General features: G+C 63.3%; 43 protein-coding genes (1 of these 43 running past the window's edge). 26 read left to right on the forward strand and 17 right to left on the reverse strand.

Features of this window, described 5'->3' with window-relative positions; all coding sequences use genetic code 11:
- From ABWP22_RS10915 to panB, 6 genes are all read right to left on the reverse strand, one after another.
- The coding region (locus ABWP22_RS10915; protein WP_353200006.1) for a beta strand repeat-containing protein at positions 1-10,168 on the reverse strand (10,168 nt) is incomplete at its 3' end.
- 617 nt (positions 10,169-10,785) lie between these two features.
- On the reverse strand, positions 10,786-11,634 hold the full coding sequence (locus ABWP22_RS10920; protein ID WP_353200007.1) for a tetratricopeptide repeat protein: 849 nt from the start codon (positions 11,632-11,634) through the stop codon (positions 10,786-10,788).
- A 477-nt stretch (positions 11,635-12,111) separates the two neighbouring features.
- Positions 12,112-13,566, reverse strand: a complete 1,455-nt coding sequence (gene der, locus ABWP22_RS10925; RefSeq protein ID WP_353200008.1) for a ribosome biogenesis GTPase Der — start codon at positions 13,564-13,566, stop codon at positions 12,112-12,114.
- A 28-nt stretch (positions 13,567-13,594) separates the two neighbouring features.
- A complete protein-coding gene (locus ABWP22_RS10930) occupies positions 13,595-14,968 on the reverse strand; it encodes a PQQ-like beta-propeller repeat protein (protein ID WP_353200009.1) in 1,374 nt (457 codons plus the stop codon).
- Between the two features lie 11 nt (positions 14,969-14,979).
- Positions 14,980-15,744, reverse strand: a complete 765-nt coding sequence (locus tag ABWP22_RS10935; RefSeq protein ID WP_353200010.1) for a tetratricopeptide repeat protein — start codon at positions 15,742-15,744, stop codon at positions 14,980-14,982.
- Between the two features lie 101 nt (positions 15,745-15,845).
- Positions 15,846-16,697 carry a 3-methyl-2-oxobutanoate hydroxymethyltransferase gene (panB, locus tag ABWP22_RS10940; protein ID WP_353200011.1) on the reverse strand — a complete coding sequence of 284 codons (852 nt, stop codon included), beginning with the start codon at positions 16,695-16,697 and terminating at the stop codon, positions 15,846-15,848.
- 249 nt (positions 16,698-16,946) lie between these two features.
- Between panB and ABWP22_RS10945 the strand changes: the two genes are divergently transcribed.
- Positions 16,947-18,386 (forward strand): MFS transporter, encoded by a 1,440-nt coding sequence (locus tag ABWP22_RS10945; protein ID WP_353200012.1) that lies wholly within the window; start codon positions 16,947-16,949, stop codon positions 18,384-18,386.
- Between the two features lie 195 nt (positions 18,387-18,581).
- On the opposite strand, the gene ABWP22_RS10950 is transcribed toward ABWP22_RS10945, so the two are convergent.
- The 3 genes from ABWP22_RS10950 to ABWP22_RS10960 are packed head-to-tail and all read right to left on the reverse strand — an operon-like array spanning position 18,582 to position 20,365.
- Positions 18,582-19,604 (reverse strand): acetamidase/formamidase family protein, encoded by a 1,023-nt coding sequence (locus ABWP22_RS10950; protein ID WP_353200013.1) that lies wholly within the window; start codon positions 19,602-19,604, stop codon positions 18,582-18,584.
- A gap of 40 nt (positions 19,605-19,644) precedes the next feature.
- Positions 19,645-20,052, reverse strand: coding sequence for an EVE domain-containing protein (locus tag ABWP22_RS10955; protein ID WP_353200014.1), 408 nt, complete (start codon positions 20,050-20,052; stop codon positions 19,645-19,647).
- Position 20,053: 1 nt separating this feature from the next.
- On the reverse strand, positions 20,054-20,365 hold the full coding sequence (locus ABWP22_RS10960; protein WP_353200015.1) for an ArsC/Spx/MgsR family protein: 312 nt from the start codon (positions 20,363-20,365) through the stop codon (positions 20,054-20,056).
- On the opposite strand from ABWP22_RS10960, the gene ABWP22_RS10965 reads away from it, so the two are divergent.
- Positions 20,328-22,067: a recombinase family protein gene (locus ABWP22_RS10965; protein ID WP_353200016.1), complete on the forward strand. Its 1,740-nt coding sequence runs from the start codon at positions 20,328-20,330 to the stop codon at positions 22,065-22,067. The two genes, ABWP22_RS10960 and ABWP22_RS10965, sit on opposite strands and share 38 nt — an antisense overlap.
- 27 nt (positions 22,068-22,094) lie before the next feature.
- On the opposite strand, the gene ABWP22_RS10970 is transcribed toward ABWP22_RS10965, so the two are convergent.
- The gene (locus ABWP22_RS10970) at positions 22,095-22,670 is read right to left on the reverse strand and encodes a tyrosine-type recombinase/integrase (protein ID WP_353200017.1); all 576 of its coding nucleotides are present in this window, start codon (positions 22,668-22,670) and stop codon (positions 22,095-22,097) included.
- Between the two features lie 235 nt (positions 22,671-22,905).
- On the opposite strand from ABWP22_RS10970, the gene ABWP22_RS10975 reads away from it, so the two are divergent.
- Together ABWP22_RS10975 and ABWP22_RS10980 are read left to right on the forward strand one after the other, a co-directional pair.
- On the forward strand, positions 22,906-27,747 hold the full coding sequence (locus ABWP22_RS10975) for a DEAD/DEAH box helicase (protein ID WP_353200018.1): 4,842 nt from the start codon (positions 22,906-22,908) through the stop codon (positions 27,745-27,747).
- A gap of 87 nt (positions 27,748-27,834) precedes the next feature.
- Positions 27,835-28,407 carry a hypothetical protein gene (locus ABWP22_RS10980; RefSeq protein ID WP_353200019.1) on the forward strand — a complete coding sequence of 191 codons (573 nt, stop codon included), beginning with the start codon at positions 27,835-27,837 and terminating at the stop codon, positions 28,405-28,407.
- Positions 28,408-28,410: 3 nt separating this feature from the next.
- Here the strand turns inward: ABWP22_RS10980 and ABWP22_RS15675 are convergent, their stop codons facing one another.
- Positions 28,411-28,704: a DUF6626 family protein gene (locus ABWP22_RS15675; protein WP_502951115.1), complete on the reverse strand. Its 294-nt coding sequence runs from the start codon at positions 28,702-28,704 to the stop codon at positions 28,411-28,413.
- 221 nt (positions 28,705-28,925) lie between these two features.
- Entirely contained in the window at positions 28,926-29,618 is a 693-nt protein-coding gene (locus ABWP22_RS10985) for a hypothetical protein (RefSeq protein ID WP_353200020.1), read from the reverse strand.
- A gap of 237 nt (positions 29,619-29,855) precedes the next feature.
- Between ABWP22_RS10985 and ABWP22_RS10990 the strand changes: the two genes are divergently transcribed.
- The 3 genes from ABWP22_RS10990 to ABWP22_RS11000 all read left to right on the forward strand — a co-directional run bounded on the left by ABWP22_RS10990 (position 29,856) and on the right by ABWP22_RS11000 (position 31,269).
- Entirely contained in the window at positions 29,856-30,065 is a 210-nt protein-coding gene (locus ABWP22_RS10990) for a hypothetical protein (protein WP_353200021.1), read from the forward strand.
- A 557-nt stretch (positions 30,066-30,622) separates the two neighbouring features.
- Positions 30,623-31,051, forward strand: a complete 429-nt coding sequence (locus ABWP22_RS10995; RefSeq protein WP_353200022.1) for a hypothetical protein — start codon at positions 30,623-30,625, stop codon at positions 31,049-31,051.
- 11 nt (positions 31,052-31,062) lie between these two features.
- Entirely contained in the window at positions 31,063-31,269 is a 207-nt protein-coding gene (locus tag ABWP22_RS11000; protein WP_353200023.1) for an H-NS family nucleoid-associated regulatory protein, read from the forward strand.
- 135 nt (positions 31,270-31,404) lie between these two features.
- Here the strand turns inward: ABWP22_RS11000 and ABWP22_RS11005 are convergent, their stop codons facing one another.
- Positions 31,405-31,758 (reverse strand): arsenate reductase, encoded by a 354-nt coding sequence (locus ABWP22_RS11005; RefSeq protein WP_353200024.1) that lies wholly within the window; start codon positions 31,756-31,758, stop codon positions 31,405-31,407.
- A gap of 335 nt (positions 31,759-32,093) precedes the next feature.
- On the opposite strand from ABWP22_RS11005, the gene ABWP22_RS11010 reads away from it, so the two are divergent.
- Both ABWP22_RS11010 and ABWP22_RS11015 read left to right on the forward strand, forming a co-directional pair.
- Positions 32,094-32,618, forward strand: a complete 525-nt coding sequence (locus tag ABWP22_RS11010) for a sigma-70 family RNA polymerase sigma factor (RefSeq protein WP_353200025.1) — start codon at positions 32,094-32,096, stop codon at positions 32,616-32,618.
- A 5-nt stretch (positions 32,619-32,623) separates the two neighbouring features.
- Complete coding sequence (locus tag ABWP22_RS11015) at positions 32,624-33,268, forward strand: NrsF family protein (RefSeq protein ID WP_353200026.1); 645 nt, start codon at positions 32,624-32,626, stop codon at positions 33,266-33,268.
- Here ABWP22_RS11015 and ABWP22_RS11020 read toward each other — a convergent pair whose 3' ends face one another.
- Entirely contained in the window at positions 33,269-34,417 is a 1,149-nt protein-coding gene (locus ABWP22_RS11020; RefSeq protein WP_353200027.1) for a M42 family metallopeptidase, read from the reverse strand.
- A gap of 87 nt (positions 34,418-34,504) precedes the next feature.
- On the opposite strand from ABWP22_RS11020, the gene ABWP22_RS11025 reads away from it, so the two are divergent.
- The gene (locus ABWP22_RS11025) at positions 34,505-34,990 is read left to right on the forward strand and encodes a GreA/GreB family elongation factor (protein WP_353200028.1); all 486 of its coding nucleotides are present in this window, start codon (positions 34,505-34,507) and stop codon (positions 34,988-34,990) included.
- A 3-nt stretch (positions 34,991-34,993) separates the two neighbouring features.
- Here the strand turns inward: ABWP22_RS11025 and ABWP22_RS11030 are convergent, their stop codons facing one another.
- On the reverse strand, positions 34,994-36,343 hold the full coding sequence (locus ABWP22_RS11030; protein WP_353200029.1) for an amino acid permease: 1,350 nt from the start codon (positions 36,341-36,343) through the stop codon (positions 34,994-34,996).
- A 64-nt stretch (positions 36,344-36,407) separates the two neighbouring features.
- Between ABWP22_RS11030 and ABWP22_RS11035 the strand changes: the two genes are divergently transcribed.
- The 11 genes from ABWP22_RS11035 to ABWP22_RS11090 all read left to right on the forward strand — a co-directional run bounded on the left by ABWP22_RS11035 (position 36,408) and on the right by ABWP22_RS11090 (position 49,340).
- Positions 36,408-37,820 (forward strand): glutamine synthetase family protein, encoded by a 1,413-nt coding sequence (locus tag ABWP22_RS11035; RefSeq protein ID WP_353200030.1) that lies wholly within the window; start codon positions 36,408-36,410, stop codon positions 37,818-37,820.
- A gap of 16 nt (positions 37,821-37,836) precedes the next feature.
- On the forward strand, positions 37,837-39,069 hold the full coding sequence (locus ABWP22_RS11040) for an NAD(P)/FAD-dependent oxidoreductase (protein WP_353200031.1): 1,233 nt from the start codon (positions 37,837-37,839) through the stop codon (positions 39,067-39,069).
- Entirely contained in the window at positions 39,066-39,827 is a 762-nt protein-coding gene (locus ABWP22_RS11045; protein WP_353200032.1) for a gamma-glutamyl-gamma-aminobutyrate hydrolase family protein, read from the forward strand. The genes ABWP22_RS11040 and ABWP22_RS11045 overlap by 4 nt, the downstream gene beginning before the upstream one ends.
- Positions 39,824-41,209, forward strand: coding sequence for an aminotransferase (locus tag ABWP22_RS11050; protein WP_353200033.1), 1,386 nt, complete (start codon positions 39,824-39,826; stop codon positions 41,207-41,209). The genes ABWP22_RS11045 and ABWP22_RS11050 overlap by 4 nt, the downstream gene beginning before the upstream one ends.
- On the forward strand, positions 41,206-42,570 hold the full coding sequence (locus ABWP22_RS11055) for a glutamine synthetase family protein (protein WP_353200034.1): 1,365 nt from the start codon (positions 41,206-41,208) through the stop codon (positions 42,568-42,570). The genes ABWP22_RS11050 and ABWP22_RS11055 overlap by 4 nt, the downstream gene beginning before the upstream one ends.
- Before the next feature lie 165 nt (positions 42,571-42,735).
- Entirely contained in the window at positions 42,736-43,986 is a 1,251-nt protein-coding gene (locus ABWP22_RS11060) for a peroxiredoxin family protein (protein ID WP_353200035.1), read from the forward strand.
- Entirely contained in the window at positions 43,979-44,548 is a 570-nt protein-coding gene (locus tag ABWP22_RS11065; protein WP_353200036.1) for a cysteine dioxygenase family protein, read from the forward strand. The genes ABWP22_RS11060 and ABWP22_RS11065 overlap by 8 nt, the downstream gene beginning before the upstream one ends.
- Positions 44,545-46,098 carry a rhodanese-like domain-containing protein gene (locus ABWP22_RS11070; RefSeq protein WP_502951116.1) on the forward strand — a complete coding sequence of 518 codons (1,554 nt, stop codon included), beginning with the start codon at positions 44,545-44,547 and terminating at the stop codon, positions 46,096-46,098. Before ABWP22_RS11065 ends, ABWP22_RS11070 begins: the two co-directional genes overlap by 4 nt.
- Positions 46,099-46,186: 88 nt before the next feature.
- A complete protein-coding gene (locus ABWP22_RS11080) occupies positions 46,187-47,089 on the forward strand; it encodes an ATP-grasp domain-containing protein (RefSeq protein WP_353200037.1) in 903 nt (300 codons plus the stop codon).
- Positions 47,089-48,123, forward strand: coding sequence for an LLM class flavin-dependent oxidoreductase (locus ABWP22_RS11085; protein WP_353200038.1), 1,035 nt, complete (start codon positions 47,089-47,091; stop codon positions 48,121-48,123). Before ABWP22_RS11080 ends, ABWP22_RS11085 begins: the two co-directional genes overlap by 1 nt.
- A complete protein-coding gene (locus ABWP22_RS11090) occupies positions 48,120-49,340 on the forward strand; it encodes a dicarboxylate/amino acid:cation symporter (RefSeq protein WP_353200039.1) in 1,221 nt (406 codons plus the stop codon). The genes ABWP22_RS11085 and ABWP22_RS11090 overlap by 4 nt, the downstream gene beginning before the upstream one ends.
- Here the strand turns inward: ABWP22_RS11090 and ABWP22_RS11095 are convergent.
- Positions 49,324-50,124, reverse strand: coding sequence for an IclR family transcriptional regulator domain-containing protein (locus tag ABWP22_RS11095; RefSeq protein WP_353200040.1), 801 nt, complete (start codon positions 50,122-50,124; stop codon positions 49,324-49,326). The genes ABWP22_RS11090 and ABWP22_RS11095 overlap by 17 nt on opposite strands.
- An 8-nt stretch (positions 50,125-50,132) precedes the next feature.
- Entirely contained in the window at positions 50,133-51,596 is a 1,464-nt protein-coding gene (locus ABWP22_RS11100) for an NAD-dependent succinate-semialdehyde dehydrogenase (protein WP_353200041.1), read from the reverse strand.
- 329 nt (positions 51,597-51,925) lie between these two features.
- Between ABWP22_RS11100 and ABWP22_RS11105 the strand changes: the two genes are divergently transcribed.
- From ABWP22_RS11105 to ABWP22_RS11125, 5 genes are all read left to right on the forward strand, one after another.
- Positions 51,926-53,644: an FAD-dependent oxidoreductase gene (locus ABWP22_RS11105; protein WP_353200042.1), complete on the forward strand. Its 1,719-nt coding sequence runs from the start codon at positions 51,926-51,928 to the stop codon at positions 53,642-53,644.
- Between the two features lie 7 nt (positions 53,645-53,651).
- Positions 53,652-54,803, forward strand: coding sequence for an NAD(P)/FAD-dependent oxidoreductase (locus tag ABWP22_RS11110; protein WP_353200043.1), 1,152 nt, complete (start codon positions 53,652-53,654; stop codon positions 54,801-54,803).
- A 226-nt stretch (positions 54,804-55,029) separates the two neighbouring features.
- Positions 55,030-56,382 carry an ABC transporter substrate-binding protein gene (locus ABWP22_RS11115; RefSeq protein ID WP_353200044.1) on the forward strand — a complete coding sequence of 451 codons (1,353 nt, stop codon included), beginning with the start codon at positions 55,030-55,032 and terminating at the stop codon, positions 56,380-56,382.
- Complete coding sequence (locus ABWP22_RS11120; protein WP_353200045.1) at positions 56,375-57,304, forward strand: carbohydrate ABC transporter permease; 930 nt, start codon at positions 56,375-56,377, stop codon at positions 57,302-57,304. The genes ABWP22_RS11115 and ABWP22_RS11120 overlap by 8 nt, the downstream gene beginning before the upstream one ends.
- Positions 57,301-57,671, forward strand: partial view of a carbohydrate ABC transporter permease gene (locus ABWP22_RS11125; RefSeq protein WP_353200046.1) — the 5' portion only. 460 nt of this gene lie beyond the right edge of the window; only the first 371 of its 831 coding nucleotides appear in the window; its start codon is at positions 57,301-57,303; its stop codon lies beyond the right edge, outside the window. The genes ABWP22_RS11120 and ABWP22_RS11125 overlap by 4 nt, the downstream gene beginning before the upstream one ends.

Consider the following 57,671-nt stretch of genomic DNA (forward strand, 5'->3'; position numbering starts at 1 on the left):
TGTCGCGAACCGTGATGGTGCCATCGGTCAGGCCAGTGCCACCCTGGTAATCATTCGCGCCCGACAGGATCAGGTTGCCGCTGTTCACCTTGGTGATGCCGCCAACGCCGTCAATCACGCCCGAAAGCTGCAACGTCGACGCGCTTGCGCCCGGATCAACCGTCAGATTGCCGGTCAGCAGCGTCGCCACATTGGCCAGGTTGAGACCCGACGTGCCGGCCACCAGGCTGGTGCCGCCGGTCGCCGTCAAGCGGCTGGAGGCCCGGCCAAGCGCCGTGTTGCTGTCGCGAACCGTGATGGTGCCATCGGTCAGGCCAGTGCCACCCTGGTAATCATTCGCGCCCGACAGGATCAGGTTGCCGCTGTTCACCTTGGTGATGCCGCCAGCGCCGTCAATCACGCCCGAAAGCTCGAACGTGCCCGTGCCGCTGTCCACCGTCAGATTGCCGGTCAGCAACGTCGCCACATTGGCTAGGTTGAGACCCGACGTGCCCGCCACCAGGCTGGTGCCGCCCGTCGCCGTCAAGCGGCTGCTGGCCTGACCAAGCGCCGTGTTGCTGTCGCGAACCGTGATGGTGCCAGCCGTCAGGGCCGTACCGCCCTGATAGTCATTCGCACCCGACAGGATCAGGTTGCCGCTGTTCACCTTGGTGATGCCGCCAGCGCCATTGATTGCGCCAGCCAGGCCAAATGTGAGCGCCTGGGTATCGACAATCAAGTTGCTGGCCGTCTGCAGGAAGACACCATTGCCCAGGCTGAGGTCTGCTGCACCGGCGCGCAGGGTCGTGGTCTGGCCGATGCTTTCCACAAACAAGGTGCTGATGTTTGCGCCGAGCGCCGTGCTCGAGCGGACCTCGATTGTACCGCCGGCCAGTTGCGTGCCGCCCTCGTAGCTGTTGTTTCCGGAGAGCGTCAGCGTGGACGTCGTGCGCTTGGTGAGTTCGCCAGCGCCCGAGATGATGCCGCTCAGCATGAGGTCATTCGGCCCCAGGATGGTGCCACCAGCCGCCAGTACGATGTTGTTGGACAAGCTGCGCAGAGCACCGCTGTCGTTGGCGATCGCGCCGTTGTTCAACGTGATCGCACCCGTGCCAAAGGCAGAGTCCGTGCCGGCATAGACCGCGGCGAAGTTCAGCGTCGTGCCACCGGTGAAATTGCTGTTGTTGCCATTGAGGTTGAGACGGCCAAAGCCGGTCACCAGCAAGGAGCCGCTGCCACTCACGCTGTTGGTCAGCGTCAACGTCGTGCCATCTAGGCTCAGCACGCCCTGCGGTGTGATATCGGCATCAATACCCTGCAGGTTCAGGGTCGTGGCGCCGTTCAGCACCACCGCGTTGTTCAGCGTGATGACCGAAGCGCCACCCGGCGTCAGGCCGGCAAACAGCGTCGTGTTCGCCGAGGTCGTCAACGCCCCGGTGCCGATCGAGTTGTTGTTGGTCACTGTCAGCGAACCAGCCGTCAGGCTGGTGCCGCCGATGTACAGGTTGCTGCCCGACAGGGTCAGGTTGCCCGTGCCCGTCTTGGCGATCGACCCGTTGCCCGACACGACGCCGGTCAGGGTGAAGCTGCCCGCGCCGCTGTCAACCGTACCTGCCGCTTGCGTGATCACCGCATTGGCCACCGACAGCGTCCCGCCGCCGTTGGCCAGCGTGGTGTTGCCGTTCAACGTGATCGCGCCGGTGCCTGCGCCCCGCGCCACATTGAGCTGCAACGTGCCGTTCTCCACGATGGTGCCGCCGGAGAAGTTGATGTTGTTGCCGCCCAGCGCCAGCGTGCCCTGACCCTGTTTGCGCAGCAGGCCGTCGCCCTGGACCTGGCTGTTGATCGTTGCCGTCACCGATGCGTCGGTCGACACGAACATGCCGGTGCCAACGCCCGTGCTCTGGTTGTCCAGCAGGCCGCCGGTCAGCGTGTAGCCGTTGGTGGTGAACTGCAGGCCCTGCGCATTGAACGTCTGCGCCAGCGTGACGGTGCCCGCCGTGCCGGTGAACACCGCAACGCTGCCGTTGATCCAATTGGTGTTCAACTGCGCTTCCGGCGTCAACGGATCATTGTCGAGCTGGCCCGTCCAGTTGGTGCCCAAGGCCGACCAGGTGCCGTTGTTGCCGCTGATCACGCCGTTACCGACGCCATCGCCGCCATCCCAATATTGGACAAACGTGCCCGGATTGGTGACGATAAGATTGACCTGGCCGGGAACCAGCGTCTGCACGGTGCCGGTGAAGGCACCCGGCAGGCTTTGGACGAACACATTGTTCGAACCCGTCATCAGGGTGCCCTGATAGGTGATCAGGTTGTAAACACCCAGGCCAAAGCTGGCGCCCACAGCTTGCGATTCGCGCACCGTGAGGCGGCCACCAAGCCGCAGGTTCGTCGTCACGATCTGGTCGTTGAGCGGGCCGCCACTGACGTAGCCATCACCCAGATCGAAGACCAGCGACGACTGCTCGTTGAGTAACAGCGTGCCGATGGTCAAGCGGCCAACCTGGCCGTCGCCACCGATACCGGCCGAGAGCACGCCGGAGTTCACCACTTCGACGATGCCATTGATGGTGCCCGTGCCCGACAGGGTCGCACCGGCCCGCACGTTGGTCAGCTGGTTGGCGTTCGTCAGCGTCCCGGTCACGGCCAGTTCGCCCTGCGCGACTTCGATCTGCGCCGCGATGCTGTTGGCCGCATTGGCCAGTGTCACCGTGCCCAGGCCGACCTTGTTGAACACATTGGTGTCCGCACCCGACACGACACCGTTCAGCACGAGGTTGCCGTTGCCGCCGATGGTGGCATTGGGATCGTTGACCGCGATAATGCTGCCGATCGTGCGCGTTGTGCCGCCCGTGTTGTTGCGGATGCCGGCGGCCTGATTGATGTTGACCGTGTTGTTGATGCCAAGCGCGTTGTCATTGCCAACCACGACGACGGCGCTGTTCAGGTTCACATTGCCGGTGAAGTCATTGTTGCCGTTGATGACGATCCGGCCCGCGGTCGCGCTGCTGGTGGTGAAGCCACCCGCGCCGGTGATCGTGCCGTCGAGCACCAGATTGGTGCCGTTGGTGCTGACCGCACCGGTCACCGGATTGATGATCAGCAGATTGCCGACCAGATCGATCGTGGTCTGGCCGCCAGCCAGCGTGATGTTGTTGCTCAGCGCGATCGTGTTGGCACCCGGCGCCAGGCCGGCGACGAAGGTCGTGCCGCCTTGCGTGGTCAAGCGGCCGGCGTTGCCAATGGCGTTGCCATTGCTGATCTGCAGCGAGCCGACATTGAGGTTGGTGTCCCCCGTGAAGCCCGTGTTGCTGCCGGTCAGGATCAGGCGGCCGCTGCCGGTCTTGGTCAGGCTGCTGGCGCCCGAAACCGCGCCGTCAAATTGGTTGGTAAAGCCATTGGTGTTGATGGTGCCCGCGGCATCCAGCGTGACCGTCTTGGCGGTCGTGAAGCTGCTCAACGTTTCCAGCGTGCCGCCCATGCCGGAGAAGCGGATATTGCCGCCACCCAGCGACCCTTCGGCGGCCACGGCAAGCGTGCCAGCCGTGATGTTGGTGCCGCCGCCAAAGCCGTTGGCCACGTTGGCCAGCACCAGGCGGCCCGCGCCAATCTTCTCAAGCGTTGCACCGCCATCAACCGTGTTGGTCAAGGTCGTCGAGCCGGCTTCCACGCCAAGCTGAACCACGCCCAATGTCAACACAAACGCGTTGCCAACCGTCTGGCCGCCGCTCCAAGTGCCGGTGGTGCCACCCGCCATCGTGACAATGCCATTGCCAAGTGAAGCGTTCTGCGTCGCACGGAAACTGCCGGTCTGGACGTCGGTGTTGTCATAGGTGTTGTTGAAGGTCAGCTGCAATTGGCCGGCGCCGGTCTTCACCAGATTGCCGCCTGAAATCAGCGCATCCTGGCTGAACACGGCGCTGTTCACGTCGAACGTGGCGGAGCCGGTGATGTTCACGGCGTTGGTGTGGGCGATATCCGTGCCATTGTTCATGGCGTTCAGGCTGCGCAGCGTGGTGGTGTTGGCCAGATTGACCGTGCCGGTGCCGGTGGCGCCATTGACGGCCAGGGCCAGCGCGCCGGCATTGACGTTGGTGTTGCCGACATAGGTATTGGCCGAACCGAGCACCAGTTCACCGTTGCCGCCCTTGGTCAGGCTGCTGGTGCCGCTGATGGCGTTGTTGATGCGGGCCGTGCCCGCCGTGACGTTGAGGTTCGCATTGCCGTCGATTGCCAGATCGCCCGCGCCGCCCAGCACATAGCCGGTGTCGGTGAAGTTGATCGTGCCGAACTGGCGCGTGCCTTCCACGTTTACCGCGCCGCCCGGGGTCGTGCCGCCGGCGCCGGCGCCGAATTGCACCACCTGGGTGAAACTGTTGGCATAGGCCAGGTTGAACAGGCCATCGCTGTTGGTGAAGTTGGGGAGCGCACCGTTCCACGTGCCCGGGCCGCCCTGGATGATGCCATCGATCGGCGTGCCGTTGCCATCAAAGAAATAGGTGCCGTTATAGGCGACGTTGAACAGCACGTTGCCCGGGCCCACGCCCACGCCAGTGCTGGTGGTCACGCCATAGGTCACACCCGCTGGCGGGGTGAGCAGATTATACCCGGCCGGCAGCGGCAGGGCACCATTGGTCAAGGTGACGCCGTTATCCGCCAGCAGATTGCCATACTGGAACAGGCGGTAGCTGCCGACGCCGATGTTGAAGTTTGCGCCAGCCTGAACCTGCAACCGTCCGTCAAGCGTCAGATCCGTGGTCACGATCGCCAGATCGTTGGTCATGCCAACGGTGTTGATCACATCCAGATCCCAGACGAGATCCGTGGCGTTGTTCAGCAGCAGGCTGCCGAACGTCACCGTGCCGGGGCTGTTGCCGGGGCTGAGCGTGCCGCCGTCGGCGATCACCGTTGCGCCTGCGGAGGTGCCCGCACCGGTCACACGCGTGCCGGTGGCAGCGTTGATACCGCCAACGATGCTGCCTTCGAGATCGATCTCACCGCCCACCAACTGGATGGTGCCGCTATAGCTGTTGGTGACGTTCAGGCGCAGGGTTCCCGCGCCGGTCTTGGTGAAATTGTCCACCCCGCTGACGGCGCCATTCCATTCCAACGTGTTGGCGGCATCCGCGATCGTGATGAAGTTGCCGGCAGCCGCGATCTCCAGCGAATTGGCTTGCCGGATGACACCGGCACCCACCGACGCCAGCGTGCCCGATTGCAGAACGACCTGGTTGTTGCCCAGCACATTGCTGTCGGCGACTGCCAGCGTGCCGCCGCCGGTGATCAACGTGCCGCCGCTGTAGTTGTTGTTGAAATTGCCGATCACCAGCGTGCCGGTGTCGCCCTTGACCAACCGGCTGCCGGTGATCTGGCCATTGAGGGTCAGCGTTTCGGCACCGGTCACATTGATCTGACCGGAGGGGCCAGCCAACGTGATGGCACGACCGCTGGTGAAGGTGCCGGTCGCTTCCAGAAGGCCGCCGTTGATGGTCACGCCGCCCGCTGCTGCGCCCAGCGCGCCATCGGTGGCGACCGAGACAAACGCATTGGTGCTGATGGTCAGGCCGCCTTCAAAGCTGTTGCTGGCATTGCGCAACGTCAGCGGCGCCCCGAACGGCGCGCCGGCCGTGGTCGTCACCGAAAGACCGCCGGTGCCCGACACAAGGCCATCGAACTGAACAATGTTGTTGTTGGTGTCGATCGTGCCGCCGCCGGACAGGACGATCGCATTGGTCAACGTGAGGTTGGCCCCCGCCGACAGCGTGGCGCCGTTCAACGTGATCGCGCCGGTGCCCGCAGACGTGCTGCCATTCAAGTCCAGGGTGCCAGCGACGTTGGTACCGCCCTCATAGCTGTTGTTGCCAGACAGGATCAGCCTGCCGGTGCCGGTCTTGTTGATCGACCCGGTCACGCCACCAATGTTGCCGCTCAGCGTCGCAACATCGACAGCGCCGACATCAACGCGCGTCGTGCCGCCCAACGAGAAGGCGTTGCCGACATCCACGCCATTGGCGAGATTGAAACCTTCCGCGGCGGCGTCAATCGTCACCAGATTGGCCACGGCGCCAAAGGCCGTGTTGCTGCCCACCACGATGAAGCCGGCGTTCTGGAAGAACCCGCCGGTGAAGTCGTTGTTGCCGCTCAGCGCCAATTGCCCGTTGCCGGTCTTGGTGACACCGCCCGAACCGCTGATCGTGTTGGTCAGCGAAAGCCCATTGGCGCCGACCGAATCGATCGTCACCCCGCCGGCCACCGAAATCAGATTGCCCAGCGCGACGGCCGCGCCCGAGCGCAGCGTCGTGTTCGCGGCGAAATTGGCGGCCCCGGTGCCCAGCGCCGAACCGTTGCCCACCACCACCGTGCCGTCATTGATCGCCGTCGGGCCGGTGTAGGTGTTGACACCATTCAGCACCAGGGTGCCGCTGCCGGTCTTGGTGAAGCCCAGACCTGCCGCAGCCTCGCCGATCGCAGCGTCCAACTGGAAGACATTGCCACGCGACGAAATCGTCGCCGTCGAGCCGGCCTCAAGGGTGATGTTGTTGTTGATGTTCGAGTCAGCAGCCGCTTCCAGCGAGGTGGCGCCAAACATCTGCACCACGCCAGCGCCCAGCACATTGGGCCCACCCAGAACCAGCGAGCCGCCAAGAACCTGCGTGCCGCCATTATAGTTGCTGGCGGCATTGGCCAGCGTCAGCGAACCAGCGCCGCCCTTGCGCAGCTGGCTGCCGCCGATCGCGCCGTCGGTCGTCACGCTCTGCCCGCCGGCCACGTCGATCTGGCCGAACGTGCCGCCCAGCGTGATGCCGCGTGCCGTGGTGAAGGTTCCTGTGGCCGACAGCAGGCCCTCGTTGATGGTCACCGAATTGGCCAGCGCGCCCAGCGCGCCGTTGGTGGCGACGGAAACGGTCGCGTTTTGCCCAATGGTCAACCCGCCGGCGAAATCATTGCCGGCATTGGCCAGGATGGCAACGCCGTTGAACGGCGCTCCGCCCACGTTGGTCACGGTCAGGCCGCCGGTGCCGCCGATTGCGCCATCGAACTGCGTACTGAACTGGTTGGCGGCGAACGTGACGCCGCCATTGAGGGTGATGACGTTGGCCAGCGTCAGGTTCGCACCAGCAGCCAGAGTGGTGCCGTTCGCCATCGTCACCGTGTTGCTGCCCAGCGCCGTATTGGTGCCCAGCGTGACCGTGCCTGCCGTGATGTTGCTGCCGCCGTTGAAGCTGTTGGCGCCGTTCAGCGTGGTGTTGCCCGCGCCGGAGAAGGTGATGAGCGCGCTGCCGGAAATGATGCCACCGAGCGTGCGCGCATTGCCATCATTGGCGATGCCGTTTGCCGTGTTGGTGGTGATGTTGTTGGCGATATCGGCGCCGACAACCAGATTGATGCCATTGGCCAGGTTCAGCACGTTGGCCGCATTGCCCAGCGCAGCACTGTTCAGCAGGCTGATCGCACCGGCATTGACGTTGACGTCGCCGGTGAACGTGTTGGCGCCGGCCAGGACCAGTTCGCCGGCACCCGTCTTGGCGAAGCCACCCGACCCGTCGACGATGCCGTTCAGACGCAGGAAATTATCCGAATCGAAGGTCACCCCGCCGGCGATGGTGATGTTGTTGGCCAGCGTGACCTGGCCGACATACGATCCCAATGTGGTGCCGGCCGCCATGACCAGGCCATCAGCGCCCAGACCATCATTGTTGTTGATGTTGATGCGGCCGGCATTGAGGGAGGTGCCGCCCACATAGCTGTTGGCGTTGCCGAAATTCAGCGTGCCGCCACCAATCTTGGTCAGGCCATCGGCGCCATCAATGGCCACGTTGACCGTCGCCGTCAGACCATCCGCCACGTTGATGGTGGTCGACAGACCAGACAGGTTCTCGCCCGAATCTTCCGGGTTGATGACATATCCATCGGTCAGGAAGTGGAGTTCTTCGAAGATCCGGGATTCCGTGAGCGTGACCGTGCCGGCCGTGCCCTGGAAAAAGGCGCGGCTGACATTCACCTCATTGCCCCACGGCACGACGGAAACGCCGGACGCATCGGTCCAGTTGGTGCCCGCTGGCGTCCAGTTGCCCGTGCCGCCATCGACACTGCCGGTACCGAACGGCCCGACGCCGTCCCAATAATAGTCTGCAACCAGAACGTTCAGATCGACAAAGCCGCTGCCGGCAAAGATATTATAGTTGAACCCGCCCGGCAGCGTGCCCAGGCCAAGCGCGCCGGACAAGGTGCCGGCATAGGTGAACAACCGATAGGTGCCGACCGTGAAGCCGGCCAGCGGGTTGATATTCAGAACGCCGCCCAGATTGAGGTTGCCGTTCACCACCACAAAGTCGTTGGGCGGGGTAACGGTGTCGATGCTCGGCGCGCCCAGGTCAAAGCGCAGCGACGAGCCGCCAGCAAGGGTCAGATTGTTCAGGGTCAGCCTGCCGATCGCATTGGCCCCCGTGGTCGCATCGCCCGGCGAGAGCGTGCCACCCGAATTGACCGTCGTCGTTCCGGCGGCAACAACGCCGGTTCCGCCAAACGATCCGCCGTTCACGGTCACGTCATTTTCCAACCGGCCGGTCAGATTCAACGTGCCGGCACTCACGGCCACACCACCGCTCACGATGTTCTTGGTGCCGAAGGCAGCGGCAGCATTGGAAATCGTCAATGTGCCGGTGCCGGCCTTGGTCAACCCGAGAAATTCGCCCGCACCGGTATTGGCATCATGCAAACGGCCCGAAAACACGGCATCGAAACCGCCGGTATTGATCGTGGCGCTGGTGGTGCCCACCACTGTCGCGCCGGTCACTTGCCGATCGATCGTCAGGCCCGGTGCAAGAATGCTGATGCCGGTGCCGGAGTTTTCAAAGCGGATCTGTGATGTCGATGCCACGGCGCCGGCACTGCCGATGCCCAGCACGCCGGCCTGGATGCGGGTCGCCCCGGTGTAACCGTTGGTCCCGCTCAACGCCACGGTGCCAGCCCCGCCCGAAGCGGCCAACACCACGGCCCGCGTGCCGGCGATCTCACCTGAAAGACCGAAGATGGAGCCCGCATTGCCGGCCTCGGCCGTCAGCGCCGCGGCACCCGCCACGAAATCATTGCCCAGCGTCACGCTCACGGCGGGGTCGAGCAAGGCGAGCACGGCACCGCCCAGCGTCACCGCGTTGCTGCCGAGCGCCGTGTTGGAACCGACTTCCACCCGGCCACCTTGCAGGGTTGTGCCGCCATTGTAACTGTTATTGCCGGCCAGTCGCAAGGTGGAGGCCGTGTTCGACTTGGTCAGGCTGCCTGCGCCGCTGATATCCCCGTTGAGACGCAGCGCCGTCGTTGTGCTCGGCGAAACGACCAGATTCGCATCCAACACGATGTTGTTATCGAGAAACACCGCGCCGGCACCATTGGTGCTGGCCAGTGTTGCAGCGCCGGTCACCGTCAACACACCGCTGCCCAATACATTGTCGGAGCCAACGGAAATGCCGCCGGCTTCCAGGGTGATGGCGCCCGTCGTGTTGGTCGGCGCCAGGCCGGGATCAGTGTTCGCGAAGGACTGGGTGCCGGTGCCGCGCTTGAGAATGGCGACATTGCCCTGCAGGGCACCATCGAACAACCGGCTCTCACTGGTGTTGATCGTCAGTGTTGCCGTGCCGACCGTGTTGGTCACCACCGAACCGGCGCTGCCCTGCAGATAGGTGATCGCATTGTTGAAACCAGCGAGATCCACCGTCGCCGTCGCCCCCCCCAAACTGGGCGTGATCAACAGATAGTTGTTGGGCGAAAGTGCGCTCGTCGAACCTGCCGCCAACGTGCCGCCAAACACCCGGAGGCCCATCAGCCCTGAAAAGCTGTTGTTGCCGGAAAGGGTCAGCGTGCCGGTTCCGCGCTTTTCGAAGCTCAGCAACCCCAGCGAGTCGTCCAGATCGCCACCAAAGCTCAGATTGACGTTGTTGGTAACCCGCAGAAGGCCGTTGGAGATCGCCGAGGGGTTGTTCAACGGCGCCCCGACAAAATCGGTGACAGCCACCAAGCCGCCGGCGTTGTTCAACGTGATGTCATAGGTCTGCGCCGTCGCCGGAACCAGCGCGGTGCCCGCCAGCATCGCCGCTGCGGCCGAAAGCCCGAGCCGCCGCACGAGGCGCTTGCCACGCGATTCGGTGGCCACAACGATGGTGGAATTGGCGCTAGCGACTTGAATCATATTACCCCCGGCAAATTACGTACCGAACCAGACGAGGCAGTCTTTACCCAAAACGCGGATCGATGCAACCTTCGTGAGCATCTTCAAGGCGAAAATATCATGACAAATCAGGGTGAAGCGTTTTTTAATCAATGAACTGATGTTAAAATTAGGATAAATTGCGAAGGGCGGTCGGGGCGCCGAAACGGAGGTTTCCTTGGCTGCGAAACGCGGTTTTCCCGCCTGCGACCACGCTCGACACCCGTCGTTGCAGCGCAGCGCCGCCGGCGGCAGATCGCCAAAATGGATGCAATCGGCGATCAGGGGCCGCCATGACGCGGCGCCAGCCCATCGCCATCAAGTGGACAGCCGAAGCAGGCCAATCGCCCAGATGCCCCCGTTTGGCGCGCTTGTTTCGTGTGAATCGGATTGCGCCCGCCGCGGAGGCTCCGCAGAATCGGCAGACCGCCCAAGTCCAGGTCACCCGACGGGCCACCGGTCAGATGCTGTTGAAAGCTCGACGGCGACGCGTCGGCACGATTGCCCGATGCCACGAAGGTGGGCAGGCACGGCCCCTGAGCCGTCCTCACCGGCGGCGGTCGCCGCGGCGACCGCCATTTCATCCTCCAGGAACGGCTTCAGCGCTTCATCCAGATCAGCGAGCCCGTCGCCACGTCCACACCCGCGGCAATCGCCAACTGCGCCGCGCGGGTGCGCAGGGACGGGCTGGCCTTCTCGTCCTTCACCAGCGCGATCAGGATCGGCCGGGCGGCTTCCGGGTGCCCGGCGCGGATATGCGCCACCGCCACCAGTTCACCGGCCACCCCGAACCAGGCGTTGCCGGGCACCGCCAGCGGCTTCAGTTTCGCCACCACATCGGCGGGGCGCAGGGAATCGAAACCAGTCCGCACCGCCTTCACCAATGCGGCATCGCGCAGTGGTTGCGGCAAGGCCGGATCATTGGCGACCGTCTCATACAGGCCGCGCGCCTTGGCCTTGTCGCCGCCGGCCAGCGCATCATTGGCCAGCACCATGCGCGCCAGGCCGGCATAGGCGCCGGGGCCATCGCGGGTCATCGCATCCAGCACCGGGCGGGCGCGGGCCCCTTCGCCCACTTCAAGCTGCTCGATGGCGCGGGTCAGCGCGGCCCCTGCGGCACCTGCCGCCTTGCCCTGCTGATCCTGCCCGTACAACCAGCCGGCTAGGCTGCCCACGCCCAGCACCAGCAGCATGATGGCGATGTCGGAAAGGGTCAGCGTGCCCGCTTCGCGCTTTTCGAAACTCAGCAACCCCAGCAAGCCGTCCAGATCGCCGCCAAGGCTTGGATTGATATGGCTGGCAAGCTGCAGCAGGTTGTTGATGATTACCGCCGGATTGTTCATCGCAAGCCCGACAAAATCGGTCACGGCCACCGCGCCGCCGGGGTTGTTCGCCGTGATATCATAAGGTTGCGCCATCGCCGGCGCCAGCGCGGCGCCAGCCAGCATCACTGCCGCGGCCAAAAATCCGGGCCGCTGCCCGAAGCGCTTACTGTGCGATTGTGTGGCCGCAGCAAGCGTCGAACTGGCGTTACAAACTTGAATCATGTTGCCCTCGGCAAAGTGCGTACCGAACCAGACGAGGCAGTCGTGACCAAAACCTGTTGCGACGCAACCTTCGTGATCACAATTAAAGCAACAATATCACTGTAAATCAAGGTGAAACACTTTTGAGCAAGTGAACAAATGTTAAATATGCGATAAACCGCGCAGGAATATCGACGCGCCGAAACGGAGGTGTCACTGACGACAAACCAAGGTTTCGCCGCCTGCGAATGCACAGAAGCATTGTTTGCGCTGCGCAGCCAGCAGCCGATCGCCCGTATGGATGCGATCGCCGATCCAAGCCCGCCATGACGCGGCGCCAGCCCGTCGCCATCCTGTGGACAGCCGAAGCAGACCGTTCAGCTGCTCCGTTTGGCGCGCTTATTTCTTGTGAAACGGATTGCGCCCGCCGCGGAAGCTTAACCGGATCGGCAGGCCGCCGAAGTCCAGATCGCCCGACAGGCTGTTGGTCAGATAACGTTGATAGCTGGACGGCAGCGCATCGGTACGGTTGCCGAACACCACGAAGGTCGGCGGGCGCGTCGCCACCTGCGTGACATAGCGCAGCTTCACCCGCGTGCCGCCCGGTGCCGGCGGCGGGTTGCGATCCGTCGCGGCCTCGAACCAGCGGTTGAGTGCCGAGGTCGGCACCCGGCGTGACCAGCGCGTGCGTGTGGTGAAGGCCACTTCGATCAATATATCCAGTCCCTTGCCGGTCATGCCGGAACAGGTCAGCAGCGGCACGCCCTTCACCTGCGACAGGCCATCATCCAGCGCCTTGCGCACGCCCTGGAACAATTTGCTCTGATCGTGCGCGGCATCCCATTTGTTGAGCACGATGATCAACGCGCGGCCTTCGGACAGAACCTTGTCGGCAATGCGCAGATCCTGCGCCTCCAGCCCCAGCGTGGCATCGAGCAGCAGCACCACCACCTCGGCGAAATCGATGGCCAGCCCGGTGTCGGTGGCCGCCAACCGCTCGAGCTTGTCGGTCACCTTGGCCTTCTTGCGCAGGCCGGCGGTGTCGATCAGGCGCACGGCGCGCAATTGGCCTTCGCGATCCGGCCATTCCCATTCGATGGCGATCGAATCGCGGGTGATGCCGGCTTCCGGCCCGGTCACCAGCCGCTGTTCGCCCAGCAAGCGATTGATCAGCGTCGATTTTCCAGCATTGGGCCGCCCGACGATGGCCAGCTTCAGCGGGCCTTCGGGTGCCGGCGCCGGTTCTTCGCCGTCGTCGTCGGGCGCGATATCGGGGTCTTCCTCGCCGGCGGCTTCGGCCGCTTCTGCCGCGGCGACCTCCTCCTCGTCCTCCAGAAACGGCTTCAGCGCTTCATAGAGATCGGCGAGCCCCAGGCCGTGTTCGGCCGACATGCCGATCGGTTCGCCAAAGCCCAAAGAATGGCCTTCATTGAAGCCGGCTTCGGCAGCCAGCCCTTCGGCCTTGTTGGCCACCAGCACCAGCGGCACGCCGCGCCGGCGCAGCCAGGCGGCGAAATGTTCATCCAGCGGCGTCACCCCGGCACGCGCATCATAGACCAGCAGCGCCACGGTCGCCCGGCTCACCGCGGCTTCGGTCTGCGCACGCATCCGGCCCGACAGGCTTTCCTCGCTGCCATCCTCGAAGCCGGCGGTGTCCACCGCCACGAAGTCCAGATCGAACAGGCTGGCGGCGCCTTCGCGCCGGTCGCGGGTCACGCCGGGCTGATCGTCCACCAGCGCCAGGCGCCGGCCGACCAGCCGGTTGAACAGGGTGGATTTGCCGACATTCGGTCGGCCGACGATGGCCACGCGCGGCGCATCGGCGGGAAGATCAAGGATATTGCCAACATTCATCGGAGCGCCTTACCAGCGCGACCGTGAATTAGCGATAGGCGGTCAGCGTGCCATCATCGGTCAGCACATAGGCCATGCCGCCCGCCACCACCGGCGGCAGATAGGCCGGTGCCTTCAGGCGGATCGTGGCCAGGCGCTTGCCTTCATAGGGGTCGATCGCCACAAGCTCGCGATTGGACCCCGCGAGCCACAGTTGCTCGCCAGCCAGCACCGGCCCGGCCCACTGGATCGGGTTCTGCTTCTTCTTGGGCTTGCGATACTGGTCCAGCTTGGTGATCCAGCGCACCTTGCCTTCGGCGCGGGTCACGCACAGCACTTCGCCTTCCACCGTGACGATGTACAGGAATTCGCCTGCCGCCCACGGCGTCCACTCGCCGGCAAAATTGCGTTCCCAGGCGCGTTGCCCGGTGGCGAGTTCCAGCGCGACCATGCGGCCGCCATGGCCAATGGCAAACACCCGGCCGCGATCAATCACCGGCGAACCATCGATATCGGCCAGCGCCGCCATCGCCGTCGATCGACCGGTGCGCGCCAGTTGATCCTGCCAGACCGTGCGGCCGGTTTCGGCGCGCAGCGCGTTCAATTCGCCCGAACAGAAGCCGACAACCACCGTATCCTGCGAGATCGCCGGCGACCCGGTGCCCAGGATGCAGGCGACTTCCACCGTGCCGGCAACGGTCCAGCCGAGTTCGCCGGTGGCACCGTCGATCGCGTGCAATTGATTGTCCTGGCTCAGGAAAAACACCCTTGTGCCCGCCACGCTGGGGGCCCCGCGCAGGGGCTGCACCAGCGCGCGTTCCCACAATATCTTGCCGGTCGCGGCATCCATCGCTGCCGCCACGCCATAGCCGGTGGCGACATAGACCCGGCCATCCCCATAGGAGACGCCGCCGCCGAAAGCCGGCCGGCTATTGCGCTTGGGCAGGCGCACGCTGTTCTGCCACGCCACGCGCCCGGTGCCGGCGTCAAAGGCGCGCACTTCGCCCGCGATATCGATGGTGAACACCTTGCCGCCACCCACCACCGGGGCCGCGTTCAACCGCGCCGTGGCGCTGCTGCCCTTGCCGATCTTGGCCTGCCAAGCCTGGCTGGGATTGGCGGCCAGCGCCAGATGCCCGCCGATCTTCGATGCCGAACCGCCGGGCTGTGCCCATTCGGCATTGGTTTCGGGCGGCGGCAAGACGACCGCCGTGTCCTTCAATTCGGTTTCGGCTTCGGCGCGGGTTTCAAAGCTGAGAATCGGGATGCGTTCGCCGATGGTCGGCGTGCGCTTGGCGGATTTCTTGAAGACGCCGCAGCCGGCCAGCGCCACGCAGACGACCAGCAGCAGCAGCGCCGAACGCCAGGCAGGCCGGGCCGGCGCGTCCGCCGCGACCGCAAAGGCGGGATCCGTCAGCTTCATCCCGTTCATCCTCACTGAGCGCCGCCGCCTTGCGGACCTGCCGGCGGGCCGCCGGCCGCACCATCGTCCGTTTCACTGGGCAGGCCCAGCGTGGCAATGTCCACACCCGCGGCAATCGCCAACTGCGCCGCGCGGGTGCGCAGGGACGGGCTGGCCTTCTCGTCCTTCACCAGCGCGATCAGGATCGGCCGGGCGGCTTCCGGGTGCCCGGCGCGGATATGCGCCACCGCCACCAGTTCACCGGCCACCCCGAACCAGGCGTTGCCGGGCACCGCCAGCGGCTTCAGTTTCGCCACCACATCGGCGGGGCGCAGGGAATCGAAACCAGTCCGCACCGCCTTCACCAATGCGGCATCGCGCAGTGGTTGCGGCAAGGCCGGATCATTGGCGACCGTCTCATACAGGCCGCGCGCCTTGGCCTTGTCGCCGCCGGCCAGCGCATCATTGGCCAGCACCATGCGCGCCAGGCCGGCATAGGCGCCGGGGCCATCGCGGGTCATCGCATCCAGCACCGGGCGGGCGCGGGCCCCTTCGCCCACTTCAAGCTGCTCGATGGCGCGGGTCAGCGCCGCACCGGCAGCGCCCGCCGCCTTGTCCTGCCGATCCTGCCAGTACAGCCAGCCGGCCAGGCTGCCCAGGCCCAGCACCAGCAGCGTGATGCCGATCCAGCCAAAGCGCTTCCAAAGACCGACCAGTTGCGCGCGGCGATATTCCTCATCGACCTCGCGCACGAAGCTGTTGTCGGCGGCGTCAGGGTTGGTTGGCGTGTTGGCCAAGGTGGCAGGCTCCGATCATATCGTTTCTGAGGCCGAGGGTTGTTGCCACGGCCAGTCTTGCCGGCGGGTGAATGCCCGACAGCGCCGCAAAGGTAAAGGCTTCAGCGATACAACTGGGCTTCGGTCGGAAAGGCCCGCGTGCGCACCCGCCTGGCATATTCCGTTGCCGCCGCCGAAATATGCGTGGCCAGATCGTCGAACCGCTCCACAAAGCGCGGCACCCGATCGAACATGCCCAGCATGTCGTCCACCACCAGCACCTGGCCATCGCACTGCACCGCCGCCCCGATGCCGATGGTGATGCAGTTCACGGCCTTGGTGATGTCGATGGCCAGGCCTTCCACCACGCCTTCCACCACCATGGCGAAACAGCCGGCTTCGGCCACGGCCTTTGCATCGTTCAGGATCTTGGCCCGTTCCGCCGGTTCCCGCCCACGCGCGCCATAGCCGCCCAGCGCGTTGACCGCCTGCGGCGTCAGGCCGACATGCGCCATCACCGGAATGCCGCGATCGGTCAGGAACTTGATCGTCGGCGCCATCACCGCGCCGCCCTCCAGCTTCACCGCCGCCGCGCCGGTTTCATGGCATACCCGCGCCGCGGTGCGATAGGCGGCTTCCGGGCTTTCCTCATAGGTGCCGAACGGCAGATCGATCACCACCACACTGCGATAACTGCCGCGCACCACGGCGGCGCCGTGCGCGATCATCATGTCCAGCGTCACCTTCACCGTGGTGTCGAGGCCATAAATCACCTGCCCCAGCGAATCGCCGACCAGCAGCAGATCACAGTGGGGATCGAGCAATTGCGCCATGCGCGCGGTATAGGCCGTCAGCATCACGATCGGCTCACCGCCTTTTCGCTTCTGGATCGCCGGCACGGTCAGGCGCCGCACCGGTTCCGGCACCGGGTGGGCGCGCGACGTGCTGGTATCAAGCGTGAAGGTGGTGCTCATGGCGTCAGTCAATAGGCTTGCCGGGCCGGCTTCTCAACCAGCGGGCGATTCCAGGCGACCGGGGCCGCCCGTGCGGCCGAGGAGACCAGCGCTGCGCAGCAAACGGGCGGTGTTCGATTTCGCCGCTCGGTCGGCCAAGGCCTTCGCATCCTGGCGATATTGTCGCGCTTTACAGGGGCTGCGAAGCCACTGATACTGCCTCTCAAGAAACTGTCCGCACAAAATGGCGGCAGGCTTGGGGTGAAAAACATGACGCCAGCAGATGTGCCGGGTGGCGCGCCAACATTGCGCACCAAATTGGCCTATGGCTTTGGCGCCGGCGCCTATGGCGTCAAGGATGGTGGCTTCAGCTATTTCCTGCTGCTGTTCTACAGCCAGGTGATTGGCGTGGATGCGCGGCTGGTCGGGTTGGCGATTACCCTTGCGCTTGTCATGGATGCGATCGTCGATCCGGTCATCGGCTATTGGTCCGACAATTTCCGTTCGCGCTGGGGACGCCGCCACCCCTTCCTCTATGCATCGGCGTTGCCCACGGCCGGCATCTATTTCCTGGTGTGGGACCCGCCGACGGGTTGGTCGCAGACGGCGCTGTTCTGGTATCTGCTCGGCCTGGCCAGCCTGACCCGGATCAGCATCAGCCTTTACGAGATTCCCAGCACCGCGCTCGGCCCGGAGCTGGCGAAAAGCTATGACGAGCGCAGCGCGCTGTTCGGCTGGCGGCTGTTCTTTGCCTGGGTGATCGGCAGCATCATGACGGTGGCCAATTTCACCCTGATCTTCCCGGCCTTTGCCACATCGGCCATCCCCAACGGCCAGTTCAACCGCGACGCCTATCAACTCTATGGCATGATCGCTTCGGTGCTGATCTTCGTGGCGATCATGGCATCCGCGCTGGGCACGCACAGCCACATCAAGCATCTGCGCAGCCCCCAGGCGCAGCGCGCGCTCGGCCTGAAAGCGATCTTCCGCGAAATTTTCGACACGATCGCCAATCGTGATTTCACCGCGCTGTTCATGGCGGCCATCTTCGGCGCCATCGCCACCGGCATTTCGGCCTCGCTCAGCTTCTATTTCTCGGCCTATTTCTGGGGTTTCACGTCCCAACAGATCGGTTTGATCACCATGAGCGTGTTCCTTTCCGCCGCCATCGGCGGAGGCATGTCGCCGTTGGTCAGCCGCCGGCTGGGCAAGCAGCGCGGCGCGGTGGTGATCGGGCTGCTGGCCGGGCTCGCGCTGCCACTGCCGATCATTTTGCGCCTGTTCGGTCTGCTGCCGCCCAATGGCGATCCGGCGATCTTCTGGATCGTGTTTTTCGTCACCATGATCGATGTCGGGCTGATCATCTGTTTCCAGGCGCTCACCGCCTCGATGCTGGCCGATCTGGTCGAGCAGGCCGAAGTGCGCACCGGCCGGCGCAACGAGGGCATTTTCTTTGCCGCCAACACCTTCATCCGCAAGGCGGTGCAGGGCCTTGGCGTCATGGCCGCCAGCTTCGTGCTGACCCTGGCGCAATTCCCCAAGGGCGCCAATCCAAGCCAGGTTCCGGAATCCAGCCTGTGGCAACTGGGCGCCACCTATGTTCCGGCGATCTGGCTGGTGTGGGGCCTGATGATCTTCGCCGTGTCGCGTTACAGGCTCAGCCGCGCCGGGCATGAGGCCAATCTGGCCACGCTGGCGGAACGCGGCTGACGCGCCTAGAGCGTTTTCCGACCAAGTTGGATCACCGTCATCGCCCTATCGGGCGACCCCTTCGGGGCGGGGCGGATTTGGCCCAGGGCGGCGTCCCTCGTCGGTTACGATGCAAAGAGCATCGCGCCCTCCTCGCTCCTTGCCCTGAACCAAATCCGCCGCCGTGCCGGTGACCCAGCTTGATCGGAAAACGCTCTAACGCGCTGAAAACAGGGCCTTGGGCAGCACGACATGCACGCCCTTGTTGCGGTCGACCAGTTCGGTGATTTCCAAATCCCCGGCCACGCTGATCAGCATATAGGCATCGTCGCGGCTCATGGCTTTGGCGCTCACCAGGAAATCGATCATGTTGCGCACCGCCTTGCGGGTGGCGTTGCTCAGATCATCGTCAAACCCCATGGCGATATAGGCGGTGGGGGTTTCGGCGCGCGGATAGGGCGCAGAAGTCCCTTGGGCCACCTTCTTGTGCAGGATGAATTCAAACGTGCCGATCAAGGAGGTTTCCAGCGCGGTGATCGTCACTTCGCCATTGCCCTGCGCGGCATGGCCATCGCCGGCCTGGAACAGCGCGCCCGGCACATGGACCGGCAGATACAGGGTTGTGCCGGCGACCAGCAACTTGTCGTCCATGTTGCCGCCGTTGATGCCGGGCGGCGCGGAATCCACCCGGCCGAAGGTCGCGGGCGGCGCCACGCCCATGCTGCCGAAGAACGGCGCCAGCTTCACCTCGATGCCGGGGCCGAATTTGCCGACCATGCGGTCCCGGTCCAGCGGCACGATCTTCGTGCGGGCATAGGGGAAATCATCGGTCAGAAAGCCGGCCCCATAGCGGAAGGATGTGTAGCTGTAGGGGATGGCAAGATCGATCTTCCTGATCCGCACTTCCAGCGTGTCGCCGGGTTCGGCCCCTTCAATGGCAATCGGCCCCGTGAGAATATGGCCACCCGGCCCGCGGGCTGACGCGGGCACGCCATCGAACACCGCGCGCAGCGCCGGCTCGATATCGGCCGGCGCCACCCCGGCGCGCTCCAGCCCGGCGGGGCTGTTGGTCAGCAACGTGTGCATCACCACCGTGTCGCCCGACTTGATGGTCAGCACTGGCTTGTCGGTGGCGTCATAATGGCCCCACGCCACGGTTTGCGGCGTGGGCTTGAGCGCATGAGTCTCTGCCAGCGCCGGCGCAGACAGGGTGAGGGCAATCAACAGGGGCAGGCGCATCAATTATCCTTCAATTGTTGGCGAGGTCACAAAACCGGCGTCAGCCTTCCGCCATTTCCATCACTACATCCCATTCCGCATCGGTGATCGGCACCACGCTCAGCCGGAACTGGCGGAACATCGCCATGCCGGCCAGCCGCGGTTCGGCCTTCATCGCCGCCAGCGTCACCGGCCTGGGCAGCAGCCGCTTCGGCCCGACCATCACCGCCGGAAAGCGCGCCTTGGGGTCGCTGGGATCGATGAAATGTTCGCCCACCACCTCGGCGATGCCCACCACGCACAGGCCCTCGTTGCTGTGATAGAAGAACAGCTCGTCGCCGATCTTCATGCTGCGCAGATAGATCGCCGCCTGGTTGTTGCGCACGCCATCCCACATGGTCTGGCCGTCACGCACCAGCATGTCCCAGCTGTATTTGAATGGTTCGGATTTCACCAACCAGCGCGCCATGTCAGGCCCCCACTTCCGCGGCCCACACGTCCGGCTTGAAACCGATCAGCGCCACATCGCCGCCCTCCACGATCGGCCGCTTGATCATCGACGGGTTGGCCAGCATCAGCGCGATGGCCTTGCCCGCATCCAGCCCGGCCTTGTCGGCATCGGGCAACGCCTTGAACGTCGTGCCGGCGCGGTTCAGCACCACGTCCCACCCCCAGCGCGCCACCCAGCGCGCCAGCGCGTCGGCGGGCACCCCGGCCTTCTTGTAATCATGGAAATCATGCGGCTTGCCGGCTGCCGCCAGCCAGGCGCGTGCCTTCTTCACCGTGTCGCTAATTGCAACAGTTGTACACACAAAGGATGATGCTACTTCGTCTGAGGTTAGCACAGAGGTGATGGGTGGCTCGTTCATGATTAAATCTGCGGTTCTGTATGCTCGCTTTAGCTCCATGGAGCAAGCTAAGGGCTCGTCACTCGAACGCCAGCTGAACGGGGGTAGGCAGTTTGTGGCCAGCAAGGGTTGGCTGCTCGAACATGAGATTGTCGATAAGGGCAAGAGTGCATTTCATGGCTACAATCGTGCAGAGGGATCAGGACTACACAAGTTCGAAGCTGAGGCGCGGGAAGGATTGCATTCAGGCAAGGTGCTTGTGGTCGAGAATATCGACCGACTGAGCCGCCAAGGCGCAAAGGCAGCAGCTCAATTCATATGGGCGCTTAACGAAGTTGGCGTATCGGTCGCCACGACACATGACGACTATCTATACGCTGCTGATGGCCAAAATTCGGACATGATGGAGCTTTTTTCCATCATAATCAAAGCGCAGCTCTCGTACGAAGAATCATTCAAAAAAAGCGAACGAGCTAAGTCCACTTGGCAAGGCCGACATGCCAAGATTAAGCACGGCGATAAAGCCACGACTGCCATAAGAGCGCCGGCATGGATTAACAAAAAGGGCGGATTTTACGTCTTAGACGAATATCGCTCCAGGGTCCTTAATGAGATTTATGACCTTTACATCGACGGCGTTGGCATATTCAAAATTGCTCAAATTCTAAACGATCGCTGTGAACCAGTTTGGGCAGTGCGGAAACAGGATGGCAAAGGGGGTTGGCACATTCCCTATGTTCATAGACTGCTAACAAAGCGAGCGGTTCTTGGTGAATATGTAACGGTGCAGGGGGAAACGCTGGCGACAGACTACTTTCCCCAAGCAATCAGCGCGGAGAAGTTTAATCGTGTGCAAGCCACCCTTGCCTCCAAGCCTAGCACCGGCGGCCATGCATATAAGCGACTTTCAAATTTGCTAACTGGGATCGTCAAATGCGCGGAATGCGGGGGGAATGCTGCGTATGAGAATAAGGGCACAAACCGCATTCAGCATGTCAAAAAGAATGGTGAACGTGTAACATATAATCGGAAACACTATGAGCGACTTCGCTGCAATAATGCTCGCAGAAAGCATACGTGCTCCAACAACACCCTCCACGACTATAAGACTGTGGAGACATGCATTTTGGATCACCTAGCCCTACTGCTTTACGAGGAATCAAACCAAGAAATTCAGACCAAATCCCTAACTGAAGCTATCGCCGAATTATCGCGGCAGATCGATGGCAAAGCGCAAAATATCGAGCACCTAATCGATGCATTAGCGGAAGGGAGCAAGGCAGTTTCAGCGCGTATCGTAAAACTGGAAGCTGAAATTGAGGGACTGCAAGAAACCCTTCAGGACTTACAGCATCAACTAGCCACCACCATATCGCAGCCATCAAAGGCGCATCAGATTGAGGTCGTAGAGGCGCTGCGCAGAGAGATAAACGACCTCGATGAACGCAAGCGATTTTTCGCCAGAAGCAAAGTCAATATGGCGCTAAAGCGCGTTATAGACACGATTCTTATAACACGAGAGGGCTTATTTCTCATCTCTGGATGGGATGAAGATGTATGGCTCATTTTCGATCAGCATGGGAACCGCGTTGATCTATACGAAAGCAGGAATGAGAAGATGGCAAAGCGAAAATAGACTAAATTTAGCCTTTAGAATCGCAGCTCATCCAATCAGCTCCACCGCTTTACGTAGCTTGCTATCATTGATGTCGATATAGCGCTGAGTGGTGGAAAGATGCTTGTGGCGAGCAAGGGCTTGGACGACACGTGCGTTCACCCCCTTGTCAGCCAGTTCCGTGACAAACTGCCTGCGTCCGCTGTGGCTGCTGGCCCCATAAATGCCAGCCAGTGCGTAAAGCCGCGCAAACAAGTTCACCACTGTCTGCGCCGTAAATCCAGCACCCTTGCCGCTGAACAGCAGGGAGCCATTGGGCTTGGCTAACTGCTTGGGGTACGCTGCCGCATAGCGCTGTAGCTGCGCCCTGAGCTTCTTGTTCACCAGCACCGTCGCCGTGTCGTTGCCCTTGGTTTGTGCTGCTGCCAGATAGATTGTGTCGCGCGCTTTGCCATCACCGTCAAAAACGTCGCCAATGCGCAGTGCAGCAATCTCACACGCACGTAGGCCAGCGCAGAAGCTGAGCGCGACGGCGGTATGGTTGCGTGTGCTGTGGCGCAAGCTGTCGATCACGGCAGCAAGCCGCTTCTGCTCTGCGTCGTTGAGTAGCTTGGCCTGTTTCATTGTCGTTGTCCCCGAATGTGCGTTTCTGTTGTTAGACAGCATATTTCCACACATTTTGGTCGTCGACCGATTTAGGTGGTCCACTTAAACCCGCAGAAATGCTGAGTTTTTGGGCATAATGTTAGATATTGTAACTTCTATAACATTCTGGCTGGGGCATGGGTTTGGGCTGGCTTGCACGTTTTTTGGCTGATAGCGTCTGCCGCAATGAACTTTCAGAAAATGAGCAGCTTGCATGTCCGCACTTGATCGTCTTCTTGCTTCCTATCGTGCTGCTGCTGTGACGGAGAGGGAGAAGGGGACGTACTTTGAGCGGCTCGCGGTTGCGTACTTGCGTCATGACCCGGTGCAGACGCAGGAATTTAGCCAAGTCTGGTCTTATGCCGACTGGGCAAAAGAGCGCGGCGTTGATGGACGCGACACGGGCATAGACTTGGTGGCAAAGCTGCGCAGCGAAGATGGCTTTGCCGCGATCCAGTGCAAATTTTTCTCCGCCAAGCACGCTATCCAGAAAAAGGACATAGACAGCTTCCTGTCTGCGTCGTCCAAACCGCCATTCCAGCGCCGCGTGTTTATCGACACAACAGAGGTGGATTGGAGTGGTAACGCAGAGGACACGATACGCGACCAGCACATTCCCGTGATCCGCATTGGCCTTGAGGCACTGCGAGAGAGCGCGATTGACTGGGCAGCGTTTGAAGCCACCTCCGAAATCAAGCTGCAACCCAAAAAGTCACTGCTTGAGCACCAGCGGCAGGCGCTAGAGGCTGTGGAGCGTGGCTTTGCTGCGCACGATCGCGGCAAACTGCTGATGGCTTGCGGTACGGGCAAGACTTACACGGCATTGAAGATCGCAGAGCAATACGCAGGTCGGGGCAAGCGTGTGCTGTTCGTTGTTCCGTCGCTGGCTCTCATTGCCCAAACGGTACGCGAGTGGACCAAGGACACTGACACTGAATTGCGCTCATTCGCCGTATGCAGCGACAGCCAGGTAGGGAAGCGGCGCAAGGACAAGGACGACGTTGCTGAAATCGAGGTGCACGAACTCGAATTTCCGGCCACCACACAGCCAGCCAAGCTAGCCGAACGAGCTGGCAGCGTTGACGCTGAGCGCATGACTGTGGTGTTCAGTACGTACCAGAGCATTCCAGTGCTGACCGCTGCGCATTCCCATGGTTTGCCTGAATTTGATCTCATCATCTGCGATGAAGCGCATAGAACCACGGGTGCAACGCTAGACGGCGAAGAAGCCAGCAATTTCGTCAAGATCCACGACAACCAGTACGTTCGTGGAGCCAAGCGGCTCTACATGACTGCAACGCCGCGCATTTTCGGGGACAGTGCAAGGGCAAAGGCAGCGGATGCGGCTGTGGCGCTGTGCGACATGGACGACGAGGCAATTTACGGCCCCGTGTTCTTTGCGCGTGGCTTTAGCTGGGCCGTGGAGAACGGCTTGCTCACGGACTACAAGGTCATCGTGCTTGCAATGGACGAGACGCTTGTAAGCAGGGGTGTGCAAGGCAGGCTGGCGGAGGACAACGAGCTACAGCTTGACGACGCGACCAAGATTATAGGCTGCTATAAAGCGTTGCTGAAACAGGGCGATGACAGCGAATTTAGCGTGGATGCGCAGCCAATGCGCCGCGCCATCGCGTTCTGCAAAGACATCCGTTCCAGCAAACTCATCGCACGTGAGTTCGGCGCTGTCGTGGACGAGTTTAGCGCGGCCACGGACGATGACGAGCAGCGGTATATTCAGTGCGACGTTGAGCATGTGGACGGCACGTTCAATGCCAAAACCCGTGGCGAGCTGTTGCACTGGTTGGGCGATGACGTTGAAGATGGCGAATGCAGGATTTTGAGCAACGCTCGCTGCTTGAGCGAAGGTGTCGATGTTCCAAGTTTAGATGCCATCATGTTCCTGCATCCGCGCAAGTCGCAGATCGACGTGGTACAGAGCGTTGGCCGTGTCATGCGCAGGTCGCCGGGCAAAAAGCTCGGTTACGTCATTCTGCCAGTCGTCATTCCTGCTGGCGTTGCGCCGGAAAAAGCGCTGGATGACAACGAGCGTTACAAGGTGGTCTGGCAAATCCTGAATGCGCTGCGAGCGCACGATGATCGCTTTGATGCCACCATCAACAAGCTTGAGCTGACCAGCGATAGCAGCGGCAAGATTGAAGTGATCGCTGTTGCCGAAAATCTCCCAGCATCACGCACTATGGCCATGAATGCAGGGGCAGGCATTGGCAAAGGCAGTGCTGGCGCATGGGATGACATGGGCGGCGAGCTAACGCGACCAGAAGACCAACTGCACTTCATCCTCGATGAGTTTCCGGCTGCTATACGTGCGAAAATCGTGCAGAAATGCGGCACACGGACGTACTGGGAAAACTGGGCCAAGGACATTGGCGACATTGCCAAGGCGCACATTGAGCGCATCAAGGCAGTGCTGGATACGGGGCAAGCAGAGCGCGAGGTTTTCGACGAGTTTCTTGCTGAAATCCGTGATGACCTAAACGGCAGCGTTACCGAGGAAGAAGCGATCGAGATGCTTGCGCAGCATCTTGTGACCAAGCCGGTGTTCGATGCGCTGTTCGAGGGATATGATTTTGCAAGCCACAATCCCGTATCGCAAGCCATGCAGAATGTGCTTGCTGTACTGGAACCGGCAAACATTCAAAAGGAAGCTGCTGCGCTCGAAGGTTTTTACGACAGCGTGGCACGGCGAGCGAAGGGGATTGATAGCGCCGAGGGCAAGCAGAAGATCATTGTTGAGCTTTACGACAAGTTCTTCGCGGGTGCGTTTCCCAAGCTGCAAGACAAGCTGGGCATCGTTTACACGCCGGTCGAAGTGGTCGATTTTATCATTCATTCCGTGAATGACATTCTCAAACAGGAGTTTGGGCAGACGCTGGGCAGCAAAGGCGTGCACATTCTCGATCCGTTTACGGGTACGGGAACTTTCATCACTCGGCTGCTGCAAAGCGGGCTGATTGATGCGAGTGAGCTTGAGCACAAATATCGGCACGAGATACACGCTAACGAAATTGTGCTGCTCGCCTACTACATTGCGGCCATCAACATCGAAGCTGTCTATCACACGCTGTCCGGCAATGCGTATGAGCCGTTTGAAGGCATCTGCTTAACCGACACGTTCAAAATGTATGAGAGCGAAGACATGGTTGCCGCGCTCATGCATGACAACAGTGAGCGCCGAAACAGGCAAAAGTCCCTCGATATCCGCGTCATTTTGGGCAATCCGCCGTACAATGTTTCGAGCACAGGCGCTGTCTATCCGCATTTGAATAAGCGCATCGCCGACACGTATGCCAAGCACACCACGGCAACCAACAAGAACGCGCTATACGACAGCTACGTTCAGGCAATGCGGTGGGCGAGCGACAAGATAGGCGATAGCGGCGTCATCGGCTTCGTGACGAACGGCGGCTGGATAGACGGCAACGCCATGAATGGATTGCGCAAGAGCTTGCAGGACGAGTTTAGCAGCATCTACGTTTTCAATCTTCGGGGTAATGCGCGGACGATTGGGGAGCAGCGGCGCAAGGAAAGCGGCAACGTATTTGGTCTCGGCAGTCGCGCTCCCATTGCCATTTCATTCCTCGTCAAAAATCCAGCCAGCGCACAGCATGGCCAAATCTTTTATCACGACATTGGCGACTATTTGACGCGTGAGCAAAAGCTGGCTCGTGTGTCTGCGTTTGCGTCTGTGGATGGCTTGACCGCGGCAAATGAGTGGGCTGAGCTTACGCCAGATGAGCACAATGACTGGATTGCGCAGCGTGAAGCGAACTTCGATAAATTTTGCTCGATTGGCGATAAAAAAGATCAGCTTGGAAGCTCGATTTTTGATGATTACACTAGGGGGATTGAAACGGGACGCGATGCGTGGGTCTTCAACAGCTCTCCCTCGAAAGTTGTATCCAACGTTCAATCGCTCATCGGGTGCTACAATGAGCAATTGAAATATGTAGATGGTGTTTCGGCGTCACTGCCAACGGCTGATCGTATCAACCACCTCAAATCCATAGTGGAAAATGACCCCACTAAAATTAGTTGGACCAGCAGTTTACTGGCAAGCTTAGCAAACGCACACAGGATTGAATACCGGGACGGATTGTTGGTCGAATGTGAAGTGCGGCCGTTTACCAAGCAATGGATGTACTACGATAAAGATTTGACGCACAGAAGGGGTAGGTTTGGGAGCATATTTCCTGAAGGAAATGAGGATAATTTAATCCTTTGGGTGACAGGGGTTGGCGCAAGCGTCCCATTCGCAGCATTTGCTTCCAAGCACATCGCATCCCGTGAAGGCCCTAGTAGCACTCAGTGCTTCCCCCTCAAGCTGTACGAGAAGGCCGAAGAGGACAAGGCTGACTTGTTCGCGGGTGGCGGCAACAACGGCTACGTGGAGCGCGATGGCATCACGGACCACGGCTTGAAGCAATTTCGAGCTGCATATCCCGGCGCGAACATCACCAAGGAAGACATTTTCTATTACGTCTATGGGCTGCTGCACAGCGCAGATTACCGTGCACGTTTTGCCGATAACCTAAGCAAGCAGCTTCCCCGCATACCGTGCGTGAAGAAGGCGGAGGACTTTTGGGCGTTTGCGGATGCAGGGCGCAAGCTGGGCGACATGCACGTGAACTACGAGAGCGCACAACGCTATCCGGTGACGTACAAACAAGGCAGTGAGCAGCTTTGGCACGTTGCTGACCCCGTGGCGTTCTACCGTGTCGAGCAAATGAAGTTTGGCGGCAAACGGCCCAAGCAGGATAAAACGACTGTCTGCTACAATGCCAACATCACCATGACCAACATTCCCTTGGAAGCGTACGAGTACGTGGTGAACGGCAAGAGTGCGCTGGATTGGGTGATGGAACGGCAGTGCGTGAAGGTGGACAAGACGAGTGGCATTGTGAACGATGCGAACGACTACGCGAACGAGACAATGCACGATCCTGCTTATCCGCTGCATCTGTTCCAGCGCGTCATCACAGTTAGCTTGGAAACCATGAAGATCGTCAACAGCTTGCCCAAGCTGGATATTGACTAGGCCAGGGCGCGGCTTGTGAACCATGATGACGCAACGCGGGCTACAAAACTGCGCGGGCTGAGGGAGCGACTTAAGCAGGGAAAAAACGTGCAGAACCGCGATCTGCAAACGTGGCTGAGTGCAGATGGGTACAAGGATTATGAGGAAGCTTGGGCTGCGCAGTTGGCTTTGCGCGAGGAATTGGGCAACAAGCCAGCTGCTATCGTGGAGTACGAACGCAGGCTGAAGAAAGCCAACTTCACCTACAACCGCGCCGACTACTACAGCCGCGCAGGCAACCGTGCGGCGGCCAAACTGCTGTTTGGGCAAGCGGACACAGAATACGAGCAGCTGCTGACGCGGCTACAAGAGATCGTAGATGCCAATCCCAGTTTGCGGGCTTGGTTTGATCGCGACACGACATGGGACGGCATAAACGACCTAAGTCTGTGCCCCAGTGGCGTTCCTTATGTGGTTACAAGCAAGAGCTTGCAGAACGAGGCGAGCGGCGGCGGGGTGCAAGTGGGCAAAATGACCAAACAGGCTGTGAAGATCTGGGTGATTGAGCAGGAGTTGGCGGAGCTGCAAAGGCGTGCAGATGGCGTGGACGTCAACGCATTGCTGGCAAAGCGGTCCACGCTACGTGTTGCCGACATACATCCAGAACGCGATAACGACTGAGCGTTATATGCATATATCCGCGACTGCGTATTGCTGATTGAGATGATCTAGTAGTCGTTGCTCGGCTGATTGCAGTGCCACTTTTTGACAATGGTTTAACGCTGGATCACGCTGCCGCTGAACGCGAAGGGAGCGTAGGCATTGGATGGCTGCTGATAGCGAAAAGTCTCGGTTCATGTGCCGCTGCCATGCAAACCAGTTCCTGCTCATTCCCACATAATCCCTGCTAAACGCTTCACGCGTTGTGGTCAGCTGAGCTTGCTTGAGTGTTTGGTATATCTGTTCAGTAAGTGTCATATCGTTATTTAATATCAATGGGTTGATGTGTTTTATCTGTATCAGGTTTTAAGTTTGTTTGTTGTATATATGACTAGGATTGGCTATGGGAAAACGTCCCTAGCCTTAACCAATTCCAACAATTTTTGAGCCATGACGAGAGCCTAGATTGCGCCGTATGCCTAGCACTTCGGCGACTTAAAATGCACGTTTTTTGCCTGTTTGATTGCCTGAGATAGAGCCTAAATATGGTGTAGTTGAGTGGGTTGCCTGAATGATGTTGTGACTCCTGCCAAGCGTAAGTCACGTTCACGCTGCTTCGCTTCCGCTTCTTGTCTACGCCGGTCAGCACGTTTCCGAATGAGGATCATATGGACAGGAATGTGAGACAAGGCTTTGTCAAGTGCAGCAACGGTGACGTGGTTTGCAATGCGGTTCGCTTGCGCTGTTATGTCAAAAGAGGAATATGCTTTATCATCTGTGTTTATATGATCGCAATTCATCACATTTTGATCATCTCGAAATCGCCAAATTTCCTTGGTCACATACCCCGCCACCGCTTGCTTGCAATATATGGGCGTTATCCAATTTTTGCTCAGCTCAGCTGTGTCTTCGTGGAAAGTGTTCCAGAGCACGTTTAGGATCGCACAGAATGCGTTTTTCTCAATAGGTGAGTGCGCAACAAAGTGTAAGTGTATGCATTTTTGACTTGTTCCAAACTCCAAAAAGCAGAGTCGATTTATCCCATAACCCTTATCGGCTGCATGTCCGAAAAATACGCGGTCCACTTTGTGCCAGAATGCCGCCATGATCTTAATAGCTGTGGCGTGGCAAATGCGCTCACCATCCTTGAATGCCAGCACCCCCGTTACATCGTACTGCCCCTTCATAATCTTCTGTGTTGATTCTGCGGTAATCTTGTTTGCCCAGTTCATAGCTGTGTCCTTTCACAGCTATTTATCCTTGGCGCACAAAGGCGCTTTCAAATCTGTTTGGGGCTTATGAAATCAAGGCAGATTTCCATTTTAACACAGTATGTTGAACGCATAGATAGTCGATAGGGAAAAGGCATATACGCTCGTGAAAATTCGGCTGCGAAGATTTTGCTTATATCAAAATCTAGGCCTTGCCGGTTTCCGCTCACATGCACCCCACCTTGGCTAAATAAGAACATGGGAAACGATGCAGCGAGAGACATAAGGCGGATTTTGAACGTGGTGCTAGCGCTGGAAGCGGCGTTCAAAGCCAGTGCCCGTGGCCAAAATCAGCAGCCAGCCAAACCCGCCGTGCCCAAGCCATTCAAACCCACCAAGCCCAAGCCCATCAAGCGCATTCTACCGATCAAGCCAGTTGGTCCGCAGCCCAACAAGCCCCGCATTTAACCTAAAAGCAGCCGGTTCTTGCTCAAATTTCGCACCTTCATCGGCTTGCGCGAAGACCTGGCGCTTTGGCTCAGCAGACTATGCCGAAATGCTTCACGTCAAACCCACCTCAGACAGCGCGTTTGCTCCCTGCGCTTCACCCTTGCTTGTACCATGCCCCAGTTGGCTTTGTCTGAGGCTGACAGCGCAAATTTGCCGCAAGGTGATCGCATGGGCAGCGGGAAGACAGCATAGCGGTTCGGCATAGACAGCGAAAAAGGATGCAAAATGGCTAGGCATGAACTGCGGGATGCACGGGGCGCACTGCTGGGATGGATTGATAGCGACAGCAGCGTGGACACGTTGCGCGACTATCGTGGTGCATTGAAGGGCACATACAATGCACGGCACAACGAAACGCGGGATTACAGGGGTGCACTGGTGGCGCGGGGGAATGTGCTGACGCGGTTGCTATAGACAGCCAAAAACCGAACAGATCATATCATTTCGTTCTGTTTTTGGCCGACAGAACCACCGGAAGGCAGCAGGCTGGCTCTATTGATCATTGGAGCTACATCATGTCTTTCATTGCCAAACTGAACCTCAAAACCGTGCAGCGCGTCGTTCAAAAAGACCCCGTCATTGCTCGCCGCGATAAGCTGCTGGCTGGCATTGCCGAGCAGAAGCTTGTGCTGGATGCGATGATGCATGGCGAGCAGTTTGAGGTGCGCGTGAAGCGGTGGCGCAACAATGAGGCTGGCGAACGTGTGCTGGTCGAGATGAACAAGCGTGTGCGTCCGTGGTTTTTCCAGCAGGACAACGGTTGGTACGTGCAATGCCGTTACGGCAGCAGGGTGCTGCACATTAGCGGCAAGAGCAATGCTGTGTTCGTGGACAAGCTGGAGGAAGTTGCTGCGGTGCTGGCAGCGTTTGGTGAGGCTGCAAACAGCGGGGAACTGGACAGAGCTGTGTTGCTGGCTATGAAGGCGCGGACAGCTACTGGATAAAGGGCTTGAACATGAGCAAACTTGCCGATCTGCTTGCGCAGCAGAAGGAACTTGAGAAGCAGATTGAAGCGGCACGCGTGGCTGAGCAAGCTGATGCGCTCAAGCAGATTTCCGAGATTTGCAAGGCTCACGGCATCACATACGCTCAGCTCAAGCCAGTGATGGTAAAGCAGCGCAAACGTCGCACCAAAGCTGAGATTGAAGCGGCCAAGGGGTAACCGTTGTTTTGGGCGTTGTACGAATTTATGCGCTTTATAACGCCCAAGGCGCCAATCCGCCCATGATTACCCTTACGAATGGCGTCATGGCGTACCTTGAATCGCTTATCGGATGCTAGATTGAGTTGCAGCCTTTTACCCGCAACCAAATGCTTTCTCATACAGTTCTGGTTTGAAACCAACGATCAAACTGTTTCCATGATGAAGGACGGGGCGCTTGATCATGGAAGGGTAAGCCAGCATCAATCGGATAGCTTTTTCGGTGCCAAGGTCTTGTTTCTCTGCGTCCGATAAGGCGCGAAACGTCGTGCCAGCCTTATTCAATAGCACTTCCCAGCCAAGCTCACTCACCCACCCCCGCAGCGCAGTCGCATCCACTCCCGATTTCTTGTAATCTTGAAAATCGTAGGCGATGCCGTGTTCGCTCAGCCACGTCTTGGCGCGCTTAATCGTATCGCAGTTTGCAATTCCAAACATCCTGACGGCCACTTACAATCTCCCCGATGGTTTGAAGCACACAGAGCCGTTAGGACTCTGATTTTAAAAAGTTTTTATGCACAGGATCTTGTGTGTACAACTATTGCAGCTTGCTCGCAATTTGGTATGCCATAGATCGTCAACGCCATCTCGCGCCTCCCTGCGCCCTTCCATGCCAAGCAAGCAGCGCGCTGCCAAGCCGAACCACCGCCGATACCGCGAGGCCGCAACGGCGCGCCTGTAACCGGATGCCGCTGCATTGCGAATGACCCTTCACCGGTGCAGCGTTCGCCCTTCGGATGCTGCCGCACGTTCACCGAGACCGCCATGGCCCAATCGACCCCCAGATGATCGCCGATGAAGCCACGCTGGCAAGGCTGATGGCCATGGCCCAGAATGGCGACCGCCAGGCCTATGCCGCGCTGCTGGCGGCGTGCAGCCAATGGCTGATGCGCTTCTACCGGCGCCGCGTCGCGCCGCACAGTTGCGATGATCTGGTGCAGGAAACCCTGATGTCCCTGCACCAGAAACTGGCCAGCTATGATCCGGAGCGGCCGTTCCTGCCCTGGCTTGCCGCCATCGCCCGCTATCGCTGGGTCGATCACCTGCGCAAGCTCTACCGGGCCGATGAAACCGGCTTTGACAGCGAGCCGATTGCGGCCAGCGAAGAACCCGCCATCGCCGCCCGCATCAGCCTGGCGCAGCTGTTTCAATATCTGTCGCCGGCACAAGCCCGTGCCATCGAACTGGTCAAGATCGAAGGCCTGTCCGTCGCGCAAGCCGCTGTCGCCTGCGGGCAAAGCGAATCGCTGGTCAAGGTCAATATCCATCGCGGGCTGAAGAAGCTCGCCGCCCTCATCGAGAAAGACTGAACCCCATGGCCACCACCGATGATCTGATCGCCAACCTGGTCGATGAACTGCGCCCCGTGCGCCGCATGCGCCAAGCGCAGGGCCTGTGGCTGATCGCCGCCGCCATCGGGCTCGGCGTTGCGGTCGTGCTGCTCAGCCTCGGCCTGCGGCCCGATCTGGCCGCTGGCCGGCTCGATCCGATATTCCTGATGGGCAGCGGCTCGTTCCTGATCCTTGGGCTCGCTGCGGCCGTTACCGTGGTGATCATGGGCCGGCCGCAGGTGGGCACCGATCATCGCGGCTGGCTGTGGGCTGCGGCCATGGCGACAGTGCTGCCACTGGCCGCGCTGATCACCGGCATCGCCGCTGGGCCCGCCACCGCGCTGGCCCGCTCCGCGCCCGATCATGGCCTGACCTGCCTGCTGGTCGGCAGCGCGCTCGGCCTGATGCCGGCCTTGCTGCTGGTGGCCTGGCTGCGGCGCGGTGCGCCCACCTCGCCCGAACGCGCCGGCCTGATCACCGGCGTCGCGGCCGGCTGCTTCGGCATCTTCGCGGTCTCGTTGTACTGCCCCTACAACGATATCATGCACATCGGCCTGTGGCACAGCCTGGTGGTGGTGACGTGCGCTGCCGCTGGCCGCGCCGTCATCCCGCGCCTGATCCGCTGGTAGTCATCGCGCCGGCGTGAAATCCCGCAGCCGCGCCACCGTCGCCGTGTCCAGCCGCTTGATCAGCGCCACCACCAGTTCCACCGTGCGATCAAAATCCGCCCGGTCGATCACGCCATTGTGGGCGTGGGTATAGCGCGTCGGCACCACCAGATTGACTGTGGGCACGCCGCCGTTGCTCTTCTGGATCTCGGCACTGTCGTCGCCATAGCCCTGCACCAGATCGCGCTGCAGCGGCACCTTGATGGCGTCGGCCGTGGCGATGATCAACGCCGACAATTTGCGGTTGGGCTGCGCCGACGAATCATACAGGAAAATCCCCGGGCCACCGCCGAGCACCGCCTGTGTTTCATCAGCGTTGAGGCCGGGCTGGTCGCCTGCCACGCCGCCTTCGATGGCGATGCCGATATCGGCCTTGATCACGTCGGCGGCGGTATGGGCGCCGCGCAGGCCGGTTTCCTCCTGCGTGGTGGCCGCCACGAACAACTGGTTGGGGTGGCCTTCCCTGGCCAGCCGGCGCAGCGCCTCGATCACCACGGCCAGGCCGACCCGGTCATCCCAGGCCTTGCCGAGATAGCGGCCACTGCTGCCCAGCACGGCGAATGGTGCATCGGGCACGACCGGATCGCCGGGGCTGATGCCCAGCGCGGCGACGTCGGCGGCATTTTTCGCGCCGACATCCAGATAGATGCTGGTCCGGGGATAGACCCGCGTGCGCTCTTCGGCCGGCGTCACATGCACATCGCGGATGCCGGTGATGGCCTTCACCGGGCCTTTGCTGCCGATGATCGTCCAGCGCTGGCCGACCAGCGCCTGATCGAGCCAGCCGCCGAGCATCTGCATGGTCAGGAACCCGCCCGGCGTCACCCGTCGCACCATGCCGCCGATCTCGTCCATATGCGCATCCAGCATGATGCGCGGGCCGGCATTGCCATGTTGCGCGATCACCGATCCCAGTCCGTCATAGCTGATCCTGTCGGCCAGCGGCGCCAGCTCGCGCACCATGATGGCGCGCACCGCTTCCTCGAACCCCGGCGGCCCGGCGGCGTCGGCCAATTCGCCGAGCAGGCGTTCCACGCGATCGCCCGGCGCAGCCACGGCCGGCGCGGATAAGCAGGCCAGCAGCCCGAGCATGATCTTGATCCGGCGCATGTCCTGTCCCCCGTGGTGTGATTGGCTTGCGATGGTGGCACAGCCGGGGACTTGTGCAACCCGGCAAAATCATCTGATGGCAGATGCATGGACGGCAACCCGATCACCCCGGCCGGCATGGCCGCCTTGCGCGCCCGCTATGATCATCTGTTGCACGGCGAACGGCCGGGCATCGTGGAGGTGGTGCGCTGGGCCGCCGGCAATGGCGACCGCAGCGAGAACGGCGATTATATCTATGGCCGCAAACGCCTGCGCGAGATTGACCGTGAATTGGGCCATTTGGCCAAACGCATGGCCGCGGCGCGCGTCGTCGATCCGGCCAGCCAGAGCGCCAGCCAGAGCGAACCCCACAAGGTGCTGTTCGGCTGCACGGTCGAGATCGCCGATGACGACGACAACCGCCGCACGCTCACCCTGGTGGGCGATGACGAGCAGGATGCCGGCCAGCAGCGCATCGGCTGGAGCGCGCCGCTGGCGCGGGCCCTGCGCGGCGCCAGCGTCGGCGATGTGCGGGTGGTGCGCCTGCCCGGCGGCGAAAAAAACTGGGAGATCGTGGCGATCAACTGGCCGTGAAGTCTATGCCCGCCGCCGCGTCAACCAGTGCGCCGCCAGCACCACGGCGAGGCAGCCGAGGCTGGCCCACAACTGCACGGCAAGCTCTGGCGTGGCGCCCATGGCCACCAGCACGGCCAGCATCGCCGCCACCGCGACATGCCGCCCCCAGCGCAGCAGCGGCCCGGTGCCGACCTTCAGCCGGATCGCGGCAATCACGGTGAGCATGTAGACAAAGATGATGATGGCGCCCGATGCATTGACCAGAAAGGCAAACACCACGCCCGGCGACAGCACCGATGCCACCACGCTGGCAAAGCCCACCGCGGTGCAGGCGAGAATCGACCGCGCCGGTACGCCGCGCTTGTCGATCTTCACGCTCCAGCGCGGCGCATCGCCATTGGCGGCCAGGGTGAACAAGGCCCGCGACGCCACATAGATCGCCGAATTGAGGCACGACAGCACCGCGACCAGCACGACCAGGTTCATCATGAACGCCGCCCCCGGCACGCCGACCACCGCCAGCGCGGCGGCAAAGGGCGATTGCCCGGCCACCACATTGCGCCACGGCACGATGCAGACGATCAGGAAGATGGCGCCGATGTAGAAGATGGAAATGCGCAGGATCAGCGTGCTGGCCATGCGGGCGACCAGATCGGCCGAATCCTCGGCTTCGGCCGCCGCCATGGTGACGATCTCGGCGCCGACCAGAGCGAAGATCACCGCCGTCACCCCGGCCATCACCGCGCCCCAGCCCATCGGCGCAAAGCCGCCATCCGCCGTCAGATTGGCCAGGCCCGGTGCTGCAGCGCCGTTCCCCACGCCGAACACGAAGGCCGCACACACGACAATGAACAGCACGATCGCCACCACCTTGATGGTGGAAAACCAGAATTCGAATTCCCCGAAGCTGCGGGTGGACAGCAGATTCGATCCGGTCATCAACAGCATGACGGCGAGGCCGATGATCCAGGTGGGCAGATCGACCCACTGCGCGATGATCGCCGCGCCGGCGATGGCTTCGATGCCGATGACGATCGCCCAGAAATACCAATAGAGCCACCCGGCGCTGAAGCCGGCCCAGCGGCCGATGCCGGCGCGGGCATATTCGGTGAAGGCGCCAGCCTTGGGCAGCGCCACGGCCAGCGCGGCGATCACCCGCATCACCAGCAGCACGATGGCCCCGGCCAGCGCATAGCTGACAATGACAGCCGGGCCAATCGTGGCGATGGCGGCGCTGCTGCCGACGAACAGCCCGGCACCGATCACCCCGCCCAAGGTGATCATCGTCACGTGGCGGCGCTTCAGCGACTTGGCCAGTGCCGGCATGTCGGCAACAACCGTTACCTCGTTCGTTTCCGTCAGTTCCGCCACCCGCTACCCCCGCTCCGGCCATCATGCTAGGCACTTTGCGCCACCATGGCACGGGCCCGCGCGAATGGACATATCCCGCGCGCAGGTCGCTGGCGCGGCGGCGACGTTTGCAACCGACGGGTGCCACATGATGACCATGGACGAACTCAAGCAATGGATGGCCGCCCGCGCCATCGCCGAGGTCGAGTGCATCGTCCCCGACATGAACGGCATCATCCGCGGCAAGGTGCTGCCGGCGCCGAAGTTCCTGCGCGTGGTGGAGGATCAGTCGCTGCGCATGCCGTCGAGCATCTTCATGGTGACGGTGGCCGGCGGTTATCCCGAAGACCTCGATATCGCGCCGCTGTCCGATCCCGATGTCATCGTGGTCCCTGATCTGAGCACCTTGCGGGTCGCGCCAGGCTACAAGACGCAGACCGCCTATGTGATTGCCGATGCGCAATATGCCAGCGGCCAGTCCGTCGAGATCGCGCCGCGCAATGTGCTGCGCCGCATCATCGCGCTTTATGCCGAACGCGGCTGGACACCGGTGGTGGCGCCGGAACTGGAATTCTACCTGACCGCCACCAACGCCGATCCCGATCTGCCGCTGCAGACGCCCGCCGGCCGTTCGGGCCGCGCCGAAACCGTGTCGGAACCCTATGGCCTGGAAGCCATCAACGAATATGAGGATCTGATCGAGGAACTCTATGATTTCGCCGAACGCGCCGGGCTGGAGCTTGATACGCTGATCCACGAAGCCGGCGCCGGCCAATTGGAAATCAACCTGCTGCACGGCGATGCCATGGCGCGCGCCGATCAGGCCTTGCTGTTCAAGCGCATTGTCCGCCAGGTCGCCCAGCGCCACGGCATCCATGCCACCTTCATGGCCAAGCCGATGCAGAACCAGCCGGGTTCGGCGATGCACATCCACCAATCGGTGATCGATGCCGACGGCAACAATATCTTCGCCCTGCCCGATGGCAGCGATTCGCCGCTGTTCCACCATTATATCGGCGGGCTGCAACGCCTGCTGCCGCAGATCGCGCCGCTGTTCGCGCCCAATGTCAACAGCTTCCGCCGCATGAAGCCCGCGCACGACGCGCCGATCAATGTGCAATGGGGCCTCGACAATCGCACCTGCGGGCTGCGCGTGCCGCGCTCGCACGGCAGCGATCGCCGCGTCGAAAACCGCCTGCCCGGTGCCGATGCCAATCCCTATCTGTCGATCGCCTCGTCGTTGATGTGCGGGCTGATCGGCATGATCGACAGCCTGGAACCGCGCGAATCGATCACCGGTTCGGCCTATCGCATGGCGCGCACCCTGCCGCGCACGCTTTACGAAGCCCTCGACCGCTTCGCCAATTGCAAGCCGATCCGGCACTATCTCGGCGAGGATTTCATCGCCACCTTCATCGCCATCAAGCAGGCTGAACTCGACGCCTATCAGGAGGTGATCTCCTCCTGGGAACGCGAGCATCTGCTGCTCAAGGTCTGAAGCGGTGGCGGGCGATTTGCGCGCAGACGTCTGCATCGTCGGTGCCGGCCTGACCGGGCTGAGCGCCGGTCTGGCGCTGGCCAGGGCTGGCGCGTCGGTGATCATGCTCGACGCGCAGCAGCCGGGCAGCGGCGCCACCGGCGCGAGCGGCGGCCAATTGATCCCCGGCCTGCGCCAAGGCGCCGTCGCGATGGTCGAACGCTTCGGCATCGAGCGCGCGCAGCGACTGTTCGACCTGACGCTGGCCGCGCGTGACCGCACCGCGGCGCTGGCCCAAACTCTGGCAAGGCCGGATTGCGCCTACCGCCCCGCCGGGCATCTGACGGCCGCCAGCTTCAAGACTGACCGGCGCTGGATGGAGGCCGAAGTGCGCTGCCTGGCCGATGATCTGGGCTACCATGAAGCGCAGATCGTCGCAGCCGCCGACGTGCAAGCCCATGTCGGCGCGCATGGCTATCACGGCGGGCTGTTCGATCGCGGCGGCGGCCACATCGATCCGGGCGCCTATGCCTTGGCGCTGGCCGGCCATGCCGTCGCTGCCGGCGCTGCGCTACACGCGGACTGCCCGGCGCTGGCCATCGACACAGGTGCCAACGGCGTCACCGTCACCACCGCCAGCGGCACCGTCCGTGCGGACCAGGCCGTCATCGCCTGCGATGCCGGCGTCGATCAACTCCGCATCAATGGCAGAAGCACCATGTTCGCCGGGCAGTTGATGCCGGTGCAAAGCTACAGCATCGCCACCACGCCGCTGTCGGCCGATCTGGCCGCCCGCCTGCTGCCCGGCAATGCGGCCGTGTCCGACACCCGCTTCGCACTCGATTATTACCGCCTCGATCCCCAGCGCCGCCTGCTGTTCAGCGGCGGGGAGCGCTACACGCCCGACCCGCCCGACGACATTGCCGCCGTTGTGCGCCCGCGCCTCGCCGCCGTCTTCCCGATGCTGGCCGATATCGCCTTCGAACGCGCCTGGCGCGGCACGGTCGCCATCACCGTCACCCGTTTCCCCATCATCGGGCAGCAGCAGCGCCTGTGGTTTGCCCATGGCTATTCCGGCCATGGCCTGTTGCTGGCGCAGGCCAGCGGCCAGGCCATCGCCGACGCCCTCCAGGGCAACCGCGCCGATTTCGATCTGCTCGCCGGCCTGCCGATGCGGCGCTGGCCGGGCGGCGCGACGGCGCGTCGACCGCTCTACACCGCCGGCATGCTGGCGCTGGCGCTGCGTGACCGACTGAAAGCCGCCGCATGACACGACCCCAAGAACGCCCGCTCATTGGCATCATCTGCTGCAACCGCCAGATCGGCGTTGAAACCGCGCAGGCGGTGATGAACCGCTATGTCCACGCCGTCGCCCGCCACGCGACCGCCGATGCCGTGCTGCTGCCCGCACTGGAGCCGGGCCAGGATATCGCCAACATCGTGCGCCGGCTGGATGGCGTGCTCTTGACCGGCAGCCTGTCCAACCTCGAACCGGCGCGGTCCGGCGCCAGCGATGGTACCGGCCCTTATGATCCGCACCGCGATCATCTCGCCGTTTCATTGCTCGCCGCCGCAGCGCAGCACAACAGGCCGCTGTTCGGAATCTGCCGCGGCCTGCAGGAGATCAACGTCGCGCTCGGCGGCTCGCTGCGCGCCGATCTCGCCGCCATCAGCGGGATGCACCACGCGCCGGCGGATGTGAGCTTCAACGCGATGTTCGATCATGGCCATGATGTCGCGCTGGCGCCGGGCGGCGTGCTGGCGGCCCTGCACGGCGTCCCCTCCCTCACCGTCAGTTCCGTGCATTTTCAGGGCATTGCGGCCCTCGCGCCCGGCCTGAGTGTCGAGGCCACCGCGCCCGACGGCCTGATCGAGGCCGTATCGGGCCGCTGCGGCCGCGCGCTGCTGCTCGGCGTGCAGTGGCATCCCGAATGGAATGCCGATAATGATGATCACAGCCGTGCCTTCTTCGCCTTGCTGGGCCAGGCAGCGCGCGGCAACAGCAAGGTTGCGGGCGGGGACGAATGATGCGCAATTACGATATCGATGAACTGCGGCGGCTCGACGTCGCGCATCACCTGCCGCCGCAAGCCGATTTTGCCGAGATTGTCGCGCTGGGCGGCAGCCGCGTCATCACGCGCGCGCAGGGCGTCTATATCGAAGATGGCGAGGGCCTGCGCATCCTCGATGCCATGGCCGGGCTGTGGTGCGTGCAGGTCGGCTATGGAAGGCGCGAACTCGCCGACGCCGCCCACGCCCAGATGCTGGAGCTGCCCTACTACAACGGCTTCTTCAAGACCGCGACGCCGCCGGCGATCACGCTCGCCGCCAAGGTCGCGGAATTGACCGGCTATCGCCTGCCGCACGTGTTCTTCAGCAACAGTGGCTCCGAAGCCGTGGACACGGCCATGCGCATGGTGCGGCGATATTGGGACCTCAAGGGCGAGCCCGGCCGCACCCAGTTCATCGCCCGCACCAATGGCTATCACGGCACCACCATCGGATCGATGTCGCTGGGCGGCATGGCGCGCATGCATGCCCAGGGCCCGCACCTGCCCGGCATCTCCCACGTCCGCCAGCCCTATGGCTTTGGCGAAGCCGAAGGCCTGGATGATGCGGCGTTCGTGGCGGTGCTGGCGCAGGATCTGGAGGATCGCATCGCAGCGGTTGGCGCCCACAATATCGCTGCGTTCGTTGCCGAACCGGTGCAAGGTGCCGGCGGCGTCATCATCCCGCCCGCCGGTTACTGGGATGCCATCGTGCCCATCGTGCGCCGCCACGGCATCCTGCTGGTGATGGACGAAGTGATCTGCGGCTTTGGCCGGCTCGGCGCCTGGTTCGGCCACCAGCATTTCGGAATATCGCCCGATATCATCACCATGGCCAAGGGCATTTCATCGGGTTACCTGCCGATCAGCGCCACGGCCGTGACCGCCGAGATTGCCGAGACGCTGCGCACTGGCGGCGAGTTCGCCCACGGCTATACCTATTCCGGCCATCCGGTCGCCGCCGCCGTCGCGCTGGCCAATATCGCCATCATGGAGCGTGAGGGGCTGGTGGCGCGCGTGGCCGATGATCTGGGGCCCTATCTCGCTGCGGCGCTGGCCCGGCTGAAGCCACAGACGTTCGTCGGCGAAGTGCGCAGCATCGGCCTGCTCGGCGCGGTCGAGATCGTTGCCGACAAGGCCACGGGTCGCCGTTTCGGCCCCGAACCCGGCACCGCCGGGCCGATCGTGCGCGATGCTGCCATTGCGCGGGGCGTGATGGTGCGCGCGGTGGGCGACAAATTGGTGATGTGCCCGCCGCTGATCATCAGCCACGCAGAAATCGACCTGATCATCGATCGACTTGAACTGGCCTTTGCCGACGCCACCCCGGCGCTGCTGGCCCTGGGCGGAGCCCCGGCATGACGCACCCTGCCCTCCCCATCGCACCGGCCAGCGAGGCCGAAGAATTTCTGGCCGCCCACCCCGATGTTGATGCCATCGACATGATCTTCACCAACATGGCCGGCGTGCCGCGCGGCAAGCGCCTGCGCCGCCATGAAGTGCTCAGCGTCTACAGCCAAGGCCGTTTCCTGCCCGGATCGCTGCTGGTCAACGATATCCGCGGCGATGATGTGCCGGAAACCGGGCTGGTGTGGGAAGATGGCGACGCCGATCGCCTGGCCTGGCCGGTGCCGGGCACGCTGGCCATCACCCCGCAATGCGGGCCGGGCAGCGCGCAGATGCTGGTCAGCCTGCACGAACTCGATGGCCGGCCGTGCGTGCTCGATCCGCGCCATGTTCTCAGCTCAGCGATTGCCGCGCTGGCCGCGCGCGGCCTGACGCCGGTGGTGGCATGCGAGCTGGAATTCTACCTGCTCGATGCCGATACCGCCCGGCCGCGCCCGGCGGGCGGGGCAACGCTGCCGCATGTCTATGGCCTCACCGAACTCGCCGCCGTCCGCCCGTTCATCGATGCGGTGAATGCGGCGGGCGATGCCGCCGGCATCCGCATCGATGCCGCCATTACCGAAAACGCGCCGGGCCAGATGGAAATCGGCCTCACCCACCATGCCGACGCGCTGCGCGCCTGCGATGAGGCGATCCTGTTCAAGCGCATCGTCCACCAATGCGCCGCCGCGCACGGCTTTGCCGCCACCTTCATGGCCAAGCCGTTCGCCGACATTGCCGGTTCGGGCATGCACATCCATGTCTCGATGCTGGATGCACAGGGGCACAACATCTTCGCCGCCGATGCCCCCGAAGGCGCGCCGGCCCTGCAGCACGCCATCGCCGGGTTGCAGGCGCTGCTGCCCGACAGCATGGCGATCTTCGCGCCCAACATGAACAGCTATCGCCGGCTGCGGCCCAACACCTATGCGCCCACGGCCGCCACCTGGGGCATCAACAACCGCACCGTGGCATTGCGCATTCCGGCCGGGCCGCCGGCCAGCCGCCATGTCGAACACCGGGTTTCGGGCGCCGATGCCAACCCCTATCTCGCCGTCGCGGTCGTGCTGGCGGCGATGCATCATGGCCTGGCGGCGGCCCGGCCGCCCGGCCCGATCACGCTTGGCAACGGCTATGCCGCCACCATCCCGCCGGAACTGCAACTGCCCACCGATTGGGCCGCGGCACTAAACCGCTTCACCGCGTCGGCACTGCTGCGCGCCGCGCTTGGCGATCACATCGTCGAGATGTTCACCGCCATCAAGCGCCACGAACTGGAGGCCTATCAGGCCATCGTGTCGGCCACCGATCACGAATGGTATCTGGCCAGCAGCTAGGCCGCGAACGGCACGGGCTTTGGCCATATGGGACAAATTCAGCTTGCCCAGCCCCAAGATTCCCTGATTTGGCGGCATGGGCAGCGGCCGGCATAGGGTCGGGATGATCACGGGCGCGCTGTTCACCACGGCACCCCTGACAAGATCGGATGATGAGGGTTTCACATGATGTCTGTTTCCACGCTTCGCAGCCCGTTGGGGCTGCTGATCCGCGCCGCGCTGGCCAGCCTGGCGGCGCTGATCCTCATCGGCCCGGCCGCCGCGGCGCCGGCCGATCTGGTCGGGCGCTGGCGGCTGAGCATGGACCATGGCGGCGGGCCGCTGCCGGTCGGGCTGGAGGTGCGGCAGACCGGCGGGCGCTGGCAGGCCTGGCTGCTCAACCCGCCCGAACGCCTGGCCGTGGAGCAGGTGTCGGTGGAAGGCGACAAGCTCGTCCTGGCCTTCCCGTCCTATAATTCGACGGTGACCCTGAATGTGGCCGGGCCGGGCCAGTTGACCGGCACGGCGCAGCTGATCCGCAGCACCGGCCCGGTGGCGCGGCCCGTCACCGCCACGCGCGCCACCTACCGTTTCAGCGCCAGCCCACGCAAGCCGGCCGCCGATCTCACCGGCCGCTGGACGGTGACAAGCGGCAGCACCAAGCCCGTGACCGGCCTGGCGCAATTCACCCAGAAGGGCAATCTGGTGAGCGGTTCGGTGCAATTCCCGTCCGGCGACACGCGGTTCCTCGCTGGCGAACTGGATGGTGATACGCTGCGCCTGTCGCATTTCGATGGCAGCGCTTCGGGGATCTGGACAGCGAAGCTGGAAAACGGCGTGCTGACCGGTGGCAGTTTTGGCGTCGCCACCGTCACGCCGACGCCATGGACGGCCAAGCGCGCCGATGCCGCCGGGTTCAAGGCGGTGGCCGTGGAAGGCCCGGGTGCGCAGCGCTGGGATTTCAAATTCCCCGATGCCAGCGGCAGACAAGTCTCGCTGTCTGATGCGCGCTTCAAGGGCAAGGTGGTGGTGATCACATTGGGCGGCGCCTGGTGCCCCAATTGCCATGACGAAGCGCTGTTCGTGGTGCCCTATGCCAAGCGCCGGCAGAAGGAAGGCCTGGAACTGATCGGCCTGCAGTTCGAATATGGCACCGATCCCGTCCGCGCCTTCCGCCAGGTGAACAGCTTCGCCAAACGTTATGGCATCACCTATCCGCTGCTGCTGGCCGGCGAGCCGACGCCGGAATCCTCCAAGGCGGCGTTGGGCCCGCTGGGGCCGGTGAAGGTCTATCCGTCGACCATCTTCGTCGGCCGCGATGGCCGGGTGCGTGAAGTGCATGTCGGCTGGGCCGGGCCAGCAACGGGCAAGCTGCACGACGCCGCGAAGAAGGAATTTGACGAGACGGTGAGCAAGCTGCTGCGTGAGCGTGCCTGAGGCCCTGGCCGCGTTCATTGCCGCCGTGCAGACGGCACTGGCCGGGCCAGCCCCGCAGCCACGCATCGGCGAAGCGTTGGCGCGGCTGGTGGCCCGTGACGATTGGCTGCCACCGGCCTACGCCGTGCCGCATCCCGATCATTATCAGCAATATCTGCTGCATGCCGATCCGGCCGGGCGCTTTTCCATTGTCAGCTTCGTGTGGGGGCCGGGGCAGCAGACCCCGGTGCATGATCATGGCGTGTGGGGCGTGGTCGGCATGCTGCGCGGCGCCGAAACCAGCCAGTTCCACGCCGCCGATGGCAGCGCGCCGCCGCGCGCCCTGGGCAAGCCGCACCGCCTGCAGCCCGGCCAGATCGAACTGATCGGGCCGGAGCAGGGCGATATCCACCGTGTGGCCAATGCGCTGCCCGATGCGGTGTCGATCAGCATCCATGTCTATGGCACCGACATCGGCCGCCACAAGCGCCACGTCTATCCCGATGCCGGCGGCGTGAAGCCGTTCATTTCAGGCTATGCCAACGGCCCGGAAACCCCAGAGTTCTCGGCGGCCTTCACATGAACACCAGCGCCGCCTTGGTTCGCCACCGGTTGCTCATTGGCCAGGAAATCGCCCTGATCGATGTGCGGGAGGAGGCCGGCCATGCCACCGGCCATCCGTTGTTTGCCGCCAACCTGCCGGCCTCACGCCTCGAGCAATTGGCCATGCAGCGCCTGCCGCGCCGTGATGTGCCCATTGTTGTGTTCGATGCCGGCGAAGGGCTAGCGGACCGGGCGGCAGCGCGGCTGACAGGGCTGGGCTATGTGCAGGTCAGCCTGCTCGAAGGCGGCCTCGCCGGCTGGCGGGCGGCAGGGTACGAGCTGTTCATCGACGTCAACTCCTACGCCAAGGCGTTCGGTGAACTGGTCGAGGCGCGGCTGCACACGCCGTCGCTGCCGGCGCCGGACGTGGCGGCGCTGCTCGTCGCCGACCAGCCGCCCGTGGTGCTCGATGCCCGCCGCTTTGACGAATATGCCACCATGAACATCCCCGGCGGCATCAGCGCGTCGGGCGCGGAGCTGCTGCTGGCGGCCGCCGCGCTGGCGCCCGATCCGGAGCAGCCGATCATCGTCAATTGCGCCGGGCGCACGCGCAGCCTGATCGGCGCGCAGTCGCTGGTGAGCGCAGGCCTGCCCAATCAGGTCCACGCGCTGCGCAATGGCACCATCGGCTGGCTGCTGGCCGGCCAGACGCTCAGCCACGGCGCGCAAGCCCGCGCGCCGCTGCCCGATGCCGATGCCATCGCCTTGGCCCGCCGCCGCGCCCGCGCCGTCGCCTACCGCACCGGCGTGCGCCACATCGGCAGCGATGATCTGGCGCTGCTCGCCGCCGATGCCAGCCGCACCCTCTATTGCTTCGATGTGCGCCAGCCAGAAGCCCATGCCGCTGGCCATCCCGCCGGCTTTCGCAACTATCCCGGCGGGCAATTGGTGCAGGAAACCGACATGGCCGCCCCGGTGCGCGGTGCGCGCATCCTGTTGTGGGACGATCTGGGCCTGCGCGCCGACATGACCGCATCCTGGCTGGCGCAAATGGGCTGGGATGTCTGGGTGCTGGATGAGGCGCGACCTGCCGACTGGCGCGACGGCCCCCATCAAGTGCCGTTGCCGCCGCTGCCCGATGTGCCGTTGATCGCGCCGTCCGACGTGCCGGTCAGGCTGGCGGCGGGGAACTGGCTGATCGATCTGGCACCATCGCCGCAGTATCGGCGCGGCCATATCGCGGGCGCGCGCTTCGCCATCCGATCGCGCCTGCCTGCCGATCTGGGCGCCAGCGCGCCACCGCTGATCGTCACCTGCCCGGATGGCGTGCTGGCGCGGCTGGCGGTCGCTGATCTGCGGGCACAGGGCATCCCCGCCACGGCGCTCGCCGGCGGCACCGCCGCCTGGGCAGGCAAGATCGAAGCCGGCGACGGCACGGCGCTGTCACCGTTCGCCGATCGCTATCGCCGCCCCTACGAAGGCACCGATGCGCCGCGCGAAGCGATGCAGGCCTATCTCGATTGGGAATTTGGCCTGGTGGCGCAACTGGAACGCGATGGTACGCATGGTTTCCGGGTTGTCGGGCCGTGATCGCCTCTCGCTGGCCCGCGATGCAGGGCCGCGCAGGCGCAATAATGCTGGCTTGCACCGGCGCCAGGCCATTAAGGGCAATCCCGACATGACCAGCCTTGCCATCCTTTATGAACATCCCGCCTGGTTCGCGCCGCTGTTTGCCGCGCTGGATCGGCGCGGGATCGATCATGCGCTGCTGACCCCCGGCACGGCCTTCGATCCGGCCGACACCTCGGTGCCGGCGCCGCTGATCCTCAACCGCATCGCCATGTCGGCCTTCCTGCGGGAGGGCGAGCATCCGATCTTCTGGGCGCAGTCGCTGCTGGCGCAATGGGAAGCCGCTGGCGCCCGTGTATTGAATGGCACGCGCGCGCTGGCCATCGACACGTCCAAGGCGCGGCAACTGGCATTGATCAGCCGGTTGGGCTTCGCCATTCCGGCAACGCGCGTCGTGCACCGCGCCGCCGACGTGGTTGCCGCGGCGGACAGCATCGGCTTTCCACTGGTGGTGAAGGCCAATATCGGTGGCGCGGGCGCCGGCATCGTGCGCTTCGACAGCCGCGATGAATTGCGCGCGGCGGTTGAAGATGGCGGCCTGCCCGGCAGCATCGATGGCGTGCTGCTGGTGCAGTTACTGGTGCCGATCCGCGGCGGCACCATCACCCGCATCGAAACGCTGGACCGCGACTATCTCTATGCCATCGATGTTGCCGGCGGCGGTGCCTTCGATCTGTGCCCGGCCGATGCCTGTGTGGCCGGCAGCGGCATCAGCATGGCGGCTGTTGAACCTCCCGCCGCGCTTCGTGAGGCCGCCGAAGCCATCGCGCGGGCCGCGCATCTCGATCTGGGCGGGGTGGAAGTGATGATCGACGATCGCTGCGGCACGCCGCGATTCTATGACATCAATGCGCTTTCGAATTTCGTCGCGCGCCCGCTTGAGGTGCTGGGCTGGGACCCGCACGACCGGCTGGTCGATCGCATCGTGCGCTGGGGCCAGGAGACAATCTGATGCGCTATGGTTATTGGATGCCGGTGTTCGGCGGCTGGCTGCGCAATGTCGCCGATGAGAATATGGACGCCAGTTGGGATTATGCCCGCCGGCTGACGCTCGATGCCGAACGCTGGGGCTATGACCTGACGCTGATAGCGGAACTCAACCTCAACGACATCAAGGGCATCGAGCAGCCGGCGCTGGACGCCTGGTCCACCGCCGCCGCGCTGGCCGCCATTACCGAGCGGCTGGAGCTGATGGTCGCGGTGCGGCCGAATTTCCACCACCCGGCGCTGTTCGCCAAGGCCGCCGCCAACATCGACCGGATCAGCGGCGGGCGGCTGGCGCTGAATGTCGTGTCGAGCTGGTGGGCCGACGAAGCCCGCCAATATGGCCTGGTCTTCGATCAGCATGATGATCGCTATGCCCGCACCGCCGAATGGTTGCAGGTGGTCGATGGCCTGTGGACGCAGGAACGCTTCAGCTTTGCCGGGCAATTTTACAACACCGACGCCGCCATCTGCGCGCCCAAGCCCGTCAAGCGCCCCACCGTCTATGCCGGCGGCGAAAGCGAAGCCGCCAAGACGCTGATTGCGCGCCAGTGCGATGCCTATGTGATGCACGGCGATCCGGTTGACGTGGTGGCCGGCAAGATCGCCGACATGGCCGCCCGCCGCGCCGCTGCCGGTGGCCCGGCAATGCAGTACGGCATGGCCGCCTATGCCATCGTGCGCGACAGCGAAGCCGAAGCGCTGCGCGAACTGGACCGCATCACCACGGTGGGCGAACTGCCGGCCGGCTATGCCAATTTCGATCAATGGCTGTCGGGCACCCAGTTGGAACGCGAATTCAAGCTGCAGGAATATGCCGTCTCCAACCGTGGCCTGCGCCCCAATCTGGTCGGTACACCCGAACAATTGAAACAGCGCATTGCCGATTATGAAGGCGCCGGGCTGGATCTGCTGTTGTTGCAGATGAGCCCGCAGGCCGAGGAAATGGAACGGTTTGCGGCGCAGGTGATGGCCAAGGCACCGGTTTCGGCCGTAACATGACCGCCGGCGCCACGCTGCGCATCCTGGCCGGGGTGATCGCCGGGCTGGGGCTGGGGGTCGTCGCCGGGCCGGAAAGTGGCTTCATTCCGGCCGCGCAACTGATTGGCGGCGTCTGGCTCGATGCGCTGCGCATGACCGTGGTGCCGCTGGTCTTCGGCCTGATCGTCACCGGCATCACCGGCACGCTGCGCCAGGATGGCGCTGCCGTCACCCGGCGCGCGCTGATCAGCTTCATCGCGTTGCTCGTGCTGTCGGCACTGGTCGGGCTGGCCGTCGGCGGCGTGATGTTTGCCGATTGGCAACTGGCTGGCCCGCTGGCGCCGCCTGACCAGACGGTGCCGGCGCTGCCGGCCACGGCGGAGACGGTGCGCGCCCTGATCCCGGCCAACCCGATCGCCGCAGCGGCGCAGGGCGCCATCGTGCCGGTGGTGATCTTCGCGCTGTTTTTCGCCTTCGCGCTCGCCCGCATCGATGCGGCGCGCGCCCGCGCCCTTTCGGAAGGCCTGGCCGGCGTGGTCGATACGATGCTGGTGATCGTCGGCTGGGTGCTGCTGCTCGCACCGGTCGGCGTGTTCGCGCTGGCCTTTGCGGTGGCCGCGCGCACCGGGATCGCGCTCGGCACGGCGCTGGGCTGGTATGTGCTGGTGCAGATCATCGCCACGCTGCTGCTGGCGTTGATCGTCTATCTGCTGGTGGCCGTGTCGCGACGCGTGCCGATGCCGGCGTTCGTGCGCGCCGCGGCCCCGGCGCAGATGGTGGCCTTCACCACCCAATCGTCGCTGGCCTCGTTGCCGGCGATGCTGGCCGCGGCGCGCACGCTGGGGCTGGCGCGGGCGCAGGCCGATACGCTGCTGCCGATGGCCGTCGCGCTGTTCCGCATTGCCGCGCCGGCCTCGATCGTGATTGTCGCCCTGGCGCTGGCCCATCTGGGCGGCGTCACGCTGGGCTGGCTGCAACTGGTGATCATCGCCGCCCTGGCGGTGGTCAACACGCTGACCATTGCCGGCCTGCCCAACCAGATCACCTTCTTCGCGGCCTATGCCCCGGCCGCGCTGGCCGCCGGCATCCCGATCGAGCTGTTGCCGCTGATGCTGGCGGTCGATGCCATTCCCGACATGGCCTATACGGTGAGCAACGTCACCGCTGATCTCGGGATCACCGCGCTGCTCAGTGGGCGGGAGCAGCCCGATGGAGACGCGCCTACAGGCCCGCGGTGATCTTCTGGGCCGCGGCCATCATCTCGGGCAGGATCTGCCTTTGCATGTCCTGCACCGAAGACCTTGATGACGGGCAGCAGACGTTGAGTGCCGCAATCACCTTGCCGTCGCCGTTGCGGATCGGCACCGAGATGGCGCCCAGGCCGACCTCAAGCTCCTGATCGACGATGCAGTAGTTGGACAGGCGCGCTTCCTCGATCAGCGCGCGCAGCTTGACCTTGGACATCACCGTGTTCGGCGTCAGCTTCTCCAGCTTCACGCTGTCCAGATATTTCTCGCGCAGCGCTTCCGGTTCGGCGGCCAGCAGGATGCGCCCGGTGGACACGGCAAAGGCCGGCGCGCGCTTGCCGACGGTGATGCCGACGTTGATCAGCCGTTCCGACGTCGCCCGCGCCACATAGAAGACATCTTCACCGGCCAGCACGGCGGCGAACACCGATTCCTGCAGCTTTTCGGCCAGTTCGTTCATCACCGGCTGAATCACATCCAGCATGCTCATCGACGACACCGCCGAATAGCCCAATTTCAGTACCTTGGGCTTCAGGTAAAAGAGCTTGTCGTCCTTTTCGGCATAGCCTTCGCGCACCAGGGTGAGCAGCAGGCGGCGGACCGTGGCCCGCGACATGCCGGTGCTGCGCGCGATATCCGACAGCGTCATCTTGGGCCGTGACTTGGTGAAGGCGGAAATGACTTCAAGCCCGCGCGCCAGCGAGGCGACATAGTCGCGATCGCCGGCATCGGCGACCTCCAGCGAGTTCATGGATGGGCTTTCGATGAACGACATATTCCGCCTCAGATCAGAGGCGGCACACCTGCCATACAAACATATTTGATTTCAAGAAATTCATCGATGCCGTGCCTTGAGCCTTCGCGCCCGATTCCCGACGCCTTCATGCCGCCGAACGGTGCGCCTTCATAGGAGGTGGCGCCGGTGTTGACGCCAACGATCCCGAATTCGAGCGCCTCGCTGAAGCGCCAGACGCGGGCATGATCCACCGTGAAGAAATAGGCGGCCAGGCCATATTCGGTGTCGTTGGCCAGGCGGACGGCCTCGGCCTCGGTTTCGAAGCGGAACACCGGCGCCACCGGGCCGAAGGTTTCCTCGCGAGCGATGAGCATGTCCTGCGTGGCGCCCGCCAGCACGGTCGGCTGGAAATAGCTGCCGCCCAGCGCATGGCGGCCACCGCCGGTCACCACCCGCGCGCCCTTGGCCAGCGCATCGGCGATATGCGCCTCGCATTTTTCCACCGCGGCCATGTCGATCAGCGGGCCCTGCTGCACACCGGCGGCAAGGCCATCGCCAATCTGCAAGGCCGCCACCGCCGCCGTCAATGCCGCCAGATAACGATCATAAATGCCGGACTGCACATAGATGCGGTTGGCGCAGACGCAGGTCTGGCCCATGTTGCGGAACTTGGTGGCGATGGTGCCGGCCACCGCGGCTTCGAGATCGGCATCGTCGAACACCACGACCGGCGCATTGCCGCCCAGCTCCAACGCCACTTTCTTGATGGTGCCGGCCGCCTTGGCCATCAATTCGCGCCCGACCTCGGTCGATCCGGTGAAGGTGACCTTCCGGACAATGTCGCTGGTGACCAGCGCGTCGCCGACCGCGCCGGCGCTGCCGGGCACGACATTGAACACGCCCGGCGGCAAGCCGGCCCGGATCGCCAGTTCGCCCAGCGCCAGCGCCGACAGCGGCGTTGCGCTCGCCGGTTTCAGCACCATCGTGCAGCCGGCCGCCAGCGCCGGGGCCGCCTTGCGCGGGATCATCGCCATCGGGAAATTCCACGGCGTGATGGCCGCGACGACGCCAATCGGCTGCTTCATCACGGCGATACGGCGATCGCGCGCAAAGCTCGGCAGCAATTCGCCATGGATGCGCTTCGCCTCTTCGGCATAAAATTCGAAGAAGGCCGCGCCATAGAGGATTTCCGCGCGCGCCTCGGCCAGCGGCTTGCCTTGCTCGGCGGTCAGGATGCGGGCCAGATCCTCGACATGTTCGACCACCAGATCATGCCAGCGCCGCAGGATGGTCGATCGTTCCTTGGCGGTGCGGTCACGCCAGTCCGGCAAGGCAGCGTTGGCCGCCGCAATTGCGGCTTCCGCCTCGGCCTTGCCGCCTTTGGCCACCTGCGCCAGCACCGCGCCGGTCGATGGATTGGTAACATCGAACCGGGCCAGGCCAGACGGTGTCACCCACTGGCCATCAATCAGCAGCGCGTCGCGCAGCAGGCCCCGATCCTTCAGTTCCATGTCTTGCTCCCTGACCTGTGGGCACCACGCTTGCCCGCAGCTGGCGGGCATGGGCGCGCAAATCGAACAACATCGCTGCACCCGGCCGTCCGCACGCGCGGCGGGCTGAGCGAGGGCTTGTTGTGCGGCAGCAGAGATGGTTTAGTCAACCTGCGAACGATCGTTCGCAGTGTGAACAAATTACCAGGGTCGCCCCGCATGGCGGCCGGCGCCGATCAGGCCGGAACAGGGTGCGGCAACATCGGCCATGGCGGACGGCACCAGTTGACGCGATTTGCCGGGCAGGTGCAACCCGGTAGGCGCTGGCGCGGGAAGATCAGAGAGCGGGCATGGGCGATTTGGTGCAGATCAGCTTTGAAGGCGAACCGATCCTGGCCCGCGCCGGAGAAAGCGTCGCCGCCGCATTGACGGCGCACGGCATCAGGGGCCTGCGCACCACCCGATCCGACGCCGATCGTGGCCTGTTTTGCGGCATGGGCGTGTGCCAGGATTGCCTGGTGGACATCGACGGCGCCCCGAATCGCCGCGCCTGCATGACCAGCGTGGCGCCGGCCATGACGATCCGCCGGCAGCGGCACGGGCACAGCGGCACCGGCGCGGTCGATCCGCGGCCGCCAGCCACCATCGACGACCTGCCGGTCGAGCGTCCGGAGCTGCTGGTCATCGGTGCCGGGCCGGGCGGCCTGTCGGCCGCGATTGCCGCACGCAAGGCCGGCGTCGAGGTGCTGGTGGTGGACGAACGGCGCCTGCCGGGCGGGCAATATTTCAAGCCGGTGGCCGTGCAGGGTGATGATGTGATGCCGCCCGATGCCCAGCACCGCGAAGGGCTGGCGCTGGTGCGCCAGGCGATCGATGCCGGCGTGGTCATCCGCAGCGGCGTGACCGTGTGGGGGGCGTTCAAAGCCGCGGCGCCTGCCGCCGCCAGTGATGGCGCGCTGGAATTCGTTGCCTCTGCCGAAAAGGCCGGGACCATGCGGATTGTGCCCGGGGCCGCCATCATTGCCACCGGCGCTTTCGAGCGCGCGTGGCCGGTGCCGGGCTGGCAACTGCCTGGCGTGATGACCACCGGCGCAGCGCAGACGCTGTGGCGCACCGCGCGCCGTCTGCCGGGCCGGCGCGTGCTGATCGCCGGCAACGGCCCGCTCAATCTGCAACTGGCCGCAGAGCTGAGCGGCGGCGGGGCGGAGGTGGTGGCGGTGATCGAGGCCGCCCCTCGCCCGACGCACGACTTGGCCGCGGTCGCCGCGATGGCATCCGCATCGCCGGCGCTGGTGGCGCAAGGCCTGCGCTATCATTGGCAGCGGCTGCGGCGCGGGGTGCCGATGCTACACGACCATGTCGTCCACGGCATCGCGCAAACGGCAGACGGACTTCGGGTGGGGCTGGACGACAAATGGGGATTCGCTTCCCCGCACAAGTTTGACACCGATGTGCTGTGCCTCGGCTATGGCTTTGATCCGTCGAACGATCTACTGCGTGCGCTGGGCTGCCGCCATGATCATGATCCCGTGCAGAACCGGCTGGTTCCCCAGCGGGATGACGATGGGCGCACCAGTGTGGCGGGCGTCTATGCGCTGGGCGATTGCACCGGGCTGGGCGGGGCGCGGGTGGCGATGGCCGATGGCGTGCTGGCCGGGTTCGCGGCGGCGGCCGATCTTGGCCATGCCATCGGGCCGGCGCTGGCACGGGAACGACAAGCGGCGGCGGCGGCCGGGAACCGCCATCGCCGCTTTCAACAGGCCCTGTGGCAGGTCTATCGCGCCCCGCCGCTGAGCATTTCGCATGTGACCGACGACACGATGATCTGCCGCTGCGAAGAGATCAGCTTCGGCGCGGCGCGGGCGGCGTTGGCCGACGGCCACATCCAGGCCGGCAGTGTGAAACGCGCCACGCGCATCGGCATGGGGCCGTGCCAGGGCCGTTACTGCCGGCCCTTGCTGGAAGCGCTGATCACGGATCGCTGCGGCACGACGCCAGACGAATTTTCCGGCTTTGCGCCGCGTCCGCCGGTGAAACCGGTGCTGATCCGCGACCTGGCCGGGCGCTGAGCGGGGCATGGCGCTGCCAGTGGACCTTCCCGCCGAGATCGGCACGCTCGTGGTGGGCGGCGGTGTCGTCGGCTCGTGCGTCGCCGGCTTTCTTGCCGAGGAAGGCCATGACGTCATGGTCATCGACGATGGCCATGGTGCCGGATCTTCGGCCAACGCGGGCAGCCTCCATGTGCAGATGCAAAGCCGCTTCATGCGGCTCTACCCGGAAAATGTTCCCGACATGGAACGCCAATTGCCCTTGTATCCAAAGGCGGTGGCCTATTGGCAGGCGTTGGGCGCGCACCTCGATGCCGATTTCGATCTGAAGATGACCGGCGGCCTGATGGTGGCGGAAAGCCAGGCCCAACTGGACTTTCTGGCGCTGAAGGCAGCACGGGAGCGGCAGTTCGGCCTGGATGTCGAGATTCTCGATCGCGCCGCGCTGGACCGGATCGCGCCGCATTTCGGGCCGGCAATCGTCGGGGCGGAACTTTGTGCCAATGAAGGCAAGCTCAACCCGCTGCTGTGCAATGCCGCGATCCGGCGCTGGATCAAGGCGCGCGGTGTGGTGCTGGCGGAACATGTGCGGGTGTCGGCGATTGCCAGGGCCGGCGCAGGCTTTGCCGTGACCACGCCGCGCGGCACGGTGCGCGCTGGCCGCGTGGTGCTGGCGGCGGGCGCCGGCACGCGGGCGCTGGCCGCCAGCCTGGATGCCGGCATCGTGATCCCGGCGACGGCCGAGCCGCTGCACCTGAACATAACCGAAGCCACTGCGCCGCTGATCGGGCATCTGGTGCAACATGCCGATCGCATGATCACCCTGAAACAATTCGGTACCGGGCAGATCGTCATCGGCGGTGGTTGGCCGGCGCGGCTGGAGGGGGACCATCCCCAGGTGGAACTGGCCAGCCTGATCGCCAATGCCAGCCTGGCGCAGCATATCGTGCCACAGATCGGCAATTTGCGCATCATCCGCACCTGGGCCGGGATCAACACGACGGTGGACGGGATGGGCGTGCTGGGCGAAGTGCCGGCGGCACCGGGGCTGTTTGTGGCCATTCCGGGCGACGCCGGCTACACGCTGGGACCGTTGTCGGCGCGGCTGGTGGCCGACGTCATGCTGGGCCGCGCGCCGCAAGAGGATATCAGGCCCTACCGGCCGGATCGTTTCAGGTGAAACGGCAGCGTTTCGTTGGCATGTTGGTCGAATCCGGCGAGGCTGATGGTGCAACATATGTGCGCACAGCGAACGATCATTGCGAAAAAGATCAGGATCGCAGCGTGATCAGCGGTGATCGCCCGATATACAGCCGGAAAATGCATCTTGCGCGTGTCAGGCCATCTGACCATAGTGAACACAAGGTCGCCATGCGAACAATTCAGAAAAACGGGGGAGGTTGGCCGTGAATCAGCCGGAGCGCAATTCGTTGCGGCGGCACATCACGCGCCGCGGTGCGCTGCGCGTGCTGGCGGGCAGCGGCGCGGCCGCAGCGGTCGCCCTGACGGCCGGGTGCGGCAGCAAGGATGAACGCACCACCTTGCGCTGGTGGTCGCCGCAGGCGTCGCCCGATCAGTTGAAGGCCTACAAGGCGCAGATTGCTGCCTTCGAAGCCGCCAATCCCACCATCCGCGTCGTGTTCGAAGCGACATCGGATGAAGGCTATCCGGCGCAGTTTGCCACGGCCTTTGCGGCCAGGCAATTGCCCAATCTCGTCACCCATCTGCCGTCGTTTGCGGCGCAGCAATATTATGCCGAAGGCTTGCTGGAACCGGTTGATGATGTGATCAAGGCGATCGGCATTGATCGCTATTTCGCCGGCGCCAACGAGGTGTATCGCACCAGCGACAAGCATTATTGCGCCACCGGCATCGGCAATACCGCGGCGGACATGTTGTGGTATCGCAAGGATCTGCTGGCGGCTGCCGGCATCACGGCGCCGCCGGCCACCTGGGATGAGCTGCGCAGCGCAGCCCAGAAGATGCAACGGGACGGCATCTATGGCGCGGCGCTGCCCTATGGCATGAACGCGATGACCTCGCTGATCTTCATCGGCTTCATCCACCGCGCCGGCGGTCAGGTGTTCAGCCCTGATCTGCAGGTGGCGATCGATAGCCAGCCAACCTATGACGCGCTCGCGTTTTTCCAGTCGATGCGCGAGTTCTGCCCGACCGGCGCATCCAATTTCAGTTGGGGTGAAAGCCTGACCGCCTTCGTGTCGGGATCGACCGCCACCGGCATCTACAGCGGCCGCGTGCTGGCCAATGTCGCGGCACAAAATCCGGCGATTGCCGATGCGATCGGCTGCACCACCTATCCGACCATGTCGCGCGACATTCCGGCCTGGACATACAATGATTTTCCCTGCCTGCTGATTCCGAAGGGTGCGCCGCACCTGGCCGAGACCAAGGCGTTTGCCGCCTCGCTTTATCAACCGCAACTCTATGCGCAGCAGATGCATGCCGCGCCCGGCCATGTGCTGCCGGTGCTGCGCGCGGTGGCCGACGATGGGTTCTATCGCGCCAATCCGCTGATCACCCGATATGCCGCCGAGGTCGATCTGATGACCAAGGCCGCGACGGCCGGTCACAATCTTGGCCAGGAAACCGCCGCCCACAAGCCCAATCTGAAGGCCAACGAGATCATTGCCAGCAACGCGATTGCCGAGCTTGTCCAGCGCGTGGTGCTGAACAAGGAAAATCCGAAAGCGGCCGTTGCCGCCACGGCGGTCCGGCTGGCGGAGCTGATGCGTGCCTGACGCGGCCGCTGCGCGGCCACCGGGGGCAGGCGCGCTCGAACGCCGCGATGCGCTGCTCGGGATGGCGCTGATTGCGCCGACCATTCTCGTTCTGGGTGCGGTGATCGTCTATCCGCTGCTGTCGGCGATCTATCTGTCGTTCTTCTCGATCTACACGCCCACGCTGGAAGGCCATTTCGTCGGCCTCGCCAATTATCGGGACCTGTTGGGCTCGGGCGGCTTCTGGAGCGCGCTGGTGACCACGGCGATCTGGACGGTCGGCACGCTGACGCTGCAGATCCTGGTCGGGGTGGGCATGGCGCTGCTGCTCCACCAGAATATCCTGTTCCGCTCGCTGGCGCGCGGGCTGGTGCTGTTCCCCTATTTTCTGTCGACTGTGGTGGCCGTGCTGGTCTGGCGCTGGCTGTTCAATGATCTTTACGGCATCCTCAACCAGATGCTGATGAATGCCGGCATCATCGCTGCGCCGGTGAACTGGTTGGGCGCCATGCCCAATGCCATGCTCAGCATCATGGTGGTCGGCGCCTGGAAATTCTTTCCGTTCGTCGTCATCGCCGTGCTGGCGCGGCTGCAGACCATTCCGGAAAGCCTGTACGAAGCCGCCAGGATCGACGGTGCCGGGCCGGTCAGCCGCTTTTTCGATGTGACGCTGCCACAGCTGCGCGATGTGCTGACCATCGTCATCCTGCTGCGCACCGTATGGGATTTCAAGGAGTTCGATCTCATCTATCTGATGACCGGCGGTGGGCCGGTGAATGGCACCCGCACCCTGCCCCTGATCGTCTACAACCAGGCGTTCGGGCTGAACCAGATGGGCATGGCCGCAGCCTATGCGGTGTCCATGATGCTGGTGATGCTGGTGTTCATGCTGGCCTATCTGCGGCGCGCGAACGCCCGGAGCGAGGCGGATTCGGCGGCATGACAACGCGCCGCCCCAACCTGCTGGCCAGCCTGATCGCCTGGCCGCTGGTGCTGATCATTGCCTTCCCGCTGGCGTGGATGCTGTTGACGTCGATCAAGCCGGCTGCGGAATTGTTCACCCGGACGCCGCAGTGGCTGCCCAGAAGCATCACCTTCGAACATTACACCCGCGTGCTGACGGAAACCCCGTTCCTGCAATATTTCGGCAATTCGATGATCCTGGCGATCTCGACCACCGTGCTGGTCATCCTGGTCAGTGTGCTCGGCGCCTACAGCCTGGTCCGGTTCCGATATCGCGGGCGGGAAACGCTGGCGGCGCTGGTGCTGTTCACCTATCTGCTGCCATCGGTGGTGCTGATTTCGCCGCT

The organism is Sandarakinorhabdus sp. (assembly GCF_040398665.1).
Taxonomy (GTDB): domain Bacteria; phylum Pseudomonadota; class Alphaproteobacteria; order Sphingomonadales; family Sphingomonadaceae; genus Sandarakinorhabdus.

Bases quoted from the DNA above. Each gene is read 5' to 3' on its own strand.
- ABWP22_RS10920 (WP_353200007.1), bottom strand. From the start codon at position 11,634: ATGCTGGCTGGCGCCGCGCTGGCGCCGGCGATGGCGCAACCTTATGAT.
- der (WP_353200008.1), bottom strand. From the start codon at position 13,566: ATGAATGTTGGCAATATCCTTGATCTTCCCGCCGATGCGCCGCGCGTG.
- ABWP22_RS10930 (WP_353200009.1), bottom strand. From the start codon at position 14,968: ATGAAGCTGACGGATCCCGCCTTTGCGGTCGCGGCGGACGCGCCGGCC.
- panB (WP_353200011.1), bottom strand. From the start codon at position 16,697: ATGAGCACCACCTTCACGCTTGATACCAGCACGTCGCGCGCCCACCCG.
- ABWP22_RS10945 (WP_353200012.1), top strand. From the start codon at position 16,947: ATGACGCCAGCAGATGTGCCGGGTGGCGCGCCAACATTGCGCACCAAA.
- ABWP22_RS10950 (WP_353200013.1), bottom strand. From the start codon at position 19,604: ATGCGCCTGCCCCTGTTGATTGCCCTCACCCTGTCTGCGCCGGCGCTG.
- ABWP22_RS10955 (WP_353200014.1), bottom strand. From the start codon at position 20,052: ATGGCGCGCTGGTTGGTGAAATCCGAACCATTCAAATACAGCTGGGAC.
- ABWP22_RS10970 (WP_353200017.1), bottom strand. From the start codon at position 22,670: ATGAAACAGGCCAAGCTACTCAACGACGCAGAGCAGAAGCGGCTTGCT.
- ABWP22_RS10975 (WP_353200018.1), top strand. From the start codon at position 22,906: ATGTCCGCACTTGATCGTCTTCTTGCTTCCTATCGTGCTGCTGCTGTG.
- ABWP22_RS15675 (WP_502951115.1), bottom strand. From the start codon at position 28,704: ATGACACTTACTGAACAGATATACCAAACACTCAAGCAAGCTCAGCTG.
- ABWP22_RS10985 (WP_353200020.1), bottom strand. From the start codon at position 29,618: ATGAACTGGGCAAACAAGATTACCGCAGAATCAACACAGAAGATTATG.
- ABWP22_RS10990 (WP_353200021.1), top strand. From the start codon at position 29,856: ATGGGAAACGATGCAGCGAGAGACATAAGGCGGATTTTGAACGTGGTG.
- ABWP22_RS10995 (WP_353200022.1), top strand. From the start codon at position 30,623: ATGTCTTTCATTGCCAAACTGAACCTCAAAACCGTGCAGCGCGTCGTT.
- ABWP22_RS11000 (WP_353200023.1), top strand. From the start codon at position 31,063: ATGAGCAAACTTGCCGATCTGCTTGCGCAGCAGAAGGAACTTGAGAAG.
- ABWP22_RS11010 (WP_353200025.1), top strand. From the start codon at position 32,094: ATGATCGCCGATGAAGCCACGCTGGCAAGGCTGATGGCCATGGCCCAG.
- ABWP22_RS11015 (WP_353200026.1), top strand. From the start codon at position 32,624: ATGGCCACCACCGATGATCTGATCGCCAACCTGGTCGATGAACTGCGC.
- ABWP22_RS11020 (WP_353200027.1), bottom strand. From the start codon at position 34,417: ATGCGCCGGATCAAGATCATGCTCGGGCTGCTGGCCTGCTTATCCGCG.
- ABWP22_RS11025 (WP_353200028.1), top strand. From the start codon at position 34,505: ATGGACGGCAACCCGATCACCCCGGCCGGCATGGCCGCCTTGCGCGCC.
- ABWP22_RS11035 (WP_353200030.1), top strand. From the start codon at position 36,408: ATGGACATATCCCGCGCGCAGGTCGCTGGCGCGGCGGCGACGTTTGCA.
- ABWP22_RS11045 (WP_353200032.1), top strand. From the start codon at position 39,066: ATGACACGACCCCAAGAACGCCCGCTCATTGGCATCATCTGCTGCAAC.
- ABWP22_RS11050 (WP_353200033.1), top strand. From the start codon at position 39,824: ATGATGCGCAATTACGATATCGATGAACTGCGGCGGCTCGACGTCGCG.
- ABWP22_RS11055 (WP_353200034.1), top strand. From the start codon at position 41,206: ATGACGCACCCTGCCCTCCCCATCGCACCGGCCAGCGAGGCCGAAGAA.
- ABWP22_RS11060 (WP_353200035.1), top strand. From the start codon at position 42,736: ATGATGTCTGTTTCCACGCTTCGCAGCCCGTTGGGGCTGCTGATCCGC.
- ABWP22_RS11070 (WP_502951116.1), top strand. From the start codon at position 44,545: ATGAACACCAGCGCCGCCTTGGTTCGCCACCGGTTGCTCATTGGCCAG.
- ABWP22_RS11080 (WP_353200037.1), top strand. From the start codon at position 46,187: ATGACCAGCCTTGCCATCCTTTATGAACATCCCGCCTGGTTCGCGCCG.
- ABWP22_RS11085 (WP_353200038.1), top strand. From the start codon at position 47,089: ATGCGCTATGGTTATTGGATGCCGGTGTTCGGCGGCTGGCTGCGCAAT.
- ABWP22_RS11090 (WP_353200039.1), top strand. From the start codon at position 48,120: ATGACCGCCGGCGCCACGCTGCGCATCCTGGCCGGGGTGATCGCCGGG.
- ABWP22_RS11095 (WP_353200040.1), bottom strand. From the start codon at position 50,124: ATGTCGTTCATCGAAAGCCCATCCATGAACTCGCTGGAGGTCGCCGAT.
- ABWP22_RS11100 (WP_353200041.1), bottom strand. From the start codon at position 51,596: ATGGAACTGAAGGATCGGGGCCTGCTGCGCGACGCGCTGCTGATTGAT.
- ABWP22_RS11105 (WP_353200042.1), top strand. From the start codon at position 51,926: ATGGGCGATTTGGTGCAGATCAGCTTTGAAGGCGAACCGATCCTGGCC.
- ABWP22_RS11110 (WP_353200043.1), top strand. From the start codon at position 53,652: ATGGCGCTGCCAGTGGACCTTCCCGCCGAGATCGGCACGCTCGTGGTG.